Source organism: Novosphingobium sp. SG720 (assembly GCF_012275365.1).
GTDB classification, from domain to species: Bacteria; Pseudomonadota; Alphaproteobacteria; order Sphingomonadales; family Sphingomonadaceae; genus Novosphingobium; species Novosphingobium rhizosphaerae.
In genome coordinates, this window is sequence record NZ_JAAZQN010000001.1 from 1,359,827 (window position 1) to 1,417,497 (window position 57,671).

Here is a 57,671-nt window from a genome sequence, read left to right on the forward strand (position 1 = left end):
TGACTGGCGCGAATGCCGGCAAGATCGCTGTCGTCGACAACGTCGTTTTCAGTTCAGGAGATACGAGGGCCACGTTCCACATCATTGATTTAGCCACTGGCAGCGTCGGCGCAGAGGTATTCGCGTCCTATTCCGGTCGCGACATGCCACCTACTCTGACGGAGTTGGCTGACGGCTCATTACTGACAACCGCTTGGGACAACGGCGTGCGGTCTGGCCAGCATGGCTTTACGATTTCCATTCGGGGTCTGGACGGCGTTGCAGTAGTGGCACCCACGATTCTGCCGCTTGATTACTCGCTAAACCCCTCGGAATTGCAGGTGGCGGCGCTGGCCGATGGTGGCTTCGTGGTCACCTGGTCGGAGAACAAATCGAGCAACGGTTATGCGGGTTTGGGAACGCTTCACGCGCAAGTGTTCGATGCCAAGGGCCTGGCCGCAACTCAGGACATTATCATTAGTCAGGATGGTCCGCGCTTTGTTGGGTCGACAGACGTGGCCGGACTGGCTGATGGCGGGTTCGCCATTGTCTGGGCAAGCAAGAATGCCAGCGTTGGTACCGACGGTTTTAGCGAGATTTCAGTTCGCGCGTTCGATGCAAGTGGGGCTGACACCAGCGCCGAGCAAATCGTCAACACCACGACGGCCGGCGACCAGATGAACGCCCAGGTGATCGGTACACCTGATGGTGGCTTCAAGGTGTTGTGGCAGGACGCGAATTCCAAGCTGCATAGCCAAGAGTTTTATGCCAATGCAGGCCAGACATTCGAAGGCACCAGTGGTGCCGACAAGTTGACCGGAACCGACAAGGACGACTTGTTCCTGGGCCACGGCGGCAACGACACGATCGTCGGCGGCGACGGGATCGATACGGTGAGTTTTGCCGATGCGGTAGGCGGCGTCTATGTCACGCTGGCAACGACGAAGCCGATCGATACGATTTCCGCTGGCACAGTGGTGCTCAAGGAAATCGAAAACGCGATCGGATCCGATTTCAACGACACGATCTATGGCAGCAAGGCGGACAACCGCCTTGAAGGCGCGGGGGGCGACGACACTATCAAGGGCGCGGAAGGTAACGACACCTTGCTGGGTGGCGGTGGCCACGACGTGCTCGATGGTGGCGCCGGCGCGGATCGCCTGGAAGGCGGCGCGGGCAACGACAAGCTCTATGGTGGCGCCGGCAAGGACGTGTTGCTGGGCGGCGATGGCGATGATCTGCTCGATGGCGGGGCCGCTGGGGATAGCATGACCGGGGGCGCTGGTAGCGATACGTATTACGTCGATAGCCCGAACGATCGGGTTCTTGAGAATGCCGGCGATGCCGGCATCGACAAGGTCTATGCCCGGGTCAGCTACACGCTGACCGATGGAGTGGAGCGGCTGACGCTGGTGGAAGGCGCGGGCAACCTGAAGGGCACAGGCAACGCGGCCAACAACGTGATCGTCGGCAACAGCGGCAACAACGTGCTGAGCGGTGGCGGCGGGGTGGACGTCGTCACCGGCGGGGCGGGCAGCGACACGTTTCTGTTCGATCTGCGGCCCGAAGCGGCGAGTCGCATGGCGATCACCGATTTCACCACGGGCGTGGACAAGATCGCTCTTGCCCTGGGCGCGTTCGACGACGGATTTCCCGGCGCCCATGCCGGCGCTGTGCCGGCGGTGGAATTCGGCTATGGCACGCGGGCGGCCAACCCGGTGCAGAGCCTGGTCTATGACCAGGCGACTGGCAACCTATGGTACGACGCCGATGGCAGCGGCAGTGGCAAGGCGATCCGTATCGCCACGCTCAATCACGCGCCCGACTTGCATCTTTCCGACATCATCTTCGTCTGAGCAAAACCCCCGGCGCTGCCAGCGGCAGAGCCGGGGGAACAGGCTCAGCGGTTGCGCTTGTCCTGCTTTTCCTTTTGCTTTGCAGCCTCGGCCGCGGCCGCTTCGCGCGCACGGGTGGCGGCGATGGCCTTGGCGTCCTTGGCCGTGGCAGCACGTGCCGGATAGGGGCAGCCGCGCGACTGGCCCACGCCCTTGAGGAACGACCGACGCGCGGTGCCGGCGAACAGCGCCACCTGCCACTGCCGCTGCGCTTCGTTGGCGCCGGAGATTTCGCGAATGATGCCGCCGAACGGGATCAGCGAGCCGACGATCGACTTGGCTGTGTTGCCCACCATCATGCCGCCCTTGGTATAGTCGGCGATGTCGATATCGTCGCCCAGCACGGCATCAAGCCGGCGGATTTCGCCCGAGATCGCAGAGCAGCCCTTGAGGCCGACCAGCGTATAGGGCGATTGCCGCGCCTTGAGCAGGATCGGCGGGATGTCTTCCTTCTTGAGATTGACGGTTTCGAGCGGCGTGGCGACGACATCGCCGACCTTGGCATCCTTGGGGGCGACAGCGGTCTGGGCCTGGGCGTTGAGCCCGGCGAGGGCGAGCGGGGCCAGCGCGCCGAACAGGGCGGCGCGGGTGGCAAGGCGGTGTGCGAACATAATTGGTAAAACTCCCCGGTTTCCCCGCATTACGCGGCAAGCCGGGCAAGGTTCCTGACAAGGCGTTGCGACCGCCTTACACCGCGCCATCGGTGAAGGTGTTGCACGCCGCCGGGTTGCCGCTGTCCAGGCCCTTGCGCAGCCAGGTCATGCGCTGCGCGGCGGTGCCGTGGGTGAACGCTGCTTCCACCGGCGTGCGCCCGGCGGCCTTCATCAATGTGTCGTCGCCGATCTGGTGCGCGGCACGCAGGCCTTCCTCCACGTCGCCCGGCTCGATCCGCGCGCGATTCTGCGCGGCCCAGACCCCGGCGTAGCAATCGGCCTGAAGCTCAAGCCGCACCGACAGGGGATTGGCGGCGTCGGGATTGGCCCGCTGCGCGCGCGTGACCTTGGCAGAAGTGCCGACCAGGTTCTGGATGTGGTGGCCATATTCGTGCGCCATGACATAGACGCGTGCGAAATCGCCGCCCGCGCCCAGTTTCTTGTCCAGCTCGGTATAGAAATCGGTGTCGATGTAGATGCCCTGGTCACTGGGGCAATAGAACGGGCCCATCGCGCTTTGTGCCGCGCCGCAGCCCGACGAGCCCTGGCTGGAATAGAACACCAGCTTGGGTGCGCGGAACGCGACGTTTTCAGTTGCCAGCAGTGGCTTCCATGTCTTGTTGAGCGAGGACAGGGCGTTGCAGCTTTCATGACTGAACGCGTTGACATCGCAGGCCTGGGCCAGCGTTTCGCCGCCGGGCCGGCCAACCTGTTGCGATGGGGTTTCGCCCACTGGACCTGCCAACTGGCGCGGCAGGCCGCCGAACAGGAACGAGGCACCGACAACCAGCAGGATACCCAGGATGCCGAAACGCGAGCCGATCAGGCTGAAGATCAGGCCGAGCGGGAAACCGCCACCGCCGCCACCGCCCAGGGAAAAGCCGCCGCCCTGGCCGCGCTGGTCTTCCACATCGATATTGTTGTCGTAATCGTCGAGCCGCATGGCGTGCCTGTTTCCGTTGCTGTGCTTGCGTGAGCGTATAGCCGAAATGGCAAGCGCTGGCGTGGCACAATGTTCCGTATGGCGATGCACGAAAAACCGCGCCACATCGGTTCACCGTGCTTTACAGTTTCGGAACTTGCGCGCGTTGGTGGGTTTTGTCAGCAAGAGGACTGCGCTCAAGCGTTTGAGGTTGTCGATGAGTCGTGGCGCATGGGTGTTGCGGGCACTGGCCCTGGTCTTGCTGGCAGCACCGCTGCTGGCAGCGCCCTTGTGCCTGTCTGCCGCCCCGGCGGCCGTGGCCCCCTCGTTGGAACAGCGCCTGCGCGGCCATGTCGAAACATTGGCCAGCCCGGCGTTCGGCGGGCGCCGGCCGGGTACCGACGGGGAGACGCAGACGCTGCGCTACCTGGCGCGGCAATGGTTCGAGATGGGCCTGGAATCGGGCACCAATCTGCCGGGCAATCCGTGGTTTGCCCCGGTGGAACTGGTGGCGCGCGAGCCGGTGCTGTCGCGCGCCACGTTCACGCGCGGGCGGCGGCACTTGCTCGCCGACGAGCGCGACGTCTTCGTGGTGACGTCGGGGGTGCGCAACCTGGTGGAAAGCGCGCCGGTGCTGTTCGTGGGACATGGCACGGTGCCCTCGCGCACCGAGCTGGCCGGCCGGGTTGCCCTGCTGCTCGACAGCAAGAGCCGGCCGACGCGCGCCTTGCGTGGCAGGGACGGCGGCGATGGCGCCGCCGATGGCCATGAAGCGGTTGGCCGGTTGCTCGATGGCGGCGCGATGGCCGTGATCACGGTGCTGGATGGCGCGCGCAGCCTGGATGACGTGGCGATGCGCCGCCGCAAGGCGGGGACGGCGCTGGCGGGCGAGCGGCTGGACAACGAGATCGAGGCGTTCGTCACGCCCGACATGGCCGATCGCCTGCTCGGCGGCACGCCCGCTGCGGCGGGCCAGGCCCTGGCCGCCGCACAGGCAGAGGCCGACCAGCCCGATTTTACCCCGCGCCTGATCGGTGCCACGGCCACGCTGGAGGCGACGAGCAAGGAAACGCGGGTGCGGACCCACAACCTGGTGGGGCGCATTCCGGGCCGTGATCCCGAGGCAGGCGCCGTGCTGCTGGTGGCGCACTGGGACCATTTCGGGGTTTGTGCTGACAATGGCGCGATCTGCCCCGGCGCGGTGGACAATGCCAGCGGCGTTGCCGTGATCACCGAAGTGGCGCGCCAGGTGATGGCCGGGGGCCCGCTGCGCCCCCAAGGTCGTGATATGCCCGAGCGCGACATCTATGTCCTGGCCACCACGGGCGAGGAGATGGGATTGCTGGGTGCGCTGGCCTTTGCCGAAAACCCGCCCTTGCCGTTGGGCCGCATCGTGGCGGCGTTCAATGTGGACAGCACCGGCCTGGTGCCGCCGGGCGGACCGGTGGCGATCGTCGGGCGGGGGATGACGCCGCTGGACGAGGAAGTGGGCCGCGTTCTGGCGCGGATGAAGCGCAAGCTGGTCGATGGCCAGGCGGCCAATGCCTATGTGCGGCGGCAGGACAGCTGGGTGCTGATGCAGCATGACGTGCCGGCAATCATGGTCAGCACCAGCTATGCCGACGAGGCGCGGCTGGGGCGATTCATGGCCGGCGCCTATCACACCCCGGCCGACACGCCCAACCAGGTGAACTATGCCGGCATGGCCGACGATGTGCTGATCACCACCGAACTGGTGCGCGATTTTGCCGACCCGCGACGCTATGCGGGAGCCGGTTCGCCATTGCCCGCCAGCCCCCCGACAAATAGCCGGCGAACCCCCTAGCCAATTGTTCCCGGCTTGATTACATGGGCCGCCACGATTCTACCCGGACAGGAAGTGGCAGCTAACATGGATATCCCTCTCGGCCTTACCTTTGACGACGTTCTGCTGCGTCCGGCCGAGTCAGACATCCTGCCTTCGCAAGCCGATACCCGCACCCGCCTGACCAAGGCGATCGCGCTGAACATTCCCGTACTCTCGTCGGCGATGGACACCGTGACCGAGGCCGACATGGCCATCGTCATGGCCCAGCTTGGCGGCATCGGCGTGCTGCACCGCAACCTGTCGGTCGAGGAACAGGCCGCCGCGGTGCGCGCGGTCAAGCGCTATGAAAGCGGCATGGTCGTCAACCCGATCACTATCGGGCCCGATGCCACGCTGGGCGATGCCCAGGCGCTGATGAGCATGCACCGCATCAGCGGCATTCCCGTGGTGGAAGCCGGTGGCAAGCTGGTGGGCATCCTGACCAACCGCGACGTGCGCTTTGCCGCCAACCTGGCCCAGCCGGTGCGCGAGTTGATGACGCACGAAAACCTCGCCACGGTAAAGCTGGGCACGAGCGGGGACGAAGCGCGCCGCCTGCTGCACCAGCGCCGCATCGAAAAGCTGCTGGTGGTGGACGATGCCTATCACTGCATCGGGCTGATCACGGTGAAGGATATTGAGAAGTCCGTCACTTATCCCAACGCCACCAAGGATGCCGCCGGGCGCCTGCGCGTGGCGGCGGCCACCACCGTGGGGGAAAAGGGCCTGGCCCGCACCCATGCCCTGGTCGATGCGGAATGCGATGTGATCATCATCGACACCGCCCATGGCCACAACCGCGACGTGGCGCGCGCCGTGGAGGCGGTGAAGAAGCTGTCCAACGACGTGCAGGTGATTGCCGGCAACGTTGCCACCGCCGAAGCGACCCGCGCGCTGATCGATGCCGGGGCTGACGGCATCAAGGTGGGCATCGGGCCCGGCTCGATCTGCACCACCCGCATCGTGGCGGGCGTGGGCGTGCCGCAGTTGACCGCCATCATGGAATGCGCGGCCGAAGCGGAAAAGTCCGGCGTGCCGGTGATCGGCGATGGCGGCCTGCGCACGTCGGGCGATGCGGCCAAGGCGCTTGCCGCCGGGGCCAGCTCGATCATGATCGGTTCGATGCTGGCTGGCACCGAGGAAGCGCCGGGCGAAACCTTCATTTACCAGGGCCGCGCCTACAAGGCCTATCGTGGCATGGGTTCGGTGGGAGCCATGGCGCGCGGTTCGGCCGATCGCTATTTCCAGCAGGACATCAAGGATTCGATGAAGCTGGTGCCCGAAGGGATCGAAGGCCAGGTGCCCTACAAGGGGCCGGCCAAGGATGTGGTGCACCAACTGGTGGGCGGCATCAAGGCGGCCATGGGCTATACCGGCAGCGGCACGATCGAGCATCTGCGCAAGAATGCCAAGTTCGTGCGCATCACCAACGCGGGCCTCAAGGAAAGCCACGTCCACGACGTGACGATCACGCGTGAGGCGCCGAACTACCCCACCCGGTGACGCCGGCCGCGCGGGTTCAGGCCGCGATCGACATTCTTGACGAAGTGATCGCGGCCGCGCGCGGGCAGGGGGCTTCGGCCGACCGGCTGGCGGCCGAATGGTTTCGCCAGCGCCGCTTCGTGGGGTCGAAAGACCGCCGCGCCATTCGCGAACTGGTCTGGGCGGCAATCCGCGTCTGTGGCGATGTGCCCGTATCGGGGCGCGCTGCGGTGCTGGCGCTGGCGCAGGGCGATGCCGCCCTGGCCGCGCTGTTTGACGGATCGACTTATGGCCCCGCGCCGATCCGCGCCGGAGAGCCGGTGGCAACGGGCGGGGCCATGCCGGGCTGGCTGGCGGCAGAAATGGCCGCGTCGGGCCTTGATGCGGCGGAACAGGGCGCGCTGCTGGGCCGTGCGCCGCTGGACCTGCGCGCCAATACCTTGAAGATCGACCGCGAAAGCCTGGCCGCGCGCCTGCCGGTGGCGGCCGATGCGACGGCGGCGCCCCACGGGCTGCGCCTGCCCGTGGGGACGCAGGCGGAAACCTGGCCGGAATTCGCCCAGGGCCTGTTCGAAGTGCAGGACACCGGCAGCCAGATCGCGTGCCAGGCACTGGACGCGCAGCCGGGTGAGAGCGTTGTGGACTTGTGCGCCGGGGCCGGCGGCAAGACCCTGGCACTGGCGGCTGCGATGCAGAACACCGGCCGCCTGCTGGCCTGCGATATCGACCGGGCACGCCTACAGCGCCTGGCCCCGCGTGCCGAGCGGGCCGGGGCCCTGGTCGAAACGCGGCTGCTCAATCCGGGGCAGGAAAATGCGATCCTGGCTGATTGGCAGGGACAGGCCGACGCCGTGCTGGTGGATGCGCCCTGTTCGGGCACGGGTACCTGGCGGCGCAATCCCGAGGCGCGCTGGCGCCTGACGCCGGCGGCGATCGCACGCTATGGCCAAATGCAGGCCCATGTCCTGGCCGTGGCGGCAGGGCTCGTGCGGCCCGGGGGGCGGCTGGTCTTCATCACCTGCTCGCTGATCGATGCCGAGGGCGCCGATGGGCTGGCCGCGTTCCTGGCGACTCATCCCGGGTTCAGGTGCGAACCGCTGGATATGGCGGTGGGCCGTCCGCATCGTGGCGGTTGGCGTTTGTCTCCGTATCATGACGGTACGGACGGGTTTTTCTTCGCGCGGCTGGTGCGTCTGTGATAGACCCATCGGCCATGAGGGTGGTCTATCGCCGTGGTGAGCAGTCCCGGCTGAAGGAGTTCTTGATGCGCTATACGCCCGCGGCCCTTGCGCTGTCCCTGCTTGTGGCCGTGACCGGCAGCATTGGTTCGGCCCGCACCAGCGATCCTCTCGATCCGCGTGCACAGGCGCTGTTGCAGGATGGGCGTGCATCTTTGGCCAAGGGCGAAGTTGACGCGGCGACCGACAGCCTGGAAGCGGCCCTGGCGATCGACCCGGCCAACCCCGGCATCCTGGTTGCGCTGGGCGATGCTTCGCGCCAGGCCGGCCTGCAGGGCAAGGCGATCCACTATTATCGCAACGTGCTGGAGCGCGAGCCCAACAATCTTTCCGCCATTGCCGGCGAAGGCGCCGCGCTGGCCGAAAAGGGCGCGGTGGACAAGGCCAAGGCCAGCCTTGCCAGGCTGGAGGGCCTGTGCGGCAAGGCTTGCCCGGAAACGGCCGTGGTCAGCAAGGCGCTGGCCGCCGGGCCCAAGCCACAGGTTGTGGCAGTCGAGACGGTGACGCCCAAGCCGGAAGTGCAGGCGAACTGAGGTTTTTGGGGTGGAGTTGGGTCTTTGGCGTCGGTCCAAGGCTTCCACCACCCCCAACCCCCTCCTCTGAAGAGAAGGGGGAGTGGAAGGGTTAAGCCCCATCCTCTTTAGAGGAGGGGGCTGTGGGTGGCGCGAAGCCTTGCACAACCCCGCCGATCAAATCAGTGCGCGGAATTCGTCGACGACTTGGCGGTAGACGCGGCGTTTGAACGGCACGATCAGATCCGGCAACTGTTCGGGATCCACCCATTTCCATTCGCAGAATTCGGCCGGGTCGTGGGCATCGAGCACCACGTCGCTGTCCTGCCCGTTGAAGCGCAGCAGCAGCCAGGACTGGCGCTGGCCGCGATAGCGGCCATGCCACAACTTGCCCACCAGTTCGGGCGGCAGGTCGTAGAAATGTTCCTCGCGACTTTGCGCCAGCACGGTGACGTGATCGGCGGTCAGGCCGGTTTCCTCATGCAGTTCGCGCATCGCGGCAGGCACGAGTTCCTCGCCCTCGTCGATGCCACCCTGCGGCATTTGCCAGGCATCGCCTTCCTTGTTGTCGATGCGCTTGCCGACGAACACGCGGCCTTGGGGATTGACGATCATCAGCCCCACGCAAGGGCGATAGGGAAGAGCGGCAAAGGGGTCCGCACTCATCGATAGGTGGTCCTTGTTCAAGCAGTCGGGCGCAGGGCGTCGAGTACACCGCGCAAGCCCGACAGGATCGCGTCCAGATCGGTCTGCGCGCTGGGGATCGCCTTGCGCACCTGGATAAAGCCGTGGATCGTTCCTGTGCGTTCCATGAACACCAGGGGCGATCCGGCGCGTGCCAGGGCCGCGCCGTAGACCCGTCCGCTATCGCGAATCGGATCAAGGCCTGCGGTCACTAGCACTGTGGGGGGCATCTGGTCATGCCCGCTGTTGAGCGGAAAGGCGCGCGGGGCACCATCGGGCGCGGCATAGGCTTCGCCAAACCATTGCATAACCTTGGCATCCAGCAGGAAGCCTTCGGCAAACTGGTGGAACGAGGCATGGCCTGCCACGGCATCGGTCAGCGGATAGATCGGCACTTGCGCGATCACCGGGGCGGCCGCCGGCTGCGCAACCAGCGCCTGGGTGACGACGATCGCCAGGTTGCCACCGGCCGAATCGCCGATCGGGACAAGGCCGGTCACCGTGCGGCCCAGCGCATCGGGGCTGCCGGCAATCCAGCGGGCGGCCGCTTCGGCATCGTCGGGCGCGGCGGGAAAGGGATGCTCGGGCGCGAGGCGATAATCGACCGCGATCACCGGAAGATCCACTTGTGCGGCAATGTCGGTGCACACGTGGTGATGGCTGTCCAACCCGCCCAGAACGAACCCGCCGCCATGATAGAACACCAGCACCGGGCCAGGCTCGCGGCTTTCGCGGCTGTCATACAGGCGCAGCGGAATGTCGCCCGCCGGGCCGGGGCACGCCAGGTCCCGGATCACGGCGAGGGGCCGTGGCGGCAGGTCGGCCAGCTGCTGCATGGCGACATAGGCGGCGCGGGCCTGGTCCAGGGGCATCTCGTGCATGGCCGGCACCCCGCTGGCAGCGGCCTGGCGCAGATAGTCGAGGAAGGCCTGAACATCCGGGCGGACGACCACATCGGGGTGAACGGAAGGCAGATCGGCCAAGGCGGGTTTCTCCGGTTGCGGCGCACGGCGTGCGGCGCGGGGGACGCTGTACAGCACACCCTGCACCAAGGGGCAGGGTGCTGGCCATGGCCAAGTGCGTCAATAGCCGCCACATAGCAGGGCATGACGAGCCCAACAATTGTCTGGCTGCGCCGCGATTTGCGCCTGCACGACCAGGCGGCCTTCGTGGCCGCGGCGGCAGCCGGCGGCCCCGTGATCCCCGTTTACGTGCTGGATGACGATAGCCCCAAGCATCGCCGCATGGGCGCGGCATCGCGCTGGTGGCTGCACCACAGCCTGCATGCGCTGGACCAGCAACTGCGCGCGATCGGGTCACGCCTGATCCTGCGGCGCGGGAAATGCGACGCGGCGCTCGCCGCGATCCGCCGGGAAACCGGTGCGCGCGTGGTGCATGCCCTGCATCATTACGAACCGTGGTGGCGCATGGCCGAGCGCGCGGTGGGCAAGGCGTTCGACTTGCGGCTGCACCATGGCAATTTCCTGCTGCCGCCCGGCACGGTGCAGAACGGCAGCGGCCAGCCTTACAAGATCTATACGCCGTTCTGGCGCGCCAGCCTGCAGCAACTGCCGCCGCCACCGCCGCAGCCCGCCCCGCGCCAGCTACCCGCCCCGGCATTCTGGCCAGCGAGCGACAATCTGGCCGATTGGCAGCTCTTGCCCACGAAGCCGGACTGGGCCGGGGGCATGCGCGAAACCTGGACGCCGGGCGAAGCTGGCGCGCAAGAGCGGCTCGACGCCTTCGTTGGCCGTGCCGCGCGCTATGACCAACAGCGCAACCTGCCGTCATGCCCCGGCACGTCGATGCTGTCGCCGCACCTTCATTTCGGGGAGATTTCGCCGGCCACGGCCTGGCACGCGGTGGCCGATGCAGGCGGCAGCGTGGACGTATTCCTGAGCGAACTGGGCTGGCGGGATTATGCCCAGAATCTGATCCTGCAATGCCCGGACTATGGCGTGCGCAACGGCCGCGAAGCGTTCGACGCCCTGCCATGGCGCCACGCGCCCAAGGATCTGGCCGCCTGGCAACAGGGGCGAACCGGCTATCCCATCGTCGATGCGGGCATGCGGCAGTTGTGGCATACCGGGTGGATGCACAACCGCGTGCGGATGATCGCGGCCAGTTTCCTGATCAAGCACCTGCTGATCGACTGGCGCGTGGGCGAGCAGTGGTTCTGGGATACCCTGGTCGATGCCGATTACGGCGCCAATGCCACCAACTGGCAATGGGTGGCCGGCAGCGGGCTGGATGCCAACATGTTCGTGCGGATCATGGCGCCGCTGACGCAATCGGCCAAGTTCGATGCGGCGGCCTATATTCGCCAATGGGTGCCCGAACTGGCCGGGCTGGACGATGCCGAGATTCATGATCCACAGCGCCGCCCTGGCGGATATCCGGGCAAGATCATCGATCACGCCCAGGCCCGTGCCCGCGCGCTGGCAGCCCATGGCAAGATGAAGGAACACGGCTGACGCAGCGGCTGGGCTGCTGCGTCACGCGTGGTCGGGTCAGCGTTCCGGCACGCCTTCGTCGCCGCTGTAGCGCAGCAACAGGGCATCATGTTCACGCTGCGACAAGAGGTTGGCAAACGCGCAACCCACCAGCCCGGCGTGCCACCATACCACGTCAGCCTCGCGCGATTCGAGGCCGGGGAGGGTGAGATAGACCTTGCTGCCTTGCGCGATGCGAGCCGGCGCGAGCGCGGAGAAGCCGGCAAGCGAAAGATCGAGCACCAGCGTCTGGACCGCCCGTGCGCCATGGCGGCGCAGTTTGGACGGAATGACGAGGCGTGAACGAGGAGCGCAGCGATCGTCGCTGGCGGCTGCTTCGTAGTTTTCCTGCCATTTGATAGTTGGCATCGGCCGTGACCCGCTGATCGATTCGACACGGCAACGGATCGCTGCCGTTGGCGAAGCATGAGCAAATTGGCTTACCAGCAGGTTAACGCCAGCGCGCCGATCCTAAGATTTCCTACGATGGCAATCTTTTACAAAACGCCGCATTGCACAATGCGCGTTTGGCATCGTTCAGGCCGGGGCGTCCACGCGCTCGCGATGCGGGCTGGCGAAATCCTCTGCCGCCAGCGCAGCGATGCGCGCGGCAACCGTTTCGGGCGGCTTGACGCTGGATGGATTTTCGCCGGGATAGGCCTTGGCCCGCATCTTGGTGCGCGTGGCACCGGGATCGACGATGGCCACACGAATGCCGGAAATTGCCGCCACTTCCTGGGCATAGCTGGCCAGGAGATTGTCGAACGCGGCCTTGGTGGCGCCATAGGCCCCCCAATAGGCGCGCGGCTGCGCGCCGACGCTGCTGGTCAGCCCGATCACGCGGGCATCCTGGCTGCCCTTGAGCAGGGGATGGAATGCGCTGATCAGTGAATGCGTGGCCAGCACGTTGAGCGTGATGGCGCGGCTGAAATCGCGCGGCTCGATCTGCCACACCGGGGTGAGGGCGGGCAGCACGGCGGCGTTGATCACCAGGATATCGAGCGCGACCCAGCGTTCCGAAATCGCGGAAGCGAGGCGGGCCACGCCATCGGGTTCGGCCAGGTCCACCGGGGCAATGGTGGCATGGCCACCAGCCTGGAAGATTTCGTCTTCCACCTTTTCCAGCTCGGCCGCGTCACGCGCCACGAGCACGACATGCGCGCCCGCCGCGGCCAGGGCCCGGGCCGTGGCGGCGCCGATCCCGCGACTGGCGCCAGTGACCAGCGCCACGCGCCCGGCGAGCGGGGTATTTGCATCGGTGGCGGCCACGGTCAGGCGACCTTGGCCGGCTTGGCCTTGAGCTTGACCGGCGAACAGCCCGGATCGCGCTCGCCCAGGTCGGTCAGACGCGTGGGATAGTCACCGGTGAAGCAGGCATCGCAATATTGCGGGCAGGCGCTGCTGCGCTGCGCTTCGCCAACGGCGCGATAGAGCCCGTCGATCGACACGAACGCGAGGCTGTCGGCCTGGATGAATTCGGCCATGGCGGCAATGTCCATCCGCGCGGCCAGCAGCTTGGACCGCTCGGGCGTGTCGACCCCATAGAAGCACGAATGCTCGGTCGGCGGGCTGGCGACGCGGAAGTGCACTTCGCGGGCACCGGCCTCGCGCATCATCTGCACGATCTTGAGGCTGGTGGTGCCGCGCACGATCGAATCGTCGATCAGCACGATGCGCTTGCCCGCCACCAGGGCGCGGTTGGCATTGTGCTTGCGCTTCACATCGGCGTGGCGCGCGCCGTCAGACGGCTGGATGAAGGTGCGGCCGACATAGTGCGAGCGGATGATGCCCAATTCGAACGGAATGCCCGATTGCTGGGCATAGCCGAGCGCGGCAGGCACGCCGCTGTCGGGCACGGGAATGACCAGATCGGCATCGGCCGGGTTTTCCAGCGCCAGCTGCATGCCGATGGCCTTGCGCACTTCATAGACCGAGCGGCCACCCAGGATGGAATCCGGGCGGCTGAAATAGACATGCTCGAAAATGCACGGGCGTTGCGGCGTATCCCCGAACGGGCGGTGCGTCTGGATCGAACCGTCGAGCGCCACCTGGACGAGTTCGCCCGGCTCAACTTCGCGCACCATGTCGGCGCCAACCACGTCGAGCGCGACGCTTTCACTGGCAAAGATCACCGCATCGCCCAGCTTGCCCATGACCAGCGGACGGATGCCGAGCGGATCGCGGCATGCGATCATGCCTTCGGGCGTCATGCAGATCAGCGAATACGCGCCTTCGACCAGGCGCAGCGCATCGACGAAGCGATCGAGCAGCGTGGGATAGCGGCTGGTGGCCACAAGGTGGATGATCACTTCGGTATCGGAAGTGGACTGGAAGATCGCCCCCTTCTGCACCAGATCATGCTTGAGGAACATGGCGTTCGAGATGTTGCCGTTGTGCGCGATGGCAAAACCGCCGGCCGCCAGATCGGCAAACAGCGGCTGCACGTTGCGCAGGCCCGAACCGCCCGTGGTGGAATAGCGTACGTGGCCTGCGGCCATCATGCCCGGCAGTTCGGCGATCGCCTGGCCGCTGGAAAAGTTCTGCGCGACATGGCCGATGCCACGGCGGGAATAGAATTCCTGCCCGTCGAAGCTGGTGATGCCCACCGCTTCCTGGCCGCGATGCTGCAGGGCATGGAGCCCCAGCGCCGTTATCGCCGCCGCGTCGCGCGCGCCCAGCACGCCGAAAATGCCGCATTCCTCGCGCAGCTTGTCGCCGTCGCGGTCCTCGAAGGGGTTGGTGGTGATCATCTGTCTCGCAAGCGCTCGCGCCAAAGACTCGCACCGGTGCGAAGTGCCCCGGCCGAGCAATGCGGCCCATGTGGCGACGTTTGCCGGTAAAGGCAAGGGCGCGCGCGGCAGGCTGCATGGGATGGCCGCCATTGAGCAAAAATTATCTCCTGCTGTCATATGCTTGGCATGACGCGGCGCTTACGGTGCAGGTGGTTTGAAAAATTTTACCATCAAAACGGCCGTAAGGGGCGGCTCTTAGCCCTGAATTAACCATTTGCTGGCCAATATATGCGCCATGCAAACGACGGTTCCCCCCCGGCCACGCATGGCCATAACCCCGGCAGCTTCGCTGCGCGCCGCCATCGTGACGGGACTTGCCTTTTTCATCAGCGCCTTCGTTGCCGTGCACTACAGCCGGCTGAGCGGCGGTGTGGCCATGGTGTGGCTGGCCAATGCGATTCTCGCGGCGCGGCTTCATGCCCTGCCGGTGCGGTGTTGGCCCGCCACGATCCTGGCATGCGCAGTGGCCGGGCTCATGTTGACCAGCCTGTTCGGGCTGGGCTGGCGGGCTGCGCCGTTCCTGACCGCGGCGAACCTGTTCGAAGGCGTGGCAGCGGCCGCAATCCTGCGCCGCATCACCCGGTCGCATTGGCCCGACGATACCGCCGAATGGATGGCCGGCTATAGCCTGGGCATTGGCCTGGCGGTGCCTCTGCTGGGCGCGGCGGTTTCGGCCATCACGCTCTCGCTGGTGGCGGGCTTGCCGATGCGGGTCAATTTCGTCGATTGGCTGATCGGCCATTCGCTGGGCCTGCTGATTTTCCTGCCCTGCGGCAGCCTGGTGTGCATGGCGTGGCAAACGCGCGAGCCATTGCTGCCCCAGGGCGCAGGCACGCGGGCCATGCTGCTGGCCGGGACCATGGCCGTGCTGACGCTGGCGGTGTTCATGCAGACCGCGCGCCCGCTACTCCTGTTTCCCTTGCTGCTGGTGGTGTTCGGCGGGATATGGGCCAACGCTTTCGTTGCCCTGATGCTGCCGATGATCCTGGCGACCTTGGGCGGGCTGCTCACGCTTTACGGCCACGGCCCGATTGCCGACATGCAACCATCGCCCACCGATCTCAACGTGCTGGCCGGCCGCTTGCAGTTCTTCCAGGTCTATCTTGGCGTCACCGTGCTGTGCGTGCTGCCGATCGTGGCCGAGCAGGAGCGCCGCCGCCGCCGGATGCGCGATCTGGCGCATAGCGAGGCCCGCTATCGCCTGCTTTCCGACCATGTCAGCGACGTGATCATCCACATGGCCCGCAGCGGCACGATCCGCTACGCTTCGCCGGCGATCACCCAGTTGACCGGCCATGCGCCCGAACAGCTTTCCGGCGTGGATTTCCGCCAGATCGTGGTGGAAGAACATCGCGCCGCTGTTGCCGCAGCATGGAACGCGGCCGTGGCCAGCCCTGGTGAACCGGTGGCTGTGGAATATCTCAGCCTGCCGCTGGGCGGACCGAGCCGGTGGTTCGAAACCCATTTCCGCGCGGTGACCAACGAAACCGGCGATGTCGATGGCCTGGTTTGCGTCACGCGCGACATTGCCCAGCGCAAGCGCATCGAGGAAGACCTTTCGCGCGCCGCGCTGACCGATCCCCTTACGGGCATTCCCAACCGCCGTGCCTTTTTCGAAACGGCAGAGCGGGTGGGCGCAAGCGGCGTGCCATCGGCCCTGGCGGTGATCGACATCGACTATTTCAAGCTGGTCAACGATCGCCATGGCCATGCGGTGGGTGACCGGGTGCTGCGCGCCTTTGCCGAAACGGCCGTGGCGGCGGTGCGCTCCACCGATTTCGTGGCGCGCATCGGCGGCGAGGAATTCGCCGTCCTGCTGCCCGATACCGAACTGGTCCATGCCGAAAAAGTGTGCCAGCGCCTGGCCAAGGCGGTCAACGCCCTGGCGGTGGACACGCCGCAGGGCCAGGTGAAAATCACCATAAGCGCCGGCATCGCGGCGCTGGGCGCCCATCCCGATGCCGCCCTGGCGGCAGCCGACAGCGCGCTGTATCGCGCCAAGGCCGAGGGCCGCGCCCGCCTGCGCGTGGCGGCCTGACGGGCTTGCGACAACCCGCGATCGAGCGGGAACCGAACCGGCCGCGCGCGATTGGGCAGGGGCGTCTTGCCCTGCCGCGCCCGCCGTCCTAAAGCGTCGCGCGACAATTCGTTCGCCATTGCCCGTCCCGTTCCAGCGCGAAAGTGTGCCGCCTTTGATCCTCTCGCCATTCGAATGGACCATCGCCAAGCGTTACATGCTGCCGGGACGCGGGGAAGCGTTCATTGCCATGGTCGCCGGGATCAGCCTGGTCGCGGTGATGCTGGGCGTGGCTGCGCTGGTCATTGTCATGAGCGTAATGAACGGCTTTCGCGCCGAACTGCTCGACAAGATCGTGGGCCTCAACGGCCATGCCGTGGTGCAGGCCTATGGCGGCCGGCTGGATGACTGGCAGGAAATCCTGGCCAAGCTGGAAAAGACCCCTGGCGTCACCCGCGCATCGCCGCTGATCGAGCAGCCGCTGCTGGCCAGCTTCAACGGCCGGGTGGAAGCGATCCTGGTGCGCGGCAACACGCCCAAGGACATCAACCGCCTGGGCGACAAGCTCAAGGCTGGCAGCCTGGCGGCCTTGCAGCCGGGCAGCAACAACGTGGCGATCGGTTCGCGGCTGGCAGAAAGCCTGGGCGCGCAACTGGGCGATACGATCACGATCATCAACCCGGCCGGGCGCTCCACCCCGTTCGGTACGGTGCCGCGTCAGGTGGGCTATCGCGTCGCCGCGATCTTTGAGATCGGCGTCTATGACTATGACAACGCCTTCGTCGTCATGCCCATTCCCGACGCGCAGACGCTTTTGCTCACCGGCGATTCGATCGGCATGATCGAAATCACCACGACCAATCCCGATACGGTGATGACCACGCTGGGCCCGCTGAAAAAGCAGCTGGAGGGCCGCGCGCAGATCACCGACTGGAAGACGCTCAACGCCAGCCTGTTCGAAGCCCTGGCGGTGGAACGCGTGGCGATGTTCGTGGTGCTGTCGATCATCGTGCTGGTGGCGGTGTTCAATATCCTTTCGTCGCTGATCATGCTGGTGCGCGCCAAGACGCGCGATATCGCGATCCTGCGCACGATGGGGGCCTCGCGCCGCAGCCTGCTGAAAATCTTCATGGCCATCGGCTTTGTCATCGGCGCGCTGGGCACGGCGGTGGGATTGCTGCTGGGCTTCGTGTTCCTCTATTTCCGCCAGCCGATCGTGCATTTGGTGGAAATCGTTACCGGGCAGAACCTGTGGGACCCTTCGATCCGCTTCCTCACCGAACTGCCCAGCCGCAGCGATCCGGTGGAAATCATCGTGATCGCGCTGATGGCCCTGGTGCTCAGCTTCCTGGCCACGCTCTATCCCGCGCTCAAGGCGGCGAGCACCGATCCTGTGCAGGTCTTGCGCTATGAGTGAGCCCGCCATGAACGAACCGGTCGTCCGTTTGCGCAACTTGCGCCGCAGTTTTGAGCAGGGCGGGGTGCGCATCGACGTGCTGCGCGGCGTCAACCTCGATATCCGGCCTGGCGAGATCGTGGCCCTGCTCGGGCCATCGGGATCGGGCAAGTCCACCATGCTCCAGGCTGTGGGCCTGCTCGAAGGCGGGTTTGAAGGCATGATCGAGATTGCCGGCACCGATGCCGCCGCGCTCAATGGCGACGCGCGCACCGTGCTGCGGCGCGATCACCTGGGCTTCGTCTATCAGTTCCACCACCTGCTGCCCGATTTCAACGCCACCGAAAACGTGATCCTGCCGCAGCTGGTGTCGGGCAAGGGCGAGCGCGCCGCGCGCGAGCGGGCAACCGAACTGCTCACTGCGCTGGGGCTGGGCCATCGCCTGGATCACCGGCCGAGCCAGCTTTCGGGCGGAGAGCAGCAGCGGGTGGCCGTGGCGCGCGCGCTGGCCAATCGCCCCGCGCTGGTTCTCGCCGATGAGCCGACCGGCAACCTGGATGAAGCCACGGCCGATCGCGTGCTGGACGAGTTCCTCAAGCTGGTGCGCGGTGAAGGCAGCGCCGCGCTGGTGGCCACGCACAACGAACGCCTCGCCTTTCGCATGGACCGGGTGATGCGGTTGCACGAAGGTGTGCTGGAATAAGCTCCGGTTCAGATGCGTCTTGCTTTCCTGCGGAAACCGACAAGGGCCATATGCGTTTGTCGGGGACCCAAGGAGGGTTTTATCAGATGAATACCACGATCCGTGCCGAATCCCGCGATGGCGCACACGACTTCTGGAACGATCATGCCACGATCGTCACTCGTGAAGCCGCCGGCAGCGTCCTGCATGCCTTTGGCGTGCTACATTCGGGAACCTTTGCCGAAATGGTCCGCCTGATGGGCCGCATGCCCGAAGCGGACCGCGCCGAACTGATCATCGAAAAGTCCGGCGATCGCCATTATGGCCCGGCCGAAGCGCTGCAATTGTTCAAGCGGGCTGATTTCCCGCTCTGACGGCAGCAGCCTGCTAGCATTGATTTCGGGTGTCATTACGTGACAATACGGATGGCCGTGGACCGGCCCGGAGCAATGCCATGACAGCGACGGATACAAGCCCGCAGACAATTGCCGATTTCGATGCGCGTCTGCCCAATGGCGAGCGTATCAGTTTGGCCGACCGGTTGGGCAAAGTCGTGCTGGTGGTGAACACCGCGTCCAAATGCGGTTTCACCCCGCAGTACGAAGGGCTGGAAGCGCTTTGGCGCAAGCACCGCGATGCCGGTTTTGAAATTCTTGCCTTTCCCTGCAACCAGTTCGGCGCCCAGGAACCGGGCAGCGCGGAAGAAATCGAAAGCTTCTGCAAGGTCAACTTCGGCCTGAGTTTCCCCCTGATGGCCAAGGTGGACGTGAACGGCGACCATGCCGAACCCCTTTTCGACTGGCTCAAGGCCGAGGCACCCGGCGTTCTGGGCACCAAGGCGATCAAGTGGAACTTCACCAAGTTCCTGATCGACCGCCAGGGCCGTGTCGTGCGGCGCTATGCCCCATCGGACCGGCCGGAATCGCTTGAGGCGGATATCGTCGCGCTGCTTTAGGTTCTGTTGGTTTCGGTTGTAAGCAACTGGACTTTTTGCCAAAACCCCCGGCAAGCAAAGATCAGGGGGCAATCATGACCAAGCCATTCCACGCCATGCTGGCCGCAACCGCTATGGCTCTCTGTCTTCCTGCGGCGCCGGCCATGGCCAAAGCTGCGTCAGCGGCGGCACCCGCTGACGCAGCGGTGCAAGACACGCGGCTGGCAGCCTTCCTCGACAAGGAGTTTGACGCGGAACTGGCATTGCGCCCGCAGCTTGCCACGCGCCTGGGCCGCAAGGAAGGCATGGACCGGCTGGACGACAACAGCGACGCCGGCATCTTGCGCCGCCTGGAATGGCGCCGGGGCAGCGTGGCGCGGATGAAAGCCGCATTCATGCGCGATCGGCTGTCGGCCGAAGGGCGTATCAACTACGATATCTGGGCGCTGGAACTGGAGCGGGCCGAACTGCAATACCGCTTTCGCCGCTATCAGCCGCCGTTCTATTCGTTTCTTTATTCGGCCCATGCCGAAGTGCCGAACTTCCTGATCAACACCCACCTGGTGCAGGATGCGGCCGACATGGCCGCCTATATCGCGCGGGTAAAAGCCACGCCCGCGATGCTGAACACCGCCATTGCCCAAAGCACGCAATCGGCCGCGATCGGCGTGCTGCCGCCGCGGTTTCAGCTGGAGCGGGTGATTTCGGGTAGCCAGGGGCTGATCACCGGGGCGCCGTTCGATGATGGCGCGCCGTCGCCGCTCTGGGCCGATGCCCAGGCCAAGATTGCCAAGCTGGTAACGGCCAAGGCGATTTCAGCCGACCAGGCCACCGCGCTCACCGCGCAGGCGCGTGAGGCGATCGTGGCGCTCAAGCCCGCCTATCAGCGTGTGATTGCCTGGGCGCAGGCCAGCTTGCCGAACGCCAAATCCGGCGTGGTGGGCGCCGGCACGCTGCCGGGCGGGGCGGATTGGTACGCCGCCGCGCTACGCCTCAACACCACGACCGCGCTGACGCCAGAGCAGATCCACCAGACCGGCCTTGCCGAAGTGACCCGTATCAACGCGGCCGAAGATGCCCTGGCCCGCAAGGCCGGCTTTGCCGATGCGGCCGCGCTCCGGGCCGATCTGGTGGCGAAGGACCCGCCGCGCCCGTGGACCGACGAATTGCGCGCCGCGCGCCTGGCCAAGTCCAACGCCATCGTCAATGCCAACCGCGCGCTGCTGCCCAAGCTGTTCACCGCGCTGCCCGCCTATGGCACCGAAGTGGTGCGTGAGCCCGCGTTCAGCGAAGTGGCCGGCGGCGCGGCCCATGCCGCCTATGCCAGCGCCGATGGCAAGCGACCGGGCCGGGTGTGGCTGCACATGCTGGGCGAGAAAGACCCCGACGCCACGCTGTACACGCTGATGTGCCACGAAGGCATTCCCGGCCACCTGATGCAGGGCGATATCCAGGTGCGCCAGACCGGCACGCCGCAGTTCCGCAAGGCCTATACCTATGTCGCTTTCAACGAAGGCTGGGCGCTTTATGCCGAGCGGCTGTGCAGCGAGATGGGCGCGTTTCCCGATGCCGCGGCCGATCTGGAGCGGCTGGACGCCGAACTGTTCCGCGCCGCGCGCCTGGTGGTGGATACCGGCATCCACGCCAAGGGCTGGTCGGAAGACCAGGCGGTGCAATACCTGATCGATACCGCGCACTTGCCGGCGCAGCAGGCCCGGTCGGAAGTGCGCCGCTATATCACGCTGCCCGGCCAGGCGACGGGCTACAAGGTGGGCATGCTGCAGATCGTGGCCCTGCGCGAAAAGGCACAAGGCGCGCTCGGCGCCAGGTTCGACTTGCGCCGGTTCAACGACCTGGTGGTGAGCGCCGGCTCGGTGCCGCTCTCCGTCCTGGCCGAACGGGTCGACGCGTGGGTGGCGGCGCAAGGCGCGTAATCTGTTGATGAGGGCGCGCCCCCTCTCAAAAAGGTGCAAAGGGCGTGCTATCTTCCAGTCATGGCCTTTGCACCCTTTGTCCCGCTGCGCGTCTTTTCGTCGTACACCATGCTGGATGGGGCGATCGACCCCAAGGCCATTGCCAAGACAGCGGAAAAACGCGGCTTTCCGGCCATTGCCATCACCGATCGCAATGGCCTTTACGGCAGCGCCGCCTTTGCCAAGGCGTGCAAGGACGGCGGGGTGCAGCCGGTCATCGGCACGATGCTGGCCGTTGCCCGGCCCGAGCGCGGCGGCGCTTCGGCGCCCGGCTTTGGCCCGCAGGCGCCCACCATCGATTGGCTGGCGCTCTATGCCCAGGACGCGCAAGGCTATGACAACTTGTGCCACCTCGTCAGCCGGGCGCACCTCGATCGTCCGCTGGAACATGCGCCGCATGTGCTGCTGTCTGATCTGGAAGGCCATACCGACAGCCTGATCTGCCTGACGGCGGCGGGGGAAGGCGCGCTGGTACGGCTTCTGGCAGGCGGACAGCAAACTGCGGCGGACAGCTATCTCGAAAAGCTCAAGACGCTCTTCCCGGGCTCGCTCTATCTTGAAGTGGTGCGGCGCAACGAGGCGGCGGAGGAAGCGGCCGAAGAGGCGCTGATCGCGATGGCCTATGCCCACGATCTGCCGCTCGTGGCCACGAATCCGGCGTGCTTTGCCGACGCCGGTTTCTATGACGCGCACGATGCCATGCTGTGCATCGCCAGTTCCACCCATGTGGACAGCCCCGATCGGCCGCGATCATCCAAGCACTGGTGGATCAAGCCGGTCGAGGCGATGCAGGAGCTGTTCGCCGACCTGCCCGAGGCACTGGCCAACACCCTGGTGGTGGCGCAGCGCACCGCGTGCATTCCGCCCAAGCGCAAGCCGATCCTGCCCAGCCTGGCCGGTGACCAGAAGGGCGAGGCGCTGGCCTGCGCGCGCGACAGCCGCCTGGGCCTGGTCGCACGGATGCGGCCCTATTACCCCGAAAGCTGCCACGGCGAACTGGCGCAAGTGCTGTGTCTTGAGCCGGAGGAAACGCCGCAGGCGGCCGACCATCCCGAACTGGTGGCGGCGGGCGCCTGGGACGAAGTGCTGGAATACCGCCAGCGCCTGGAATTCGAGATCGCGATCATCAACCGCATGGGCTTTGGCGGTTACTTCCTGATCGTGGCCGACTTCATCAAGTGGGCCAAGGACCACGACATTCCGGTGGGGCCGGGGCGTGGTTCGGGCGCCGGCTCGCTGGTCGCCTGGGCGCTGACCATTACCGACCTCGATCCGATCAAGCTGGGCTTGCTGTTCGAACGCTTCCTCAACCCGGAACGCGTTTCGATGCCAGACTTCGACATCGACTTCTGCGAAACGCGGCGCGGCGAAGTGATTCGCTATGTCCAGGCCAAATATGGTGCCGATCACGTGGCGCAGATCATCACCTTCGGTAAGCTCAAAGCGCGCGCCGTGCTGCGCGACACCGGGCGCATCCTGCAGATGAGCTATGGCCAGACCGACCGGCTGTGCAAGATGGTGCCCAATCATCCCACCGACCCGTGGACGCTGGAGCGCGCGCTCAACGGCGTGGCGGAATTGAAGCGCGAGTATGACCGCGATCCCGAGGTCAAGCGCCTGATCGACCTGGCGCGCCAATTGGAAGGCCTGCCGCGCAACAGTTCCACCCATGCCGCCGGCGTGGTGATCGGAGACCGGCCGCTCGCCCAACTCGTGCCGCTCTATCGCGATCCCCGGTCCGACATGCCGGTGACGCAGTTCGACATGAAGCATGTCGAGGATGCCGGCCTCGTCAAGTTCGACTTCCTTGGCCTCAAGACCCTGTCGGTGCTGCGCAAGGCGGTGGACCTGCTCGCCAAGCGGCAGATCTCCATCGATCTTTCGCTGCTGCAACTGGACGACAAGGACGTCTACCGCCTGCTCCAGGTGGGCGACACGGTCGGCGTGTTCCAGCTGGAATCCGAAGGCATGCGGCGCACCCTGGCGGCGGTGAAGCCCACCAACTTTGGCGACATCATCGCGCTCGTTTCGCTCTATCGCCCCGGCCCGATGGACAACATCCCCTTGTTCGGGCGCCGCAAGAACGGGTTGGAAGCCATTGAATACCCCCATGAAAAGCTCTCAGGCATTCTGGCCGAGACCTATGGCATCTTCGTCTACCAGGAACAGGTGATGCAGGCGGCGCAGATCCTGGCGGGGTACTCGCTGGGGGACGCAGACTTGTTGCGCCGCGCCATGGGCAAGAAGATCCAGGCGGAAATGGACCAGCAGCGCACCCGCTTCGTGGCGGGTTGCAAGGAAGTGTCGCAGATCGAGGCGGGCAAGGCCAACGAACTGTTCGACTTGATCGACAAGTTCGCCGGCTATGGCTTCAACAAGAGCCACGCGGCCGCCTATGCCCTGCTCGCCTACCACACCGCCTGGTTCAAGGCGCACTATCCGCATGAATTCTACGCCGCTTCGATGTGCTTCGACATGCACCAATCGGAAAAGCTCAACATCTTCGTGGATGACATGCGGCGCAACGGCGTGGCCCTGGCCGGGCCGGACATCAACCATTCCGAAGCCGAATTCACCGTTGAGCGCACCGCCGATGGCCATGCCGTGCGCTATGCCCTGGCGGGCCTGCGCAACGTGGGTGAAAAGGCGATGGACGCCATCGTGGCCGAGCGGGAGGCCAATGGCCCGTTCGCCACGCTGGACGATCTGTTCAAGCGCATTCCCGCCGGATCGATGAACCGGCGCCAGCTGGAAGCCCTGGCCGCGGCCGGCGCGCTCGACGGGCTGGAACCGAACCGCGCCCGCATCATCGCCAACGCCGAATTGCTGATGGCCGTGGCCGACGAGGCCGTGCGCAGCCGCACCTCGGGCCAGGGCGGCCTGTTCGGCGGCGACGGGCACGACCAGCCCGCCACGCGCCTTGCCGAAACCAAGCCGTGGAGCCGTGCCGACCAGATGGCGGCGGAGCGCGAGAACTTCGGCTTCTATTTCGCCGCCCATCCGGTGGAGGAATATCGCGCCGTGGCCAGCGCCAATGGCGCGCGCACCTATGGCAGCCTGATGGCAGGATCGGGCGATGGCGCCAATGGTGGGAGTGGCGGGGCTGCGCGATCGGCCGCAGTGATGGCGGCGCTGGTGGAAAACGTCCAGAAGCGCAAGACCAAGCGCGGCAAGGACTTTGTCATGGCCGACTTTTCCGACAGCAGCGGGTTGTTCACCGCCTCGTGCTTTGAAGAAACCCTGGTCGATGATTTCGTCACCTGGGCGCGCGAGGGCACCTGCGTGCTGCTCAATGTCGAACTCGACCGGCCCAACCCGGACGAGCCGCCGCGCGTGACCGTGCGCGGGGCAAGGCCGCTGGCGAGCGTGACCAGCGCAGCGCGCATGCACCTGACGCTCGACGTGCTGCGCGAGGATGCCATGCGCGAACTCGCGCTGCTGCTGCCGCGCGAGCCCGATGCCAAGGGCGAAGTGATCGCCCGCCTGCGCACCGCCACCGGCGCCCAGCCGCGCGTGCGCCTGGGCCGCAATTTCAAGCTCGACAGCGACCTGATCGAGCGGCTGATGCCGATCGAGGGGCTGGCCAACCTGGCGCTGACCGCCAAGGCCGACCTGCGACTGGTGTCATAAGCATAAGGCCGGGCGCCACGACCCGGCGGAAAGGACGGCAAGAGGATGCTGGGCGGAATGCAGGACTGGCCGCTGCGCGTGGGCCGGCTGATCGACCATGCCGCGCGCGAGCATGGCCATCGCGCGATCGTCAGCCGCTGGGCCGATGGCCGCGAGACGGAAACGACCTGGGCCGGCGTGCGCCACGATGCCGCGCGGCTGGCCGCCACCTTGCACCGTGTGGGAATCACGCCGGGCGACCGCGTGGCGACACTGGCGATGAACCATGCGCATCACCTGGCTGCCTGGTATGGCATTCCCGGCGCCGGGGCGATCCTGCACACCGTGAACCCGCGCCTGTTCGAAGACCAGCTGGATTTCATCGTCAACCACGCCGAAGACCGCGTGTTGTTGTTCGATGCGGTGTTCGCCCCGCTGGTGGCGCGAATGAAGCCGCGCTGGCCCACGGTCGAACACTATGTCTGCTTTGACAGCAGCGCCCCCGCGCCGGCATTTGCCGATTGGATCGGCAGCGACACCACCGACTGGACGGAAGGGGACGAGCGCGAAGCCTGTATGCTCAGCTATACCAGCGGCACCACGGGCAATCCAAAGGGCGTGCTCTATTCGCACCGCTCCACCGTGCTGCACGCACTGGGCGTGTTGCAGCCCGAAGTGTTTGGAATGGAGAGCCGCAGCGTGGCCCTGCCGGTGGTGCCGATGTTCCACGCCGCCTGCTGGGGCTTGCCCTGGGCTTCGGCCAGCGTGGGCGCCAAGCTGGTCTTGTCTGCCGTGGCCGAGCCGGCCGTGTTGTGCGACCTCATGGCGCGCCACGAGGTGACGGCGATGGCCGGTGTGCCGACGGTGTGGCTGGGCCTGGCGCAGCATGCCGATGCCACGGCGGGCGGCGCATTTCCCCCAGCGCTGAAAGACGTGCTGTGCGGCGGATCGGCCCTGCCGCGCGCGCTGATCGAACGGTTCATGGCCGCGGGCCTGCGCGTCAGCCATGCCTGGGGGATGACCGAAACCTCGCCCATCGGCACGGCAGGTGGCGAGCCGTGGAACTGGGACGGCATGGACTTTGCCGCACAGGTTTCGCTCAAGGCCAAGCAAGGCCGCCCGCCGTTCGGCGTGGAGATGCGCTGCGTGGATCTGGGTGACGCCGCGCACGTGCTGCCGCGCGATGGGCAGACGGCCGGCGCCCTGCAGGTGCGCGGGCCATGGGTGATCCAGCGCTATTTCAAGGCGGAGGCCGATGCAGTGGACGCGGATGGCTGGTTCGACACTGGCGACGTTGCGATCCTGCATCCCGATGGCACCTTGCAGATCACCGACCGCACCAAGGACGTGATCAAGTCGGGCGGCGAATGGATCAGTTCGGTGGAGCTGGAAAACGCCGCCGTGGGCCACCCCGCCGTGGCCGAAGCCGCCGCCATCGGCATTGCCCATCCCAAGTGGGACGAGCGGCCGCTGCTGGTGGTGGTGCTGCGTCCGGGCATGGCCACAAGCACGCAGGAACTGTGCGACTATCTGGCCACCCGCGTGGCGCGGTGGTGGTTGCCCGATGCCGTGGTGTTCGTCGAAAGCCTGCCGCATACCGGCACGGGCAAGATATCCAAGAAGGATCTGCGCGCACAATTCCATGGCTTTTCGTGGGATCAGGCGTAATTTGCAGGCGATAAGAACGCTGGGAGAGTGCCATGATCGTGACGACCACCGAAAACATCGCCGGCCATGATGTGGTGGAAAGCCTGGGCCAGGTTTTCGGCGTGGTGGTGCGCAGCCGCGGGCTTGCCGGCAATATCGTGGCGGGCTTGCGCACGATCATCGGCGGGGAAATCAAGGAATATTCGGCGCTGGTGGAAGACACCCGCCGCCACGCGATCGATCGCCTGGTGATGAACGCCCGGCTGATGGGGGCAGACGCGGTGGTGATGATGCGCTTCGATTCCGGCTCCATCGGCCAGACCATGAACGAAGTGGTGGCCTATGGCACTGCCGTGAAGCTCGCACGCCCTGGGCCTTCGGTGGCATGACGGGCGGTGCGCGCGTTGCCGCGCTGATCACCGCTGGCCTGGTCGGTGCTGCCGGCCTGGCGTTGCATCTGGCAACGGGCAACGGCTGGGGCCTGATCGGCCTGGGCGCCGTGATCGCGCTCGCCACTCTGTTCGAAGCCCGCTACCGCGCGCGCCAGCCCGAAGGCGCCGTGCAGTGGCAGCGCACCGGCGAATGCGAAGTGGACGTGGAGACCGGTGCGGTGGTGGAAGTGTGGTACGACCCCGTGACCGGCGCGCGCAAGTATGAGCCGGTGATCGACTGACTGCGGCGGGCGGGGGAGATTGGACAAGCTCCGCCCCGAACGGATTTCGACGGTTTAAATAACGACTTCCGCTCGCGCTGAGCCCGTCGAAGGGCGCGGGCACAAGGCTCAGAACAAATCCATCTGCCCATCGCGCGAAGGCGGGCGGAACTGCGAGCAATCGAGATCCAGCCGTTCCTGCACGATCCCGGCCCTGCGCAGGGCGAGGCGGAAGCGGGTGTGGATGAGATCGGCCCAGACACCCTTGGGTTTCATGCGGGTGTGGAAGCTGGCGTCATAATCCTTGCCGCCGCGCATCGATTGCACCGTGTGCATCACCTTGGCGGCGCGATCGGGGAAATGCACGTCCAGCCATTGCCGGAACAGCGGCGCCACTTCGTGAGGCAGGCGCAGCATGATCCAGCTGGCTGAGCGGACGCCCAGTGCGCCGGCTTCCATCAGGATCTGCTCCAGGAACTGGTCGGTGATCGCGGGGATCACGGGAGAGACACCGACGTGAGCAGGGATGCCCGCCTCCACCAGCGTGCCCAGCGCCGCCATCCGCTTGGCTGGGCTGGAGGCGCGCGGCTCCAACAGGCCCGACAGGCGCGGATCGAGGCTGGTGATCGAAAGGCCCACCGCCACCAGGCGCCGCACCGCGAGCTGGCGCAGCAGGTCGAGATCGTCGAGGACGCGGGCCGACTTGGTCGTGATCGTCACCGGATGGCCCACCTCCAGGCACAGTTCCAGCACCTGGCGCGTGATGCGATAGTCGCGCTCGATCGGCTGGTAGGGATCGGTGTTGGTGCCCATCGCCAGTGGGCGCGGGCTGTATCCGCACTTGGCGAAGGCTTTGCGCAACAGTTCGGCTGCCTTGGGCTTGGCAAACAGTTTCGTCTCGAAATCGAGGCCGGGCGAGAGATCGTGATAGGCATGCGTTGGCCGAGCATAGCAATAGATGCAGCCGTGCTCGCACCCGCGATAGGCATTCACCGAACGGTCGAAGGGAATATCGGGCGAGGCGTTGAAAGTGAGGACGCTTTTGGGGAATTCCTGCGTGACCGTGGTGCGCAGGCGCGGAGCCTCGCCATCGATGGCTTGCGCCATGTCGCGCCAGTCGCCGTCGGCCTCCCGCTCGGCCAGGCCAAAGCGCGTGGGCACCGCGCCAGACTGCGCACCCCTGCCTTTGATGGGTTGCATTGCGCAGAACATAGCAAGAACATTGCCGGAAGGGAAGGACTTCCTCCCCGTGCCGGGGAGGCTACTTCTCCAGCAGCCTGGGCATCAGTTCCACGAAATTGCAGGGACGGTTGCGGCTGTCGAGCTGTTCGGCGAGGATGCCGTCCCAGCCGTCCTTCACTGCGCCGTTCGAGCCGGGCAGGGCGAAGATGTACGTGCCGCGCGCCACCACCGCGCAGGCGCGGGATTGGATCGTGCTGGTGCCGATCGTTTTGTAGCTGAGCCAGCGGAACAGTTCGCCAAAGCCGGGAATATCGCGCGTTTTCACGCGATCTAGCGCTTCGGGCGTCACGTCGCGCCCGGTCAGCCCGGTGCCGCCGGTGATCACCACGGCGTCAACCGCAGGATCGTCGATCCAGTTGTTCAGCCGCGTGGCGATGCGGTCGGCATCGTCCTTTTCCAGCGCCCGCGCGGCGAGGCTGTGCCCGGCGTCGCGGATGCGCTGCGCGAGAATGTCGCCCGAGGTGTCTTCATCCGGGCCGCGCGTGTCCGAAACGGTGAGCAGGGCAATCTGGATCGGCTTGAACGTGCGCGTGGTGTCAATTGCCATTGAGCGCAACCCGCACGTTGTCGGCACCCGAAAGGCCGGGGAACTTGGGCCACAGGCCCTGGACAAGGCCGATGCGGCTTTCCGAGGGGCCGCCGGCCTGGCGTTCATACATCCAGTAGTTGCGCATCACTGCCGATACATAGCCGCGGGTTTCCCAATAGGGGATCGATTCCATCCACAACAGCGGATCGCCCTGGTCCTTTACCTGGCTGTTCCAGCGCGCCACCGGCATCGGCCCGGCGTTGTAGGCGGCGATCACCTTGGGCAGCAGGCCGCCGGTGGCGCCATTGTCACGCAGGCGGGTGAGGTAGGTCTGGCCGAACGCGAGGTTCACGTCGGGCAGGTCGAGCTGGCTGTCGCGGCCCTGCATGGCCGGATCGGCGCGGGCCATGTCGCGCGCGGTGCCGGGCAAGACCTGCATCAGCCCCTTGGCGCCGGCCGGGCTGGTCACGGCGGTGCGGAAGTTCGATTCCTGCAGCGAATGGGCAAAGAGCAGCGCGGGATCGACTTTCCAGCCATTGGCCGGAACCCACTTGGGCGCCGGAAAGCGGGCGGCTTCGTCTGCGCGCGCGCCGGGCGGGGCATTGTAGGCCATCCACAACTGGGTGGAAGGGAGGCCCAGGTCACGCGCCAGGCGCGAAAGCGGGGCATACTGGCTGGGGGCGCCGATCCGCGCCTGGTAGCGCAGTACGTCGTCGGCCAGGCCATCGGCGCCGATTTCGGCCAGTTGCACGGCCAGGCGCACGTTGTTGACATCGCGCAGCGATTGCCAATCGGCGGTGGAAAAGTCGGGCGCGGCGGCGGGCGTGGCATTGCGCAGGCCCAGCGCCTCTGCCGCCATCATGCCATAAAGCGTATCGGCATTGCGCGCGGCGGCGCGCAGCATGTTGGCCACCTTTTCGGGCTGGCGGCAGCGCACCAGCGCGCGGCTCGACCAATAATAGCCGGCGGCGACGAGTTCGGGATTGCTGCCCTGCGTGGCGGCCTGCTGGAACGCATCGGCCGCGGCCATGCAATCGTCCATCCGCCAGGCGGCAAGGCCCGCGGTCCACAGCGCCTCGGCCACCCACGGGCCAGAGCCGCCCTGCGTGGCGGACAGCGCGACGAGCCGGGCATTGGCATCGTCGTTCTCGATATAGAAGCTCCAGCCCACCTTCTGCCGCCATTCGGCGCGGGCTTCGGGCGAAAGGCCGGCGTCGATCCCGTCGAGCAGCACGCGCGCGCTCATCGGGTCATCCGCCTTGATGCGGTCCTGGATCGCCTGGGCCACGGTATCGGGCATCGTGCCATCGGCGGTGCTGCGCGGGCGGGTGCGGCGCGGCGTGGTGGGCAGCGCGGCGAAGGCCTGCGCACTGGGGGTGATCGGCAGCGCGGTGGCGCCGCGCTTCATCGCCAGGCGGCCAAGCTGATCGGCCCAGGGCAGATCGGGCGCACGGCCGATCAGGTCGGTCAGCGAGGCGAGATCGGCCTTGGGCGATGTGGCGGCGAGGTAATACTGCGCGCGGGCGACCGCGTGCAGTGGTCCGTCGCTGCGCTGCGCGAGCATGGTCTGGACATTGGTCCAGTCCTGGCGCTCGATCGCGGCGAAAAGCTGGGTGTAATAGGTGCGGTCTTCCTGGCTGAGCAGGGTGGGCACGGCCGTGCGGTCTGCCCGGCTGCGGAAATATTCCGCCGCCGCGCTGTTGGCGTGTGCAGGCGCAGCCAGACTGGCGGCGCAGGCAAGAGCCAGGGCCGGCAGGCATGCGCGGTGAAAGCGCCGGATCATCACGTCAGATCTGTTCCCGTCCAGTCGAGCAAGCGGTTCCACAAAGCCGCCTTGTGCGCCGGGCGAGCCACGAGCGCCGCAAGATCGTATGCGAAAACCGCCGGTACGCATCCCCTGTCATGGTTAAACTCTCGTAAAGCGGCAGCATTATTCGGCAAGTCGTGGCCAAGAAGCGTTGAAATGCCGCTGCGGCCCAGGATCAGCACCCGTTTGGGCGCGGCCAGGGCGACGTGGTGGGCCAGCAATGCGCCCAATCCCTGCTCGCGCAATTGCCCCCAATCGGGCATCGGAACGTGGGTGGGCAGCGCCGCCGCGCAATAGACCGCCTCGCGCGCCAGGCCGAGCGCGGCGAGCATGCCGTCGACCAGCTTGCCGCCACGCCCGCTGAGCAGCGCGTCGGCATCGTCTGCCTCGGGCATGGGCAGCAGGATCATCAGCGGCGCGTCGGCCGGGCCGGCAGGGGGCAGGCGCCGCGCGGACGGGAAGGGCAGGCTGGGCGTTTCCAGCCACCAGCGGTGGAATTCTTCCAGCGTTTGCGGCCAATCGCCAGGCCGGCCGCCCATGGCCGGCGGCGGTGGCGGCGGCGCAAAGGCTGGCGCGGCAGCGGCCGCCTTGGCCGCCACCTTGCGTTCGCTGGCCAGCCAGGATTGCGGCGTGTCGGCCAGGGCGCCGTCCACCCCGGCATCGCCCCACCAATCCAGCGCGGCTTCGACCAGCGCGGCAAGATCGTGGCGGGGCTGTGGCCGCTCTGGCTGGCTCATGTGCCAGCCTGCGGCATCATGCCTTTTTGTGTCATGGGATGGATGGTCATGCGCACCCTATTGACCTTGGGCGCCCCAGCTTTCAAGGCTGCGCGGCATAATCGCGTGATTAACAGCCCGGATGCGAGCGGGCACCAAGCAGGCCCGGTATGCAGGAATGGGCGATGGAGCGGGGACGATGAGCGAACGGGAATCGATGCCTTATGACGTGGTGATCGTCGGTGGTGGGCCGGCGGGCCTGGCCGCGTCGATCCGGGTGAAGCAACTCAACCCCGACCTGACGGTGTGCATCCTGGAAAAGGGTTCGGAAATCGGCGCCCACATCCTGTCGGGCGCGGTGGTCGATCCCAAGGCGCTGGACGAGCTGCTGCCCGAATGGCGCACGATGGATTGCCCGATGGCGCAAGTGCCGGTGACCGACAACTGGCACTGGGTGCTGAGCAAGAAGAAGAAATACGCGCTGCCGCACTGGCCGATGCCGCCGTTCATGTCGAACGATGGGAACTACACCGGCAGCTTGGGCAACCTGTGCCGCTGGCTGGCCGAGCAGGCAACCGAGCTGGGCGTGGAAATCTTCCCCGGCTTCCCGGCGGCCGAAGTGCTGTTCAACGAAAGCGGCGCGGTGATCGGCGTGGCCACGGGCGACATGGGCGTGGCCAAGGATGGCAGCCACAAGGGCGATTACCAGCCCGGCATGGAATTGCACGCCAAGTATACCCTGTTTGCCGAAGGCGCGCGCGGGCACCTGACCAAGCGCCTCAAGCAGCATTTCGATCTGGAGCGCGATTGCCAGCCGCAGGTCTATGGTCTGGGCATCAAGGAGTTGTGGGACATCGATCCGGCCAAGCACGTGCCGGGCCGGGTGATCCACACCCAGGGCTGGCCGCTTTCGGAAAGCAATTCGTGGGGCGGCGGGTTCCTTTATCACCAGGCCAACAACCAGGTGGCCTTGGGCTTTGTCACCGCGCTCGATTACGCCAACCCCTATGTCTATCCGTTCGAGGAATTCCAGCGGTGGAAGCAGCACCCGGATATCCGCGCGATCCTGGAAGGCGGGCGCCGCGTGGCCTATGGCGCGCGCGCGATCAACGAAGGCGGCTGGCAATCGGTGCCGCGCCTGTCGTTCCCGGGCGGGGCGCTGATCGGCTGCTCGGCCGGGTTCGTCAACGTGCCGCGCATCAAGGGCAGCCACACCGCGATGAAAAGCGGGATGCTGGCGGCCGAGGCGATCGTGGCGGCGGCAGCGGCGGGCCGCGAGCATGACGACATGGTGGAATACGATGCCGCCGTGCGCGACAGCTGGATCGCCACCGAGCTCAAGCTGGTGCAGAACGCCCAGCCTCTGGTGGCCAAGTTCGGCGGTTCGTGGGGCACGATCCTGGCGGGGGCCGACATGTGGGGCCGCGTGCTCAAGATCAATCCGATCAAGGGTCTCAAGCACCATACCGATGCCGAAGCGACGCAGCGCGCCGACCTTTACAAGCCGATCGCCTATCCCAAGCCCGACGGCGTGATCACTTTCGACCGGCTGACCAGCGTGGCGTTTTCCTATACCAACCACGAGGAAGACCAGCCCTGCCACCTGGTGCTGAAAGACCCCGAGGTGCCGACGCGGGTCAACCTGCCGCTCTATGCCGGTCCCGAGGCCCGCTATTGCCCGGCCGGCGTCTATGAATTCGTGGGCGTGGAGGAAGGTACGCCGCGCCTGCAGATCAATGCCCAGAACTGCGTCCACTGCAAGACCTGCGACATCAAGGACAAGACGCAGAACATCGATTGGGTGACGCCAGAAGGCGGCGGCGGCCCCAATTATCCCAACATGTAAGGGCCGGTTTTTCACAGCATGCATGAAACGGCCTTTGCCAAGATCAACCTGGCGCTGCACGTGCGGGCGCGGCGCCAGGATGGCTATCACGAGCTGGAAACCGCCTTTGCCTTTGTCGACGCGGGCGACGAACTGGCGGTGAGCCCCGCCGCGCAGGATGCCTTGCGCGTGGTGGGCGAATTCGGCGGGGAACTGGCCGATCCGTTCGGCAATATCGTGGCCAAGGCGCTGGGCACGCTGCCCCGCGCGGGCGGCTGGGCGGTGACGCTGGAAAAACGGCTGCCCGTGGCGGCCGGGTTGGGCGGCGGTTCGGCCGATGCCGGCGCGGTGTTCCGACTGGTGGAGCAAGCCCAGGGACTGCCGGCCGATTGGCACGACAAGGCCGCATCCCTGGGCGCCGATGTGCCGGCCTGCGTGGCCAGCCGCGCCTGCATCGGCCGGGGCACGGGAACGGAACTGGAAGCGGTGGACAACGATCTGGCCGGGTGCCCGGTCTTGCTGGTCAACCCGCGCATTCCGCTCGCCACCGGCCCCGTGTTCAAGGGTTGGGACGGGATCGATCGCGGCGCGCTGCCGCAGGGCGACTTGCGCACGATCGCGCGCGAAGGGCGCAACGACCTGGAAGCGCCAGCCTTGGCGCTGGTGCCGCAGATCGGGGATGTTCTGGCGGCGCTGCGCGCAACTGGCGCTTGGGTGGTGCGCATGTCCGGCTCGGGCGCGACGTGCTTTGCGCTTTATGACCAGGCATCCGCGCGCGATGCAGCGCAGGCGGCCATGCCGGCGGCATGGTGGACGCTGGCAGGAGCGCTGCGATGAGCCAAGAAGCCTGGGCCCTGCTGGGCACGCCCACCAAGGGCGGCGTGCTGATCGTGTCGGACCACGCCAGCGCCCATGTGCCGGGCGATATCGACCTCGGCATCGATCCGGCGCTGCTGACCCAGCATATGGCGATCGATATCGGCGTGGCGGCGATCGGTGCCGTGCTGGCGCAGAGGCCTGGCATTGCCGCGTTCCAGGGCGGGGTGAGCCGCCTGGTGTGCGATTTCAACCGCGATGCGGATGCGCCTGCGGTAGTGCCGGTGGCGAGCGATGGCCACGCCATTCCCGGCAACATGCTGGACCATGCCGGGCGCGAGGCACGGCTGGCGCGCTTCTTCCATCCCTACCACGCCGCGCTGGCGCAGATCCTGGCCGCGCACGAACCGGCGCTGATCCTTTCACTCCATAGCTTTACGCCGCGTCTTTCAAGCGATCCGGTACAAGCGCGGCCCTGGCACGTGGGCGTTTTGTATAATGAGGACGATCGCGCCGCCCGGCTGGCGCTGCCCTGGCTGGCGCAGGAACCTGGCCTGTGCGTGGGCGATCAGCAGCCCTATTCCGGCCGCCTGCTCAACGCCACGATGAACCGCCATGCCGAAGACCATGGCCGACCCTATCTGGGCCTGGAACTGCGCCAGGATCTGATCGGTGACGCCGCCGGCCAGGCCGAGTGGGCAGAGCGGCTGGCAAGACTCTTGCCCGTAGTGGTTGCAGGCCTGGCGTAAAAGTCGCAAATGTAACCTTGGACGCTGGCCCTTGCCTGGAGTAGGGGCACGTCCTTGCGCCCGCGCGGCGCGAAAGAATTGTACGTCTGGAGTCTCCGAACAATGCCCGCCTATCGCTCCCGCACTTCGACCCACGGCCGCAACATGGCGGGCGCGCGCAGCCTGTGGCGCGCCACGGGGATGAAGGATGGCGATTTCGGCAAGCCGATCGTGGCGGTGGTGAACTCGTTCACCCAGTTCGTGCCCGGCCACGTCCACTTGAAAGACCTGGGCCAGATGGTGGCGCGCGAGATCGAAGCGGCCGGCGGCGTAGCCAAGGAATTCAACACTATCGCGGTGGACGATGGCATCGCCATGGGCCACGATGGCATGCTCTATTCGTTGCCCAGCCGCGACCTGATCGCCGATAGCGTGGAATACATGGTCAACGCGCATTGCGCCGACGCGATGGTGTGCATTTCCAACTGCGACAAGATCACGCCGGGCATGCTGATGGCGGCGCTGCGCATCAACATTCCGGTGGTGTTCGTTTCGGGCGGGCCGATGGAAGCGGGCAAGGTTGTCGTGCGTGGCAAGGAACACGCGCTCGACCTGGTCGACGCGATGATCGTCGCCGCCGACGACAGCTATACCGACGAGGAAGTGGCCGATATCGAGCGCTCGGCCTGCCCCACGTGCGGCTCGTGCTCGGGCATGTTCACCGCCAATTCGATGAACTGCCTGACCGAGGCGCTGGGCCTGTCCCTGCCGGGCAACGGCTCCACTCTGGCAACCCATGCCGATCGCCAGCGCCTGTTCCTGGAAGCCGGGCGCCTGGCGGTGGACTTGTGCAAGCGCTATTACGAAGAGGGTGACGAGACGGCTCTGCCGCGTGCGATTGCCAACTTCCGCGCCTTTGAAAACGCGATGAGCCTCGATATCGCCATGGGCGGTTCGACCAACACCGTGCTGCACCTGCTGGCCGCCGCGCAGGAAGCCGGGGTGGATTTCACCATGGCCGATATCGACCGGTTGTCGCGCCGCGTGCCGGTGCTGTCCAAGGTCGCCCCCGCCAAGAACGACGTGCACATGGAAGACGTGCACCGCGCCGGTGGGATCATGGCCATCCTGGGCGAACTCGATCGCGCCGGGCTGCTGCACACCGACACGCCGACCGTGCACGCCCGCACGATGGCTGACGCGCTGGCGCAATGGGACGTGGCGCGCACCAACGCGCCGTCGGTCCAGGAATTCTATCGCGCCGCCCCCGGTGGCGTGCCGACGCAGACCGCGTTCAGCCAAAGCCGCCGCTGGGCCGAACTCGATCTGGACCGCGAAAACGGCGTGATCCGCAGCGCCACCCATGCATTCAGCCAGGATGGCGGTCTGGCCGTGCTGGCCGGCAACATCGCCGCTGACGGCTGCATCGTGAAGACGGCCGGCGTGGATGAAAGCATCCTCAAGTTCACCGGCCCGGCCAAGGTCTATGAAAGCCAGGATGCTGCCGTGACCGCAATCCTCACCGGCCAGGTGGTGGAAGGCGACGTAGTGCTGATCCGCTATGAAGGGCCCAAGGGCGGGCCGGGCATGCAGGAAATGCTCTATCCCACCAGCTACTTGAAGTCCAAGGGCCTGGGCAAGGCCTGCGCGCTGGTGACCGATGGCCGCTTTTCGGGCGGCAGTTCGGGCCTGTCGATCGGCCACGTCTCGCCCGAAGCGGCGGAAGGCGGGGATATCGGCCTGGTCGAGAATGGGGACCTGATCGCCATCGACATTCCCGGACGCAAGATCGACGTGCTGGTTGCGGCAGACGAACTGGCCCGCCGCCGTGCCGCGATGGAAGCAAAGGGTGCCGATGCCTGGCAGCCGGCCAAGCCGCGTGCGCGCAAGGTTTCCGTGGCCCTGCAAGCCTATGCCGCGATGACGACCAGCGCCGCGCGTGGCGCGGTGCGCGATCTGTCGCAGCTCAAGCGCAACTGATGCGGCGCGCGGGCGCCTTGCTGCCGGTCTTTGCCCTGGCCGCATGCGGGCAGGGGACCGGCTCGGCGCCCGAACCGCCGATGGTGACCATCGAATGCGCCACCGACGGCGCCGGTGCGTTCAAGCGGGATTGCCGTGTGGAACCCGTGGTTGAAGGCACGCGTCATCTGCTGATCGTCCATCATCCCGGCGGGGGATTTCGGCGCCTGCTCAAGGTGGACGACGGGCGCGGCGTGGTGGCTGCCGATGGCGTGGTGCCCGCGCAAGTCGCATGGCTTGCCGATGGCCGGCTGGAAGTGACCGTGGGCGGCGATCGCTATCGTTTTCCCGCAAAGGTGAAAGCCGATGGGCCCAAGACACCCTGATCTCGCCCAAGTTCTTACCGTGGCGCAGATGCGCGCGGCGGAAGAGACGCTGATCGGCGCCGGCACCGATGTTCACGCGCTGATGCAGCGTGCCGGGCGCGGGGCGGGCGAATGGGTGCGCCGGGTGGCCGCCGGGCGCCGCGTGACGGTGCTGTGCGGCCCGGGCAACAACGGCGGCGATGGTTATGTCATCGCGCAATACCTGGCCGATGCAGGCGTGCGGGTACAGGTCGTTGCCCCGCACCCGCCGCGAACGGAAGCGGCGCAGCGTGCGCGCGCTCTCTACGCCGGGAGCGTCAAGGAAAGCGGAGCGGGCGTCGAGAGTGGTGTGCTGGTCGATTGCCTGTTTGGCAGTGGCCTGGCGCGCCCGCTGGATGCGCCATTGCTGGCGCTGCTGACCGATCTTGCCGCGCATCACCCCTATCGCATCGCGGTTGACGTGCCGAGCGGGGTGGACAGCAACAGCGGCGCTTGCCTCAATGCAGGGCTTCCCGATTGGCACCTGACACTGGCGCTGGGCGCGTGGAAGCATGCCCACTTTGCCATGCCGGCTTGCGCCACGATGGGTGCGTTGCGCCTGGTGGATATCGGCGTCGAAGCCGTGCCAGGCGCGGCGCGGGTGCTGCAACGCCCAGTGTTGGCGGCGCCCGCCGCTGACGCGCACAAGTATCGCCGGGGCCTGCTGGGCATCGTCGCCGGCGCGATGCCGGGAGCGGCCTTGCTGGCAGCCACGGCGGCCTTGCGCGGCGGGGCCGGCTATGTGCAGGTGCTTGCGGCCGACGCCGGGCTGCCTGGCGCACCGCCGGAACTGGTCGTGCGGCATGGCGCCCTGGAGACGGATCTGGCCGACGATCGCTTTGCCGCTTTGCTGGTGGGGCCAGGGTTGGGGCGCGACCATGCGGCCAAGGCCAGGCTGGAAGCGGTGCTGGCGGCGCGCAAGCCCACCGTGATCGATGCCGATGCGCTGGTCTTGCTGGCGCCAAAGATGCTTAAGGGGGATATGCTGCGTGGTGCGCCGATGGTGTTGACCCCGCATGAAGGAGAGATGCAGGTTTTGGAACGGAATTTCGGGCTTTCGGGCCATGGCGAACGACGCATCCGCGCCGTGGCATTGGCGCAGGCCGCAGGCGCAGTGGTAATGCTCAAGGGGCCGGACAGCGTGATCGCCAGCCCGGCCGGTGAAGTGACGGTGGCGCCGCGCGCGTCTTCCTGGCTTTCGGTGGCGGGCACGGGCGATGTCCTGGCCGGCGCCGTGGCAAGCCGGCTGGCCGTGCGGCGCGATCCGGCGCGCGCCGCGCACGAGGCGCTCTGGCTGCATGGCGAAGCTGCGCATCTGGCCGGGCCTGCCTTTACCAGCGGCGATCTGGCCCATGCCATCGGTGGCGCGCTGCGACAGGCCCTGTCGTGAGCGGCGCCCCGATCGTGCGCGTCGCCGCCAAGGGCGAAGGCGCAACGGCCGATGGGCGCTATGTTGCCCTTTCTGCCCCTGGCGACGTGCTGGAAGACGATGGCACGCTCACCTGGGGGCCAAACCATGTGGAGCCGCCCTGCCGCCATTTCCCCGCGTGCGGGGGCTGCCAGTTGCAGCACTTGTCGGAAGATGCGCTGCGGGACTACGTGGGCGACCGCGTGCTCGGCGCCGCGCGAGGGCAGGGGCTTGACCCCGGCGTGGCCGAACCAACCCACCTTTCCCCGCCGCGCACGCGCCGCCGCGCCACGCTGCACGGCCAGGCGATTGGCCGCCGCGTGGTGCTGGGCTTTCGCGAGGGTGGCAGCCACAAGACCGTGGACATGCGCGAATGCCATGTGATTGCGCCGGAAATCCTTGCCCTGGTTGCGCCGCTGCGCGCGCTGCTGGAAAGCTGGCAGGATCGCAAGCTGGCGGTGGACGTGGAAATGACCCTGGCCGACCAGGGCGTGGCGCTGGGCCTGTTCGGCCTGGCGGCCGAAAACCTGACGCAGACCGAAGCCTTGCTCGATTTTGCCCGCACCCATGGCTTGGCGCGGCTGACGCTCGATACCGGCTATGGCCCGGAAACGACGTGGGAACCCGATCCGGCCACGGTGACTCTGGGTGGCACGGCGGTGAGCCTGCCGCCGGGCGCGTTTCTTCAGGCGACGGCCGATGGCGAAGCGGCGCTGGTGGAAGCGGCCAAGGGCTGGCTGGCTGGCGCCGCCACGGTGGCCGATCTCTTTGCCGGGCTTGGCACGTTCGCCTTTGCCCTGGCCGGGCCGGGCACCAAGGTCTTGGCGGTGGAAGCAGCGCGCGATGCGCATCTGGCGTGCCAAGCCGCGGCACGGACGAAGGGCAGGCCGGTCCATGCCTTGCACCGCGACTTGTTCCGCAATCCGCTGCGCGCCGAAGAGCTTAAACGGTTTGCCGCGGTGCTGCTCGATCCGCCGCGCGCCGGTGCGCGTGAACAAGTAGCCCAGATCGCCGCGTCCACCGTGGGCTGGCTGGTCTATATCAGCTGCAACCCGGCGAGTTGGGCGCGTGATGCCGCCACGCTGGTGGCTGCCGGTTATCGGCTGGCGGGATTGAAAGCGGTGGGACAGTTCCGCTGGTCCACCCACGTCGAACTCGCCAGCCTGTTCGTGCGCGAAGGGTAAGCCCGGCTAATCGATGCGCAGGGCCAGCACCGCGGCGCGGATGGCCAATGCCACGAGGCAGAAGGTAGCGGCGCCGAACAGCGCTAGCCGCGCCGGGATCGTGTTGATGCGCGCCTGCCACAGCGAATGGATGACCCGCAGCAAGACATAGGCCCAGGCCACCAGGATATCGTCGCGCTGCGGGCCCAGCACTGCCAGGATCAGGCAAACCGCGTAGAACAGCGTGGGCTGCTCCATCAGGTGGGCATAGTTGTGCGATGGCCAGCAGGCACCTGGCGGCAGGCGACTCTCGAGTTCCTGGCCGCGGCTGCCGGGTGGCAGGTCGTGCAACTTGCCCGAGGTCCGGGCGAACGCCTGGATGCGCGCCACCCCAAGCCAGCCCAGCATGACCAGCGACCACAGCACGAGCACGGCCGCGGGTGCCAGCATCGGCGCCTCCATCCCAAACCCCTTTCGTGCCCACGTTATCCACAGGCGGCGCAGGCATTATCCACAGGGTTGTGCGCTGCCATGCAAGCGTTGTCAAATCTGCCGCTCAGCGCGCGCGGGTCATCGTCACCAGCCGGTAATAGCCCAGCGGACCGGTATGAACGTCGCACACCAGGCCCGATTGCGCTGCGAGTGTGCGGCTCACGGTGGCCAGGTCGGTCCGTGGCGTGACGTGAAAGCGTGCCAGCCATGCCTGCAGCCCACGCCGCAGCGGCCCTGGCAGGCCGGCAGCATCATGGAAATCGACCATGTGCAGCGATCCGCCCGGGGCCAGCAGATGCGCGGCCTGGGCGATGGTGTCCTGCCACGGCGGGATCATCGACAGCGCAAAGGAAATCACCACGCGGTCGAACAGCGGCGTGCCCAGCAGGGCTTGCGGATCGAACTGGCTCGCATCGGCCAGGGCAAGGCGGGCGTCCGCCCCCAGCCGCCGCCGCGCCGCACCGAGCATGTCTTGCGAAATGTCGATCCCATGGAGGCGCATGCCCGGCCATCGTCGCCCGATCAGCGCGAGGTTGCGGCCGGTGCCGCAGCCCAGTTCGAGCACGCGCGCGCCGGGTGGCGCATCAAGGTCACGGATCAGCCGGTCGCGCCCGAACAGATAGTATTTGCGCGTGGCGTCATAGAGCCACACCTGCCGCCGATAGATGGCATCCATCAGCGCGGCATGGTCGCGCGCGGGCCCGGCCAGGGTGGTCACGCGGTCAACTCGTAAAGGTGCACCCCGCCATAGATGGACGAGCGATCGCGCGTGGTGAACCCAGCGCTGGCTTGCGCATGATAGGTCCACCGGTCGAGCAGTTCGGGCGCCACCCGGCCTGGCAGTAACGTGGGCGCCGCCGCGGTGCGGAACAGCACGCGGGCACCGGGCCGCGCGGTTCGGGTGATTTGCTGCCAAAGGGCGTTGAGTTGTTCGTCGGTCATCCAGTCCTGCGCATCGAGCAGGACGTAGCGATCACGCGAGGCATCGGGCAGGGTGGCCAGGTGCTCGGTGAAATTGGCGTGCAGCACGGTAACGCGATCGGCGCGTTCGCGCACCGCCTGCCAGTTCGCCGCCTGGAGGTAGGGCGGCAGCGGCCCCTGGCCATTGCGGGAATAGCCGCGCGAAAAGGCCTGCCAGGCGAAATAGTTTTCCTCGACCGGGAAATCGCACGCCAGCTTTTCCAACCGGCGGCGCAGCACTTGCGCCATGGGCTCGTCCCCGGCCAGCGCGTCGAATTGCGCGGGCGGGATGCCCAGGCCGAACAGCGCCGCCGGCTGATCGACCAGCCAGCGCACGAAGCGCTTGTCGAACACCGGCGCCAGTTCGCGCTCGAACACGGCGCGCTGTGCATCCTGGGTAGGGGCGGCGAGGATCGCGGCCAGGTCGATGCGGTAGAGCCTGGCCAGAAGGTGCGCGACGCCGATGAAATTCCCCAGCAGCCCGCGCTTGTAGATGCCCTTGCCGAACCCGCCGATGCGCCGCCGGCCGATCAGGTCGCGCCCTTCCCAATAGCGCCGCGTCGGCTCGTCGAGCAGCGGCAGCAGATGCGCGCGATAGGCGGCGATGTTGGCCGCGCTGTCGGCCTGGGCGAAGAAGCGGTGGAACTGCGCATGATCGGGCAGCCCCTGCGCGGCCGCCAGTTTCAGCTTGTTGAGCGCGATGTGCGCGGTGTTGAGATCGACCGCGGTGATGCTGGCCGGATCGGCGACCAGATAGGACAGCACGTTGCACCCGCCGCTGGCGATGGCCACCACGCGGCTGTCGGGCCGAATCTGCAGGGCGTCCATGTCCACTTCGGGGTCTTCCCAGATCTGGGCATAGACCAGCCCGCGAAAGGCCTGGGCAAAGGCATGGTCCAGCAGGCGATGGGCCATCCCGGTACCCTTGCGCACGACCGAGCGGGTGATCGGGTTGGTGGCGCCGGGGTTTTCCCGGCTTTTCCGCAATTCCATGGCCTTGCCTTTCCCATTCGTATGGATGGGCGTCGCTCTACGACAGTGGCGTTGCGGGATTATGGCAGGCGCGCCGCGCCGGCCGGGTGGGGCGAAAGCGCGGGGTGCAATAGGACTTGGGTTTGTCATGTGCTTGCCCTATGTGCCCTGCCCATGATGGGCAGCCCGTGCCGGACTGCCTCCAAACCCCCTGTTTTGACGATTATGGAGTGACCATGGCTCAGGTTCTTGTGATTGGCGCTGGCGGCGTCGGCTCGGTCGCGGTCCACAAGATGGCGATGAATGCCGATATCTTCACCGGCATCGCCCTTGCCAGCCGCACCAAGAGCAAGTGCGACGCGATCGCCGCCTCGGTGAAGGAACGCACCGGCGTCGACGTGGCGACCTATCAGATCGACGCCGACGACGTGGCCGCCACCACCGCGCTGATCGACGAGGTGAAGCCCGTGCTCGTCGTCAACCTGGCGCTGCCGTACCAGGACCTGACGATCATGGACGCGTGCCTGGCCGCCGGCGTGCACTATATGGACACCGCCAACTACGAACCGCGCGAGGAAGCCAAGTTCGAATACAAGTGGCAGTGGGCCTATCAGGAACGCTTCAAGGAAAAGGGCCTGATGGCGCTGCTCGGTTCGGGCTTCGATCCGGGCGTGACTTCGGTGTTCGCCACCTGGCTCAAGAAGCACAAGCTCGACACGATTCGCACGCTCGACATTCTCGATTGCAACGGCGGCGACCATGGCCAGGCCTTTGCCACCAACTTCAACCCCGAAATCAACATCCGCGAAGTGACCGCCCCGGCGCGTCACTGGCTGAACGGCGAATGGGTGGAAACCCCGGCGCTGACCATCCGCCAGCAGTTCGATTTCGAGGCGGTTGGCCCCAAGAACATGTACCTCATGTATCATGAGGAAATCGAAAGCCTGAAGACGCACCTGCCCGAAATCGAGCGCATCCGCTTCTGGATGACGTTTGGCGACGCCTATATCACGCACCTCACCGTGCTGCAGAACGTGGGCATGACGCGGATCGATCCGGTGGTCTATGAAGGCAAGGAAATCATTCCCTTGCAGTTCCTGAAAGCCGTGCTGCCGGAACCGGCCTCGCTGGGCGCCACCACCAAGGGCAAGACCAACATCGGTGATATCGCCACCGGCCTCAAGGACGGCGTTGAAAAGACGTTCTACATCTACAACATCTGCGACCATGAAGATGCCTTTGCCGAAACCGGCAACCAGGCGATCAGCTATACCACCGGCGTTCCGGCGATGATCGGTGCGGCGCTGGTGGTGCAGGGCCTGTGGAAGGGCGAGGGCGTGTTCAACATCGAACAGCTCGATCCCGATCCGTTCATGGACATGCTTAACCAGCATGGCCTGCCCTGGCAGGTGAAGGAACTCAGCGGCCCGCTGCAGTTCTGATTTGCAGGTGAGGGGGTGTAAGGCCCCCACCACCCTCCAACCCCTCCTCTGAAGCGGAGGGGGAGCAAGATACCGATAGCCCCCTCCTCTTCAGAGGAGGGGGTTGGGGGTGGTGGAAGCCATGCCCCAAGCCCTCAGAAAGGCCCCACCCATGGAAACCAGAGCCGGCGATCCGGGCGCCTTTGCCCATTTCGACCTGTCGCGCGTCGACAGCCCCGCCTTCGTCGTCGATGTCCAGGCGCTGCGGCGCAACCTGGCTACGCTGGCCGATATCCGCGACCGCGCCGGGATCAAGGTGCTGGCCGCGCTCAAGGCCTTTTCGATGTGGCAGGTGGCCCCGGTGGTGGGCGAATACCTTGATGGCGTGTGCACTTCGGGCCTGTGGGAAGCCAAGCTGGCGGCAGAGCACTACCAGGGCGAGATCGCGACCTACTGCGCGGCCTACAAGGCCGAAGACCTGCCCGAGATCTGCGCGCTTTCGGACCATGTGATCTTCAATTCGCCGTTCCAGATCGCGCGGTTCAAGCCCGTGCTGGAGGCGGCGCGCGCCGCCGGCCATGCGTTCGACGTGGGGCTGCGGATCAATCCGCTGCACCAGGAAGGCGAAGTCCCGCGCTATGACCCGTGCGCCCCGCATTCGCGCCTGGGCTTTCCGGTTGACCAGTTGCGCCCCGAACATCTCGAGGGTGTTTCCGGCCTGCACTTCCACACCCTGTGCGAGCAGGATTTCGAACCCCTGCGTCGCACCTGGGATTCGCTTGCCCCGCGCATCGCGCCGTTCCTGGGCCAGCTCAAGTGGCTGAACTTTGGCGGCGGGCACCACGTGACCCGCGCCGATTACCAGCGCGACGAACTGGTCGCCTTCCTGCGCGACGTGAAGGCGCAGACCGGCTGCGAGCTCTATCTGGAGCCGGGCGAGGCGGTGGCGCTCGATGCCGGGATCCTGGTGGGCACCGTACTCGATCGCCACTGGAACCGGATGGACATTGCCATCACCGACATTTCCGCCACCTGCCACATGCCCGACGTGATCGAGGCTCCCTATCGTCCGGCGATGCTCGGCGAACTGCCGATCGATGAATATGAGGACGGGGCAGGGGATGCTCCGGTGCGGCTGGGTGGGCCATCGTGCCTCGCCGGCGACGTGATCGGGGACTATCGCCTGCCTATGGCGGCCGAGCCGGGCACGCGCTTTGCCTTCCTAGATCAGGCGCACTATTCGATGGTCAAGACCACCACGTTCAACGGCGTGCCTTTGCCATCGATCTGGCTGTGGGACAGCAACACCGATCAGCTGGATCGGATCCGCAAGTTTGCCTACGAAGATTTCCGTGACCGCCTGAGTTAATCAAATTTATCATATGCTTGCTGCCATATTGCTGCGCGCATTGTGCGCCCGCCGGGGGCGTGCGTGCGCCAGCCCGTGGCCCGGTGTGTGACAGATTTGTGAAAGGGGGATTTTTTCGCTTGAAGTTCGCCCCCTTCGGCTTATTTAGCGCTTCCTCGCTGCCCCATGGGGACTTCCAAACCGCAAGGCAGCTTTCGTTCCACGTTCCGTTTGGGGGTCCCTTGAGTTGCACATTCATCCTGATGCACGGGCTGTAGTTCGCGCCACCGCGCCTGACCAACCCGCCATTCTGAACCGCCCGCATGCAGCTGCGCGCGCCGCCCGCTTCTTTGTCGAGAAGTTTCCGGGCAAGTCGCTCTATGCTGTCAAAGCGAATCCCTCTCCAGACCTGCTGCGCATCCTCTGGGATGCCGGCGTCACGCACTATGATGTTGCCTCGATTGCCGAGGTGAAGCTGGTGCGCGCCACGCTTCCGCAAGCGACGCTGTGCTTCATGCACCCGGTCAAGGCCCCCCGCGCCATCGCGCAGGCCTATCACGAGTTCGGCGTTCGCACCTTCAGCCTCGATTCGCTCGACGAACTCGAAAAGATCCGCGAAGCCACCGATGGCGCGAGCGATCTGACGCTTTGCGTGCGCCTGCGCGTCTCGTCGGAACATTCGGAACTGAGCTTGGCCTCCAAGTTCGGCTGCGATCTGGTTGATGCGCGCGAACTGCTGCAGCAGACCCGCCAGCTGGCTGATTGCCTGGGCGTGTGCTTCCACGTGGGCAGCCAGGCGATGAGCCCGCATGCCTATGTCCTGGCCCTGGAAAAGGCCCGCGCAGCGATTGTCGATGCCGCCGTCACGGTGGACATCATCGATGTCGGCGGGGGCTTCCCCTCGGTCTATCCGGGCATGGAACCGCCCCCGCTCGAAGATTACTTCGCGCTCATCGACCGCACTTATGAATCGCTGCCGGTGTCCTACTCGGCCGAGCTGTGGTGCGAACCGGGCCGTGCGCTCTGCGCGGAATACAACTCCATCATCGTGCGCGTGGAAAAGCGTCGCGAAAACGAGCTGTTCATCAACGACGGCGCCTATGGCGCGCTGTTCGATGCGGCCCACGTCGGCTGGCGCTTCCCCGTGCGTCTGCTGCGCGAGGCGGACAACGATGCCGATAGCTCTGCCGAAGCGCAGGACTTCAGCTTCTACGGGCCGACCTGCGACGACATGGACTATATGGAAGGGCCGTTCCCGCTGCCCGGTGATGTCCGTGCCGGCGACTACATCGAGATCGGCATGCTCGGCGCCTATGGCGCGGCGATGAAGACCGCGTTCAACGGCTTCGAAGCGGTGGAAACCTACACCGTGTCGGACGAGCCGATGGCCAGCCAGTACAACGGCAGCCGCCGCGGCCAGCGCCTGAGCGACAACGTGGTGTCGCTGCGCTGAAACGAGGAAACCGGCGGACCACTTGCGTCCGCCGGTTCATCTTTTCGTCATCTGACAATCGATAGAACAGCTGCACATCCCGAGTCCAATCGGGTCGCAACCCAGAGAAAAGGCCCCGCCGATCCGATCGGCGGGGCCTTTTTCTTGGCCAGCTGCCGGGGCGCGGATGGCCCCGGCAAACGTTCGACGCGCGTGGCGGCCTGAACCGCCACGCGACACCTTGATCAGAACTTCACGCCGGCCGTGATCCGCATGTAGCGGCCCATGATGGCGTCGAAATAGCGGGTCGCGCCGCCAGTACCCAGGTAGTAGGGGAAGGGCACGCTGCGGTTGAACACGTTGTTGACGTTGAGGCGCAGGCTGAACCGATCTTGCACGTTGAAGCCGATGGCCGTGTTGAACAGCACGTAGGCGCCAATGCGGGGATACTGGTAGACCGTGTCGGGCGAGTTTACCGCAACGCGCGACGGGCCATAGTACGTGGCCTGCCACATCCAGTTGAACGTCCGCTTGGCATAGGTTGCCGAGGCGGTGAAGTTATCGGTCGGCTCGCTCACACCGCCCACCGTGTTGGTGAAGTCGCCTTCGCCGATCTGGTAGTAGTGGCGGAAGGTGTGCAAGTAGTTGAAGTCGAACATCAGCTGACCAGCCGAGGTGGGCAGGCCGAAGCGGCTAAGCGGCAGATTCCATTTGGCCGAAGTCTGCAGTGCCCGGAACACTTCCAGGCCGATGTTGTAGTTGCCTTCGGCAAAGTTGGTGACTTGGCCGTCTGCATCGCGCGTGAAGGAGTTGCAGTAAGAGCTGCTGCCCGATGCCGAGTCATAGCATGCGTTCATCAGATCGGTCAGGCTGAGCGTCGCGATCTCGTTCTTGATCTTGATGTTCACATAGTCGCTGGTGACAGTGAGGCCAGGCAGGAACGAGGGTTGCAACACACCGCCCACGGTCCAGCTGTTGGCAACTTCGTTCTGCAGCTTCGGATTGCCGCCCGAGGTACCCTGCGCGGTATAGTCAACGACGTTGGAGGTGAAGTTGGCTGGAATGCCGGCAGCGGCACAATTGGCAGCACGACGCGAAGGGTTGGGGCCCTGGTTGATGTAGCGCTTGTCGCAGGGGTCGTTGGCGGTGTCGAAAATCGACCCGACCGGTGCGAACAGTTCGGTGATCGCAGGCGCGCGGAATGAGCGGGTGTAGTTACCGCGCAAGGTCAGGTCCTTGACCGGCGCATACGTGGCGCCCCCGGTATAGGTCCAGAAACCACCGGCGATGCTGTTCTTCACGTAACGGCCGGCAGCGTTGACTTCGAGGCGATAGACTGCAGGCACGGCATTGTCGGGGGCGACGAGCGGCAGGCTGAGTTCGCCGAAGCCTTCGTTGGTGTTGTAGCTGCCCGCGACCGGGTCGATCGGAATCGAGTTCCCGTATTGCGTGCGGGTGCCATCTCCGTTGTCCTGGCCGTAATAGAACGCGCCCGGATCAAAGCTGGCGCTTTCATAACGGTGTTCGTAGCCCAGCACGAACTTGGCAAAGCCGCCCGGCAGCTTGAACAGGTCGCCCTTGATGTCGGCAATGATGTCGGACTGCTTGTTGATCTGGCGCGTGGTGGCCTGCGTCGTGATGTAGTCCAGCGCAGCCTGGCTGGCGTTGCCGTTGCCGAAGATGTTGAGCGGCGCGCACGTGGCGCTGCCCGTGGCGATCGCGGCGTTGGTATAGCCAGGACGGCAAATGATGTTGCCGCTGCCGTCGGTGGTGGCATCGATGGCGTTGAAGAAATTCTGCGTTACGATCTCGCGCGACGTGGTGCGCGAAATGGTGCGGCCGTAGGTCCCGTTGATTTCCCAGGTAAACTTGCGTTCGCCAGCCTCGATGTCGCCGGTCACGCCACCCACGAAGCGCAGCAGGTCGTTGCTGGTGCGGAACGAACCGGTCGAAAGATCGGTGTTCGCCCGCGCCATGTAGAACTTGCTGGTGTCTGCGCCTGCCGCAGCAAGGTTGCTGACGATCGTGGCACGGTCGGCGGCGCTGAGATACGGGTTGGCCGTATTGATGATCAGGTTGCCGTTCGCGTCACCGGCATCGCCAAAACCGTAGTAGTTGTAAAACGGCTGGCCGACGGTGTTGGAGGCATAGTTGCGGCTGAACCAAACTTCGCCGTTGAAGCGGATGCTGTCACTGATGTCGTAATGCGCCAGGATCGTACCCTGATAGCGTTCAGACGCGACAAGGAAGTTGCTGTAATCGCCGATGGCGAACCCGTCACCGCCCGACTGGTAGATCGCGCTGCCGGTCGCTTGGCCGTTCTTGAACGGAACGAGCTGGCCGGCCTTGTTGAAGACCAGGGTGCGGCCAAGTGCATCGGTGATGCCCGCCGCAGCCTTTTTACCCAGCACGGCGTAATAGTCATCCACCATCGGCATGCCGGTGTTGGTGAAGACGTTGTAGTGACGGCCGCGCGTGTAGAGCTGGTAGGCATAGCTGGCATCGCCGGTCGACGTGCCGAAGAACGGAGCCGAACCGCCATACGTGTTGGGCCGTTGGGCGCCGGTGATGCCGTTCTGGTGGTCGTAATAGAAGTTGGCGGTAATATTGCCGCGCCCTTCGGCGAAATTCTTGCCGGCGAGCAGCGAGACGTTGTAATCCTGCCCGTCACCATACTTCGAAAGACCATAGGAGCCGGTCGCTTCGAAGCCGTCATAGTTCTTCTTGAGCAACACGTTCACGGTGCCCGCGATGGCGTCGGAACCGTAGATCGGCGCGCCGCCGACCGAGACTACTTCAATGTGATCGACCAGGCTGGGCGCGATCTGGCCGAGATCGACCGGGCTGCCCGCCACCGCGCCGAAGATCGAGGTGCTGGCCGGGCTGACGAAGCGCATGCCATTGACGAGCGTCAGCGTCCGCTGCGAACCCAGGTTGTAGAGGTTGGCAAAGGTCTGGCCGGCACCGAAGCTGCCCTGATCACCCGCCACGCTGTTGCCCGGCACGCCAAAGCCCGGCAATTGCTGCAGCGCCTGGCCCACGTTGGTGAAACCGCGCTGTTCGATCAGTTCACTGCTCAGCGTGGCAACCGGCTGGTCGGTAATTGGCGCGCGGGTAATGCGCGAACCAGTTACGACGATTTCGGACTGATTGTCATCGGCCGGGGCGGTGGTGGCAGGGGCGGGGGCCGCTGCAGCAGCGCCGGATTGGGCGTCGGCAGACTGGGCATATGCCCCGCCAGCCATCGCCAATGGAAGGAACACCGACGCCGTTGCGGCCAATGCCCGCATGCGGCGCTGCGAAAAAGAAGTCGCGGCCATAAAGCCCCCGTTTGTTGCAAGTGCTACCAAGTTTGCGTGATGCGTATCGCAATGCAACCATTTTGCGCCAATTTGATCAAGGGTTTGCCAGGGTGTTGCGCCGATGTTACACCATGCCCCTTGGTGCAATGCTGCAGTAAGCATTCGCAACATACGGCACCGCTCGCGCGTTGCAACGCACCCATTCCGGCTCGGTTCCCACGGTCCGTCGCATGATCGATTCCGGCAATCTTTGTGACCGGATAAATGCGTTTCCTCTTGTTCATGATTTGCGAAACAACGCTCACTGAACACGGGATGAAGGGAGAACGTAGCGGCATTGTCATACTGACATGATCTGAAAACCTGTTGAACACGGTGCCAAGATCGCCGGGCTTGATTTGCCCGGAAGGTGCCTCTCGTCGTGCCTTTTGGAAAAGATCTAGAAACAATTCAGGCTGCAGGCTCTCGTGTCTGCGGCAACGCCTTTTCTTGTCCTAAATTGATGCAGGAGATTGTTGCAATGCGTCGCATTCATCGTCCGCTGGGCGCCTTGGCGTTCGCCATGATTGCCCCATGGTCCATATCCGCCGCGCAGGCCGAAACGGGCACCGCGCCCACCGTGGCCGCTACAGCGCCCTCGACGCCGGAAACCGCCACCACCAACAAGGATTGGTGGCCCAACCGGCTCGACCTGTCGCCCTTGCGCCAGAATGACGTGAAGTCGAATCCTTATGGTGCCGATTTCGATTATGCTGCGGCGTTCAAGGCGCTCGATCTGGCAGCCGTGAAGGCTGACATCGCCAAGGTGCTTACCACCTCGCAGCCTTGGTGGCCGGCCGATTATGGCAACTACGGGCCGTTCTTCATCCGCATGGCCTGGCACAGCGCCGGCACGTATCGCACGGTGGATGGGCGCGGTGGTTCGGCCGGCGGCGAGCAGCGGTTCGATCCGCAGAATTCCTGGCCCGACAACGCCAATCTCGACAAGGCGCGCCGCCTGCTCTGGCCGATCAAGCAGAAGTACGGCCGCGCCATCTCGTGGGGCGATCTCATGGTGTTGACCGGCAATGTCGCGCTGGAGCAGATGGGCTTCAAGACCCTGGGCTTTGCCGGCGGGCGCGTGGACGCCTGGGAGCCGGACATGGTGTTCTGGGGCAGCGAGAAGAAGTGGCTGGATGGCGCCAAGACGCGCATCGGTGCCAATGGGCAGCTCAAGGGCCCGCTTGCCGCCGTGCAGATGGGCCTGATCTATGTGAACCCGGAAGGGCCGGGCGGCAATCCCGATCCCATCGCGGCGGCGGCCGACATTCGCCGCGCGTTCGGCCGCATGGCAATGAACGACGAGGAAACCGTGGCCTTGATCGCGGGCGGCCACACCTTCGGCAAGGCGCATGGCGCGCACAAGCCCGAGGAATGCACCGGGCCGCAGCCCGCCGGTGGCAGCATCGAGGACCAGGGGATCGGCTGGAAGAACAAGTGCGGCAAGGGCAATGCGGAAGACACCGTGACGAGCGGCCTGGAAGGCGCCTGGTCGGCCAATCCCATCGCGTTCACCACGCAATACCTGGATAACCTGTTCCAGTTCGATTGGGTGCTCACCACCAGCCCGGCCGGCGCCAAGCAGTGGACGCCCAAGAACGCCAAGGACGTGCAGATCGTGCCCGATGCCCACGTGGCGGGCGTGACCCATGCGCCGATGATGTTCACCACCGATATCGCAGTCAAGGAAGACCCCGCGTTCCGCGCCATCGCGCTCAAATTCCGCAAGGATCCGCAGGCCTTTGCCGATGCCTTTGCCCGCGCCTGGTTCAAGCTGACCCACCGCGACATGGGGCCAAAGGCGCGCTACATCGGGCCCGACGTGCCGGCGCAGAGTTTCCTGTGGCAGGACCCGCTGCCCAAGGCGGACTATGCGACGATCGATGCCAGTGACGTGGCCACCCTCAAGGCACAGATCCTGGCGAGCGGCCTCACGCAGCGCGAACTGATCCGCGCCGCCTGGGCCTCTGCCAGCACGTTCCGCAGCACCGACATGCGCGGCGGCGCCAATGGCGCGCGCATCCGCCTGAACCCGGAAAAGAGCTGGGCGGTCAACGATCCGGCCGAACTCGACGCGGTGCTGGCCAAGCTGGGCGCGATCCAGGCGGGCTTCAACAAGAGCGCGCCGGGCGGCAAGAAAGTGAGCCTGGCCGATCTCATCGTGCTGGGCGGCAATGCTGCGGTGGAGCAGGCGGCCGCGAAGGGTGGCGTGAAGCTTGACCTGCCGTTCACGCCCGGCCGTGTCGATGCCACCCAGGCGCAGACCGATCCGGCCAGCTTTGCCGTGCTCGAACCCGTGGCCGATCCGTTCCGCAACTATTACGACGCGCCGGCCAATTGGCAGGGTCCGGCCGAAGCGATGGTGGACAAGGCCGACATGCTGGGTCTGAGCGTGCCGGAACTGACCGTGCTGGTGGGCGGCATGCGTGCGCTCGATGCCAATACCGGCCATTCGCCCAACGGCGTGCTGACGGCCAAGCCCGGCACCTTGAGCAACGATTTCTTCGTCAACCTGCTCGACATGGGCACGGCGTGGAAGAAGTCCGACAAGGCGCCCGGCCTCTATGAAGGCGCCGATCGCACCACCGGCAAGCCGCGCTGGACGGCCACGAGCGTCGATCTGATCTTCGGCTCGAACTCCGAACTGCGCGCCGTGGCCGAAGCCTATGCCATGGACGATGCCAAGGAACAGTTCGTGCGCGATTTCGGCGCCGCCTGGACCAAGGTGATGAACGCCGACCGGTTCTGATCGCGTGGGGTGGTGGAGCTTCCACCACCCCCGAACTCCGCCTCTGGAAAGGCGCGGCATTTCAGACAAGCAAAAGGCCCCCGGATTGCTGTCCGGGGGCCTTTTCCTTTTTGTCGGAAGGCGATCAGGCAGCCTGGCGTTCGGCCATTTCCAGGTCGAGCCGTTCCCAGATTTCCACCAGGGCGCGGGTCAGGTCCTGCATCATGGCTTCGGTATGGGCCGGGCCCGGGGTGAAGCGCAGGCGCTCCGTGCCGCGCGGCACGGTGGGGAAATTGATCGGCTGCACATAGACGCCGTATTCGGCCAGCAGGATGTCGGACACCTTCTTGGCGCGTACCGGATCGCCCACCATCAGCGGGACGATATGCGTGGTGCTGTTCATCACCGGCAGGCCGGCGTCGCGGAACAACTGCTTGAGCGTGGTTGCAGCAGCCTGCTGCGCCTCGCGCTCTTCGCTGGAAGCCTTGAGATGGCGGACCGAGGCGAGCACACCGGCCACCAGCACGGGCGAGAGCGACGTCGTGAAGATGAAGCCCGGCGCATAAGAGCGGATCACGTCGATGATCCGCGTGTCGGCCGCGATATAGCCACCCATCACGCCGAACGCCTTGCCCAGCGTGCCTTCGATGATGTCGATGCGGTGGGCCGCCTCGTCGCGATCGGTGATGCCGCCGCCGCGCGGGCCATACATGCCCACGGCGTGCACTTCGTCGATGTAGGTGAGGGCGTTGTACTTTTCGGCCAGGTCGCAGATGGCGTGGATCGGGGCCACGTCGCCATCCATCGAATAGACGCTTTCGAAAGCGATCAGCTTGGGCAGCGCCGGGTCGGTTTCGGCCAGGAGTTGTTCGAGGTGTTCGACGTCGTTATGACGGAACACACGCTTTTCCGCGCCGGAATTGCGGATGCCGGCAATCATGCTGGCATGGTTCAGCTCGTCGGAAAAGATCACGCAGCCCGGCAGGACCTTGGCCAGCGTGGACAGCGTGGCGTCGTTCGAGACATAGCCCGAGGTGAACAGCAGCGCGCCATCCTTGCCGTGCAGGTCGGCCAGTTCGGCTTCCAGATCGACGTGATAGTGCGTGTTGCCGCCGATGTTGCGCGTGCCGCCGGAACCGGCGCCCACGTCGTGCAGCGCTTCTTCCATGGCGGCGATGACCTTGGGGTGCTGCCCCATGGCCAGGTAATCGTTGGAGCACCACACCGTGATCGGCTTGGGGCCATTGTGGCCGGCAAAGCAGCGCGCATTGGGGTAGGCCCCCTTGTTGCGCAGGATGTCGATGAAAACGCGATAACGACCTTCGGAATGCAGGCGATCGATGGCAGCATCAAAAATCTGGTCGTAGTTCACTGCTTGCTGCTCCTTCGTTCCTGCAGCTGACCGGCTGGGCCCGGATCGCTTCGGGGTGAAGCATGGCCGGGCGGCCGCGTCTTTGTCTTATCGCAACAATTGCCTCCCAGGCGTGAAGGTCCGGGTCGGCTATTGCCACATCGTTTTGCGCACGTCCGCTCGCCTCTCTCCCAACAGGCTTTTGTCGCGGATGCGGGCCGCTTCTACTCCCCGCGACAAAGCCTTGCCAAGTGACTTTTGCGCTTTGTGTGATCGAACAGATTGCACTTTGGGCCAATATGGCAAATTGACCCACCTAGGCAGCGCGCGTTCATGCCTTGCCGGTGCGACCCAGGCCATGCGCGGCGAGAGTCGGCGCCAGGTCTGCCACGGCCTCGTCCAGCCGGGTGAACAGCGCCAGATCGGGCATGCTGCGCGCAAATTCCTGCCCTTGGGTGAGGAAGGCGATGCGCCGGGCGATGCCGTCCGAACCATCGATGAAGCGCACGCCCGGCCCAAAGGCGGTGGCCAGTTCTGCCTCCACCAGGGGAAAATGCGTGCAAGCCAGCACGACGGTGTCGATCGCTTCGCCGCCCGGCTGGTCGCGCAGCGCCTGGGCCGCCCGCGCAAACACGGCCGGATCGGCTGCGTGCCCGCGCAGCTGCGCTTCGGCCGCAGCCACGAGTTCGGGCGCGCCATGGCGCAGCAGGCGCTTGTCGGCGGCAAATTCCGCCTCCAGGCGATCGACATAGCCCTGGCGGATCGTGGCTTGCGTACCGAGCAGGCCGATCACCCCGGTCTGCGTCATTGCGGCGGCCGGCTTGATCGCCGGCACCGTGCCCACGATCGGAACTTCGAGCACTTCGCGCACAGAGGCGAGCGCGATGGTGGAGGCGGTGTTGCAGGCAATGCAGACCAGGCGTGGGCGCAGCCGCTCGGTCAATCGGCCCAGCAGGCCCGAAACCCGCGCCGCGATCTGCGCCTCGGTCTTGGTGCCATAAGGCAAGCCTGCATTGTCGGCGACATAGATCACCGGCGCTTGCGGCAGCACGCGCCGCACCTTGGCCAGCACCGAAAGCCCGCCCACGCCGGAATCGAACAGCAGGATCGGCGCATCAGCCGGAACGGAGGGAGCATCGGGGGCAGGTGCGGTCATCGCCGGGCTTATAACGAGAGTGGTGGTAAAAAGGGAGAGCGTGCCACCTTTCGATTGTGCGCAAGCCTCGCTAAGAGCGCAGGCGTGACCCATGATCTCATCCTTCCCGCCTGCATTCTGGGCTATCTGCTCGGCTCTATCCCGTTCGGCCTGATCCTCACCCGCTTGACCGGGGCGGGGGATCTGCGCGCCATCGGTTCGGGCAATATCGGCGCCACCAACGTGTTGCGCACCGGGCGCAAGGGGCTGGCAGCGGGCACGTTGCTGCTCGACCTGTTCAAGGGCAGCGTGGCGGTGTGGCTGGCCCGCGCCCTTGCGCCGGGCAGCGAAGGGCTGGTGGCGCTGGCGGCGGTGCTGGGGCACTGCTTCCCGGTGTGGCTGCGCTTCAAGGGCGGCAAGGGCGTGGCCACCACGATGGGCGTGGCGCTGGGCCTCGCTTGGCCGATCGGCCTGGCTTATGCGGTGGTTTGGCTGGGGATGCTGGCGGCGACGCGGATTTCGTCGGTTGGCGGCATGTCGGCCGCCGTAGCGGCGCCACTGGCGGCGCTCGCCACGGGCCATGCCGATTATGCCGCGGTGCTGGCGGTGATCGCGGCGCTGGTCGTGTTCCTGCACCGCGCCAATATCGGCCGCCTGCTCGCCGGCACCGAACCGCGTGTTGGTGGCAAGAAGGCCGAGGGGGAGGGCGCCGCCTGATGGCCGGCGGGGGCGAAACGGCGGTGCCGTCGCTTTCGTCCGACGAGGCGCTGGCCCGGCTGCGCCTGCTGCGCTCGCCCAACGTGGGCCCGGTTTCCTATTACCAGTTGCTGCGCCGCTTTGGCACGGCGGCCGCCGCGATCGAGGCATTGCCGGGCTTGGCGGCGCGCGGCGGTGCGCCCTATCGCCCGGCAGAAGCGCCGCGCATCGCGGCTGAAGCGGCCAAGGTGCGGGCGCTGGGCGGCCGCTATCTCTTTCACGATTCGCCGCAATATCCCGCACTGCTGGCGCAGACCGACACGCCGCCGCCGATCCTGACGATGCAGGGCGATGCAGCCTTGCTGGCCCGGCCCGCGGTCGCCTTGGTGGGCGCGCGCAATGCCTCGGCCGGGGCGATGCGCCTGGCGCGCGAATTCGGCGCGGCGCTGGCGGCGGCCGGCTTTGCCGTGGTTTCGGGCCTGGCGCGAGGGGTGGATGCGGCCGCGCACAAGGGGGCGCTGCTGCCGGGGACGGCGGCGGGCGGCGGTGGCACCATCGGGGTGATCGCGGGCGGTCTCGACAGCGTTTATCCGCCCGAAAACGCCGATCTTCAGGCGCAGATCGTGGCGCATGGCGTGCTGCTGGCGGAAATGCCGCCGGGCACCGAGCCGCAGGCGCGCCACTTTCCCCGCCGCAACCGCATCATCGCCGGGCTTTGCGCGGGCACCGTGGTGGTCGAAGCCGCGCCCAAATCCGGTTCGCTGATCACCGCGCGGCTGGCGGCAGAGGCGGGACGCGAGATCATGGCCATTCCCGGCTCGCCGCTCGATACGCGTAGCCAAGGGTGCAACCAGTTGATCCGCGAAGGCGCGATCCTGGTGCAGGGCCCCGCCGACGTGATCGAACTGGTGGAGAGCTTCACCGGTACCCCGCGCTCCACGTTCCACGAGCCGCCCGCGCCGGCGGCTTTTGATAGTGGCGCTGCGACGAACGACGACCCGGCCGATATCATTGCCCTGCTGGGCACGGCGCCGGTGCCGGTGGACGAACTGGTGCGCCTGAGCGGCGCACCGGCCGGATCGGTGCAACTGGCGCTGATCGAACTGGAACTGGCCGGGCGCCTGGTCCGCCATGCCGGAGGGCGCGTATCGCTTGCCTGAACCCTTCCTGAAAATCGGAGGCCGGAAGATCGGGGGCTTGACGCCGCCGTCCAACCGCTCCCACCCTCGTACGCACGTATACGCGTAAGGACGTTTTGCCAGTCGCCATGCAGCTTGTCATTGTAGAATCCCCGGCCAAGGCCAAGACCATCGAGAAGTACCTTGGCCCCGGCTTCAAGGTGCTGGCCTCTTACGGCCACATCCGCGACTTGCCGGTCAAGGACGGGTCCGTGCGCCCGGACGAAGACTTTGCCATGGATTGGGAGCTCTACGGCGACAAGCAATCGCGGGTGAAGGCGATCACCGACGCCGCCAAGGAGGCTGATGGCCTGATCCTGGCAACCGACCCTGATCGTGAGGGGGAGGCGATTTCCTGGCACGTGCGCGAGCTTCTGGCCAAGCGCCGCGCGCTGCCCAAGAATGTGTCGCGCGTCACGTTCAACGCCATCACCAAGCTGGCGGTGACCACGGCGATGAAGGCCCCGCGCGAGCTGGACCAGGACCTGATCGACGCCTATCTGGCGCGCCGCGCGCTGGACTATCTGTTTGGCTTCACGCTTTCGCCCGTGCTGTGGCGCAAGCTGCCAGGGGCCAAGTCTGCCGGGCGCGTGCAATCGGTGGCGCTGCGCCTGA

47 protein-coding genes (2 of these 47 running past the window's edge) are annotated in these 57,671 nt (G+C 66.0%); 30 read left to right on the forward strand and 17 right to left on the reverse strand.

Annotation, left to right across the window (positions count from 1 at the left end):
- Positions 1–1,835, forward strand: the 3' portion of a protein-coding gene (locus FHW94_RS06155; RefSeq protein ID WP_168554809.1) for a calcium-binding protein. 382 nt of this gene lie to the left of the window's left edge; 1,835 of the gene's 2,217 nt are visible here — the last part of the coding sequence; its start codon lies beyond the left edge, outside the window; the stop codon is at positions 1,833–1,835.
- A gap of 44 nt (positions 1,836–1,879) precedes the next feature.
- On the opposite strand, the gene FHW94_RS06160 is transcribed toward FHW94_RS06155, so the two are convergent.
- Positions 1,880–2,485 (reverse strand): hypothetical protein, encoded by a 606-nt coding sequence (locus FHW94_RS06160; RefSeq protein ID WP_168554810.1) that lies wholly within the window; start codon positions 2,483–2,485, stop codon positions 1,880–1,882.
- A 76-nt stretch (positions 2,486–2,561) separates the two neighbouring features.
- Positions 2,562–3,470 carry a neutral zinc metallopeptidase gene (locus FHW94_RS06165; RefSeq protein ID WP_168554811.1) on the reverse strand — a complete coding sequence of 303 codons (909 nt, stop codon included), beginning with the start codon at positions 3,468–3,470 and terminating at the stop codon, positions 2,562–2,564.
- A 196-nt stretch (positions 3,471–3,666) separates the two neighbouring features.
- Between FHW94_RS06165 and FHW94_RS06170 the strand changes: the two genes are divergently transcribed.
- The 4 genes from FHW94_RS06170 to FHW94_RS06185 all read left to right on the forward strand — a co-directional run bounded on the left by FHW94_RS06170 (position 3,667) and on the right by FHW94_RS06185 (position 8,548).
- A complete protein-coding gene (locus FHW94_RS06170; protein WP_210425460.1) occupies positions 3,667–5,274 on the forward strand; it encodes a M28 family peptidase in 1,608 nt (535 codons plus the stop codon).
- 66 nt (positions 5,275–5,340) lie between these two features.
- The gene (gene guaB, locus FHW94_RS06175) at positions 5,341–6,798 is read left to right on the forward strand and encodes an IMP dehydrogenase (protein WP_168554812.1); all 1,458 of its coding nucleotides are present in this window, start codon (positions 5,341–5,343) and stop codon (positions 6,796–6,798) included.
- A complete protein-coding gene (locus tag FHW94_RS06180; RefSeq protein ID WP_168554813.1) occupies positions 6,795–7,976 on the forward strand; it encodes an RsmB/NOP family class I SAM-dependent RNA methyltransferase in 1,182 nt (393 codons plus the stop codon). The genes guaB and FHW94_RS06180 overlap by 4 nt, the downstream gene beginning before the upstream one ends.
- Positions 7,977–8,041: 65 nt before the next feature.
- On the forward strand, positions 8,042–8,548 hold the full coding sequence (locus FHW94_RS06185) for a hypothetical protein (protein ID WP_246865901.1): 507 nt from the start codon (positions 8,042–8,044) through the stop codon (positions 8,546–8,548).
- A gap of 156 nt (positions 8,549–8,704) precedes the next feature.
- Here FHW94_RS06185 and FHW94_RS06190 read toward each other — a convergent pair whose 3' ends face one another.
- Both FHW94_RS06190 and FHW94_RS06195 read right to left on the reverse strand, forming a co-directional pair.
- Positions 8,705–9,193: an RNA pyrophosphohydrolase gene (locus FHW94_RS06190; protein ID WP_168554815.1), complete on the reverse strand. Its 489-nt coding sequence runs from the start codon at positions 9,191–9,193 to the stop codon at positions 8,705–8,707.
- 17 nt (positions 9,194–9,210) lie between these two features.
- Positions 9,211–10,194 (reverse strand): alpha/beta hydrolase, encoded by a 984-nt coding sequence (locus FHW94_RS06195; RefSeq protein WP_246865902.1) that lies wholly within the window; start codon positions 10,192–10,194, stop codon positions 9,211–9,213.
- A 123-nt stretch (positions 10,195–10,317) separates the two neighbouring features.
- On the opposite strand from FHW94_RS06195, the gene FHW94_RS06200 reads away from it, so the two are divergent.
- Complete coding sequence (locus FHW94_RS06200) at positions 10,318–11,685, forward strand: deoxyribodipyrimidine photo-lyase (protein ID WP_168554816.1); 1,368 nt, start codon at positions 10,318–10,320, stop codon at positions 11,683–11,685.
- A 36-nt stretch (positions 11,686–11,721) separates the two neighbouring features.
- On the opposite strand, the gene FHW94_RS06205 is transcribed toward FHW94_RS06200, so the two are convergent.
- The 3 genes from FHW94_RS06205 to purF form a co-directional block, all read right to left on the reverse strand.
- A complete protein-coding gene (locus tag FHW94_RS06205; protein WP_168554817.1) occupies positions 11,722–12,072 on the reverse strand; it encodes a PilZ domain-containing protein in 351 nt (116 codons plus the stop codon).
- Positions 12,073–12,240: 168 nt separating this feature from the next.
- Entirely contained in the window at positions 12,241–12,972 is a 732-nt protein-coding gene (locus tag FHW94_RS06210) for an SDR family NAD(P)-dependent oxidoreductase (protein WP_168554818.1), read from the reverse strand.
- A gap of 2 nt (positions 12,973–12,974) precedes the next feature.
- Positions 12,975–14,453 carry an amidophosphoribosyltransferase gene (gene purF, locus FHW94_RS06215; protein WP_168554819.1) on the reverse strand — a complete coding sequence of 493 codons (1,479 nt, stop codon included), beginning with the start codon at positions 14,451–14,453 and terminating at the stop codon, positions 12,975–12,977.
- A gap of 307 nt (positions 14,454–14,760) precedes the next feature.
- Between purF and FHW94_RS06220 the strand changes: the two genes are divergently transcribed.
- From FHW94_RS06220 to FHW94_RS06265, 10 genes are all read left to right on the forward strand, one after another.
- Entirely contained in the window at positions 14,761–16,533 is a 1,773-nt protein-coding gene (locus FHW94_RS06220; protein WP_168554820.1) for a sensor domain-containing diguanylate cyclase, read from the forward strand.
- A 154-nt stretch (positions 16,534–16,687) separates the two neighbouring features.
- The gene (locus FHW94_RS06225) at positions 16,688–17,929 is read left to right on the forward strand and encodes a lipoprotein-releasing ABC transporter permease subunit (protein WP_168554821.1); all 1,242 of its coding nucleotides are present in this window, start codon (positions 16,688–16,690) and stop codon (positions 17,927–17,929) included.
- Between the two features lie 7 nt (positions 17,930–17,936).
- Positions 17,937–18,611 carry an ABC transporter ATP-binding protein gene (locus tag FHW94_RS06230; RefSeq protein ID WP_168554822.1) on the forward strand — a complete coding sequence of 225 codons (675 nt, stop codon included), beginning with the start codon at positions 17,937–17,939 and terminating at the stop codon, positions 18,609–18,611.
- 86 nt (positions 18,612–18,697) lie between these two features.
- Positions 18,698–18,964, forward strand: coding sequence for a hypothetical protein (locus FHW94_RS06235; protein WP_168554823.1), 267 nt, complete (start codon positions 18,698–18,700; stop codon positions 18,962–18,964).
- 80 nt (positions 18,965–19,044) lie between these two features.
- The gene (locus FHW94_RS06240) at positions 19,045–19,545 is read left to right on the forward strand and encodes a glutathione peroxidase (RefSeq protein WP_168554824.1); all 501 of its coding nucleotides are present in this window, start codon (positions 19,045–19,047) and stop codon (positions 19,543–19,545) included.
- 74 nt (positions 19,546–19,619) lie between these two features.
- Positions 19,620–21,458: a DUF885 domain-containing protein gene (locus FHW94_RS06245; RefSeq protein WP_168554825.1), complete on the forward strand. Its 1,839-nt coding sequence runs from the start codon at positions 19,620–19,622 to the stop codon at positions 21,456–21,458.
- A gap of 60 nt (positions 21,459–21,518) precedes the next feature.
- Entirely contained in the window at positions 21,519–25,127 is a 3,609-nt protein-coding gene (dnaE, locus tag FHW94_RS06250) for a DNA polymerase III subunit alpha (protein WP_168554826.1), read from the forward strand.
- Positions 25,128–25,172: 45 nt separating this feature from the next.
- The gene (locus FHW94_RS06255; protein ID WP_168554827.1) at positions 25,173–26,774 is read left to right on the forward strand and encodes a long-chain fatty acid--CoA ligase; all 1,602 of its coding nucleotides are present in this window, start codon (positions 25,173–25,175) and stop codon (positions 26,772–26,774) included.
- Between the two features lie 32 nt (positions 26,775–26,806).
- Positions 26,807–27,142, forward strand: coding sequence for a YbjQ family protein (locus tag FHW94_RS06260; protein ID WP_168554828.1), 336 nt, complete (start codon positions 26,807–26,809; stop codon positions 27,140–27,142).
- Entirely contained in the window at positions 27,139–27,426 is a 288-nt protein-coding gene (locus tag FHW94_RS06265; RefSeq protein ID WP_168554829.1) for a hypothetical protein, read from the forward strand. The genes FHW94_RS06260 and FHW94_RS06265 overlap by 4 nt, the downstream gene beginning before the upstream one ends.
- 108 nt (positions 27,427–27,534) lie before the next feature.
- Here FHW94_RS06265 and FHW94_RS06270 read toward each other — a convergent pair whose 3' ends face one another.
- From FHW94_RS06270 to FHW94_RS06285, 4 genes are all read right to left on the reverse strand, one after another.
- Positions 27,535–28,605: a PA0069 family radical SAM protein gene (locus FHW94_RS06270; RefSeq protein ID WP_168554830.1), complete on the reverse strand. Its 1,071-nt coding sequence runs from the start codon at positions 28,603–28,605 to the stop codon at positions 27,535–27,537.
- Between the two features lie 61 nt (positions 28,606–28,666).
- Positions 28,667–29,194, reverse strand: a complete 528-nt coding sequence (gene moaB / locus FHW94_RS06275; RefSeq protein WP_168554831.1) for a molybdenum cofactor biosynthesis protein B — start codon at positions 29,192–29,194, stop codon at positions 28,667–28,669.
- Entirely contained in the window at positions 29,184–30,959 is a 1,776-nt protein-coding gene (locus FHW94_RS06280) for a lytic transglycosylase domain-containing protein (RefSeq protein ID WP_168554832.1), read from the reverse strand. The genes moaB and FHW94_RS06280 overlap by 11 nt, the downstream gene beginning before the upstream one ends.
- The gene (locus tag FHW94_RS06285) at positions 30,959–31,720 is read right to left on the reverse strand and encodes a uracil-DNA glycosylase family protein (protein ID WP_168554833.1); all 762 of its coding nucleotides are present in this window, start codon (positions 31,718–31,720) and stop codon (positions 30,959–30,961) included. The genes FHW94_RS06280 and FHW94_RS06285 overlap by 1 nt, the downstream gene beginning before the upstream one ends.
- 178 nt (positions 31,721–31,898) lie before the next feature.
- On the opposite strand from FHW94_RS06285, the gene FHW94_RS06290 reads away from it, so the two are divergent.
- The 7 genes from FHW94_RS06290 to FHW94_RS06320 all read left to right on the forward strand — a co-directional run bounded on the left by FHW94_RS06290 (position 31,899) and on the right by FHW94_RS06320 (position 40,023).
- Positions 31,899–33,545 (forward strand): electron transfer flavoprotein-ubiquinone oxidoreductase, encoded by a 1,647-nt coding sequence (locus FHW94_RS06290; protein ID WP_168554834.1) that lies wholly within the window; start codon positions 31,899–31,901, stop codon positions 33,543–33,545.
- A gap of 18 nt (positions 33,546–33,563) precedes the next feature.
- Positions 33,564–34,361, forward strand: a complete 798-nt coding sequence (locus FHW94_RS06295) for a 4-(cytidine 5'-diphospho)-2-C-methyl-D-erythritol kinase (protein WP_168554835.1) — start codon at positions 33,564–33,566, stop codon at positions 34,359–34,361.
- Positions 34,358–35,089 (forward strand): N-formylglutamate amidohydrolase, encoded by a 732-nt coding sequence (locus FHW94_RS06300; RefSeq protein ID WP_168554836.1) that lies wholly within the window; start codon positions 34,358–34,360, stop codon positions 35,087–35,089. Before FHW94_RS06295 ends, FHW94_RS06300 begins: the two co-directional genes overlap by 4 nt.
- 102 nt (positions 35,090–35,191) lie before the next feature.
- The gene (gene ilvD, locus FHW94_RS06305; RefSeq protein WP_168554837.1) at positions 35,192–37,048 is read left to right on the forward strand and encodes a dihydroxy-acid dehydratase; all 1,857 of its coding nucleotides are present in this window, start codon (positions 35,192–35,194) and stop codon (positions 37,046–37,048) included.
- Positions 37,048–37,413 (forward strand): hypothetical protein, encoded by a 366-nt coding sequence (locus FHW94_RS06310; protein ID WP_168554838.1) that lies wholly within the window; start codon positions 37,048–37,050, stop codon positions 37,411–37,413. Before ilvD ends, FHW94_RS06310 begins: the two co-directional genes overlap by 1 nt.
- Positions 37,394–38,821, forward strand: coding sequence for an NAD(P)H-hydrate dehydratase (locus FHW94_RS06315; protein ID WP_168554839.1), 1,428 nt, complete (start codon positions 37,394–37,396; stop codon positions 38,819–38,821). Before FHW94_RS06310 ends, FHW94_RS06315 begins: the two co-directional genes overlap by 20 nt.
- A complete protein-coding gene (locus tag FHW94_RS06320; RefSeq protein ID WP_168554840.1) occupies positions 38,818–40,023 on the forward strand; it encodes a class I SAM-dependent RNA methyltransferase in 1,206 nt (401 codons plus the stop codon). The genes FHW94_RS06315 and FHW94_RS06320 overlap by 4 nt, the downstream gene beginning before the upstream one ends.
- Positions 40,024–40,029: 6 nt before the next feature.
- Here FHW94_RS06320 and FHW94_RS06325 read toward each other — a convergent pair whose 3' ends face one another.
- The 3 genes from FHW94_RS06325 to FHW94_RS06335 all read right to left on the reverse strand — a co-directional run bounded on the left by FHW94_RS06325 (position 40,030) and on the right by FHW94_RS06335 (position 42,369).
- Positions 40,030–40,452: an MAPEG family protein gene (locus FHW94_RS06325; protein ID WP_349237446.1), complete on the reverse strand. Its 423-nt coding sequence runs from the start codon at positions 40,450–40,452 to the stop codon at positions 40,030–40,032.
- Positions 40,453–40,558: 106 nt separating this feature from the next.
- Positions 40,559–41,212 (reverse strand): class I SAM-dependent methyltransferase, encoded by a 654-nt coding sequence (locus FHW94_RS06330; RefSeq protein ID WP_349237447.1) that lies wholly within the window; start codon positions 41,210–41,212, stop codon positions 40,559–40,561.
- Complete coding sequence (locus FHW94_RS06335) at positions 41,209–42,369, reverse strand: DUF3419 family protein (RefSeq protein WP_246866009.1); 1,161 nt, start codon at positions 42,367–42,369, stop codon at positions 41,209–41,211. Before FHW94_RS06335 ends, FHW94_RS06330 begins: the two co-directional genes overlap by 4 nt.
- Positions 42,370–42,662: 293 nt before the next feature.
- Between FHW94_RS06335 and FHW94_RS06340 the strand changes: the two genes are divergently transcribed.
- From FHW94_RS06340 to FHW94_RS06350, 3 genes are all read left to right on the forward strand, one after another.
- A complete protein-coding gene (locus FHW94_RS06340; protein ID WP_168554843.1) occupies positions 42,663–43,868 on the forward strand; it encodes a saccharopine dehydrogenase family protein in 1,206 nt (401 codons plus the stop codon).
- 151 nt (positions 43,869–44,019) lie between these two features.
- Positions 44,020–45,216: a carboxynorspermidine decarboxylase gene (locus tag FHW94_RS06345; RefSeq protein ID WP_168554844.1), complete on the forward strand. Its 1,197-nt coding sequence runs from the start codon at positions 44,020–44,022 to the stop codon at positions 45,214–45,216.
- Positions 45,217–45,442: 226 nt separating this feature from the next.
- Positions 45,443–46,648 carry a type III PLP-dependent enzyme gene (locus FHW94_RS06350; RefSeq protein ID WP_168554845.1) on the forward strand — a complete coding sequence of 402 codons (1,206 nt, stop codon included), beginning with the start codon at positions 45,443–45,445 and terminating at the stop codon, positions 46,646–46,648.
- A gap of 224 nt (positions 46,649–46,872) precedes the next feature.
- On the opposite strand, the gene FHW94_RS06355 is transcribed toward FHW94_RS06350, so the two are convergent.
- On the reverse strand, positions 46,873–49,947 hold the full coding sequence (locus tag FHW94_RS06355; protein WP_246865903.1) for a TonB-dependent receptor: 3,075 nt from the start codon (positions 49,945–49,947) through the stop codon (positions 46,873–46,875).
- Positions 49,948–50,449: 502 nt separating this feature from the next.
- Here FHW94_RS06355 and katG point away from each other — a divergent pair.
- Positions 50,450–52,717, forward strand: a complete 2,268-nt coding sequence (gene katG / locus FHW94_RS06360) for a catalase/peroxidase HPI (protein ID WP_168554846.1) — start codon at positions 50,450–50,452, stop codon at positions 52,715–52,717.
- Positions 52,718–52,841: 124 nt separating this feature from the next.
- Here katG and hemA read toward each other — a convergent pair whose 3' ends face one another.
- Both hemA and murI read right to left on the reverse strand, forming a co-directional pair.
- On the reverse strand, positions 52,842–54,068 hold the full coding sequence (gene hemA / locus FHW94_RS06365) for a 5-aminolevulinate synthase (protein WP_168554847.1): 1,227 nt from the start codon (positions 54,066–54,068) through the stop codon (positions 52,842–52,844).
- 310 nt (positions 54,069–54,378) lie between these two features.
- Complete coding sequence (gene murI, locus FHW94_RS06370) at positions 54,379–55,203, reverse strand: glutamate racemase (RefSeq protein WP_168554848.1); 825 nt, start codon at positions 55,201–55,203, stop codon at positions 54,379–54,381.
- A gap of 84 nt (positions 55,204–55,287) precedes the next feature.
- Here murI and plsY point away from each other — a divergent pair, with 84 nt between their 5' ends.
- The 3 genes from plsY to topA all read left to right on the forward strand — a co-directional run.
- Positions 55,288–55,899, forward strand: a complete 612-nt coding sequence (gene plsY, locus FHW94_RS06375; RefSeq protein WP_349237448.1) for a glycerol-3-phosphate 1-O-acyltransferase PlsY — start codon at positions 55,288–55,290, stop codon at positions 55,897–55,899.
- A complete protein-coding gene (dprA, locus tag FHW94_RS06380) occupies positions 55,899–57,038 on the forward strand; it encodes a DNA-processing protein DprA (protein ID WP_168554849.1) in 1,140 nt (379 codons plus the stop codon). The genes plsY and dprA overlap by 1 nt, the downstream gene beginning before the upstream one ends.
- 107 nt (positions 57,039–57,145) lie before the next feature.
- Positions 57,146–57,671: the 5' portion of a type I DNA topoisomerase gene (topA, locus tag FHW94_RS06385; protein ID WP_168554850.1), read on the forward strand. Its footprint extends 2,072 nt past the window's final position; only the first 526 of its 2,598 coding nucleotides appear in the window; it begins with the start codon at positions 57,146–57,148; its stop codon lies off the right edge, out of view.

What these genes read in the sequence shown, in the direction of transcription:
- guaB (WP_168554812.1), top strand. Translation starts at nt 5,341, where the DNA reads ATGGATATCCCTCTCGGCCTTACCTTTGACGACGTTCTGCTGCGTCCG.
- FHW94_RS06300 (WP_168554836.1), top strand. Translation starts at nt 34,358, where the DNA reads ATGAGCCAAGAAGCCTGGGCCCTGCTGGGCACGCCCACCAAGGGCGGC.
- FHW94_RS06230 (WP_168554822.1), top strand. Translation starts at nt 17,937, where the DNA reads ATGAACGAACCGGTCGTCCGTTTGCGCAACTTGCGCCGCAGTTTTGAG.
- FHW94_RS06240 (WP_168554824.1), top strand. Translation starts at nt 19,045, where the DNA reads ATGACAGCGACGGATACAAGCCCGCAGACAATTGCCGATTTCGATGCG.
- FHW94_RS06255 (WP_168554827.1), top strand. Translation starts at nt 25,173, where the DNA reads ATGCTGGGCGGAATGCAGGACTGGCCGCTGCGCGTGGGCCGGCTGATC.
- FHW94_RS06185 (WP_246865901.1), top strand. Translation starts at nt 8,042, where the DNA reads ATGCGCTATACGCCCGCGGCCCTTGCGCTGTCCCTGCTTGTGGCCGTG.
- FHW94_RS06335 (WP_246866009.1), bottom strand. Translation starts at nt 42,369, where the DNA reads ATGGCCCATCGCCTGCTGGACCATGCCTTTGCCCAGGCCTTTCGCGGG.
- FHW94_RS06200 (WP_168554816.1), top strand. Translation starts at nt 10,318, where the DNA reads ATGACGAGCCCAACAATTGTCTGGCTGCGCCGCGATTTGCGCCTGCAC.
- moaB (WP_168554831.1), bottom strand. Translation starts at nt 29,194, where the DNA reads ATGGCAATTGACACCACGCGCACGTTCAAGCCGATCCAGATTGCCCTG.
- ilvD (WP_168554837.1), top strand. Translation starts at nt 35,192, where the DNA reads ATGCCCGCCTATCGCTCCCGCACTTCGACCCACGGCCGCAACATGGCG.
- FHW94_RS06355 (WP_246865903.1), bottom strand. Translation starts at nt 49,947, where the DNA reads ATGGCCGCGACTTCTTTTTCGCAGCGCCGCATGCGGGCATTGGCCGCA.
- FHW94_RS06245 (WP_168554825.1), top strand. Translation starts at nt 19,620, where the DNA reads ATGACCAAGCCATTCCACGCCATGCTGGCCGCAACCGCTATGGCTCTC.
- FHW94_RS06265 (WP_168554829.1), top strand. Translation starts at nt 27,139, where the DNA reads ATGACGGGCGGTGCGCGCGTTGCCGCGCTGATCACCGCTGGCCTGGTC.
- FHW94_RS06190 (WP_168554815.1), bottom strand. Translation starts at nt 9,193, where the DNA reads ATGAGTGCGGACCCCTTTGCCGCTCTTCCCTATCGCCCTTGCGTGGGG.
- FHW94_RS06290 (WP_168554834.1), top strand. Translation starts at nt 31,899, where the DNA reads ATGAGCGAACGGGAATCGATGCCTTATGACGTGGTGATCGTCGGTGGT.
- FHW94_RS06170 (WP_210425460.1), top strand. Translation starts at nt 3,667, where the DNA reads ATGAGTCGTGGCGCATGGGTGTTGCGGGCACTGGCCCTGGTCTTGCTG.
- FHW94_RS06285 (WP_168554833.1), bottom strand. Translation starts at nt 31,720, where the DNA reads ATGAGCCAGCCAGAGCGGCCACAGCCCCGCCACGATCTTGCCGCGCTG.
- FHW94_RS06205 (WP_168554817.1), bottom strand. Translation starts at nt 12,072, where the DNA reads ATGCCAACTATCAAATGGCAGGAAAACTACGAAGCAGCCGCCAGCGAC.
- FHW94_RS06315 (WP_168554839.1), top strand. Translation starts at nt 37,394, where the DNA reads ATGGGCCCAAGACACCCTGATCTCGCCCAAGTTCTTACCGTGGCGCAG.
- FHW94_RS06295 (WP_168554835.1), top strand. Translation starts at nt 33,564, where the DNA reads ATGCATGAAACGGCCTTTGCCAAGATCAACCTGGCGCTGCACGTGCGG.
- FHW94_RS06270 (WP_168554830.1), bottom strand. Translation starts at nt 28,605, where the DNA reads ATGCAACCCATCAAAGGCAGGGGTGCGCAGTCTGGCGCGGTGCCCACG.
- FHW94_RS06165 (WP_168554811.1), bottom strand. Translation starts at nt 3,470, where the DNA reads ATGCGGCTCGACGATTACGACAACAATATCGATGTGGAAGACCAGCGC.
- purF (WP_168554819.1), bottom strand. Translation starts at nt 14,453, where the DNA reads ATGATCACCACCAACCCCTTCGAGGACCGCGACGGCGACAAGCTGCGC.
- FHW94_RS06310 (WP_168554838.1), top strand. Translation starts at nt 37,048, where the DNA reads ATGCGGCGCGCGGGCGCCTTGCTGCCGGTCTTTGCCCTGGCCGCATGC.
- FHW94_RS06260 (WP_168554828.1), top strand. Translation starts at nt 26,807, where the DNA reads ATGATCGTGACGACCACCGAAAACATCGCCGGCCATGATGTGGTGGAA.
- FHW94_RS06235 (WP_168554823.1), top strand. Translation starts at nt 18,698, where the DNA reads ATGAATACCACGATCCGTGCCGAATCCCGCGATGGCGCACACGACTTC.
- FHW94_RS06340 (WP_168554843.1), top strand. Translation starts at nt 42,663, where the DNA reads ATGGCTCAGGTTCTTGTGATTGGCGCTGGCGGCGTCGGCTCGGTCGCG.
- dprA (WP_168554849.1), top strand. Translation starts at nt 55,899, where the DNA reads ATGGCCGGCGGGGGCGAAACGGCGGTGCCGTCGCTTTCGTCCGACGAG.
- dnaE (WP_168554826.1), top strand. Translation starts at nt 21,519, where the DNA reads ATGGCCTTTGCACCCTTTGTCCCGCTGCGCGTCTTTTCGTCGTACACC.
- katG (WP_168554846.1), top strand. Translation starts at nt 50,450, where the DNA reads ATGCGTCGCATTCATCGTCCGCTGGGCGCCTTGGCGTTCGCCATGATT.
- FHW94_RS06280 (WP_168554832.1), bottom strand. Translation starts at nt 30,959, where the DNA reads ATGATCCGGCGCTTTCACCGCGCATGCCTGCCGGCCCTGGCTCTTGCC.
- FHW94_RS06160 (WP_168554810.1), bottom strand. Translation starts at nt 2,485, where the DNA reads ATGTTCGCACACCGCCTTGCCACCCGCGCCGCCCTGTTCGGCGCGCTG.
- FHW94_RS06345 (WP_168554844.1), top strand. Translation starts at nt 44,020, where the DNA reads ATGGAAACCAGAGCCGGCGATCCGGGCGCCTTTGCCCATTTCGACCTG.
- murI (WP_168554848.1), bottom strand. Translation starts at nt 55,203, where the DNA reads ATGACCGCACCTGCCCCCGATGCTCCCTCCGTTCCGGCTGATGCGCCG.
- FHW94_RS06325 (WP_349237446.1), bottom strand. Translation starts at nt 40,452, where the DNA reads ATGCTGGCACCCGCGGCCGTGCTCGTGCTGTGGTCGCTGGTCATGCTG.
- FHW94_RS06220 (WP_168554820.1), top strand. Translation starts at nt 14,761, where the DNA reads ATGGCCATAACCCCGGCAGCTTCGCTGCGCGCCGCCATCGTGACGGGA.